Annotated in this window: 54 protein-coding genes (1 of these 54 cut by a window edge); 34 read left to right on the plus strand and 20 right to left on the minus strand. The window is 71.7% G+C overall.

Annotated elements, in window-relative coordinates:
- The 3 genes from ACFY9E_RS15445 to ACFY9E_RS15455 form a co-directional block, all read left to right on the plus strand.
- On the plus strand, positions 1-10 hold the final stretch of the coding sequence (locus ACFY9E_RS15445) for a GTP-binding protein (protein WP_390983470.1). 1,184 nt of this gene lie to the left of the window's left edge; the window shows 10 of its 1,194 coding nt (coding positions 1,185-1,194); the start codon falls outside the window, past its left edge; its stop codon occupies positions 8-10.
- A gap of 5 nt (positions 11-15) precedes the next feature.
- Complete coding sequence (rpsR, locus tag ACFY9E_RS15450; protein ID WP_390983473.1) at positions 16-249, plus strand: 30S ribosomal protein S18; 234 nt, start codon at positions 16-18, stop codon at positions 247-249.
- 893 nt (positions 250-1,142) lie between these two features.
- Positions 1,143-1,358 (plus strand): DUF397 domain-containing protein, encoded by a 216-nt coding sequence (locus tag ACFY9E_RS15455; RefSeq protein WP_283968392.1) that lies wholly within the window; start codon positions 1,143-1,145, stop codon positions 1,356-1,358.
- An 85-nt stretch (positions 1,359-1,443) separates the two neighbouring features.
- Here ACFY9E_RS15455 and ACFY9E_RS15460 read toward each other — a convergent pair whose 3' ends face one another.
- Positions 1,444-1,938: an ATP-binding protein gene (locus ACFY9E_RS15460; RefSeq protein WP_390983476.1), complete on the minus strand. Its 495-nt coding sequence runs from the start codon at positions 1,936-1,938 to the stop codon at positions 1,444-1,446.
- 363 nt (positions 1,939-2,301) lie between these two features.
- On the opposite strand from ACFY9E_RS15460, the gene ACFY9E_RS15465 reads away from it, so the two are divergent.
- The 6 genes from ACFY9E_RS15465 to ACFY9E_RS15490 all read left to right on the plus strand — a co-directional run bounded on the left by ACFY9E_RS15465 (position 2,302) and on the right by ACFY9E_RS15490 (position 7,797).
- Complete coding sequence (locus tag ACFY9E_RS15465; RefSeq protein ID WP_390983711.1) at positions 2,302-3,126, plus strand: Scr1 family TA system antitoxin-like transcriptional regulator; 825 nt, start codon at positions 2,302-2,304, stop codon at positions 3,124-3,126.
- 115 nt (positions 3,127-3,241) lie between these two features.
- A complete protein-coding gene (locus ACFY9E_RS15470) occupies positions 3,242-4,705 on the plus strand; it encodes an aldehyde dehydrogenase family protein (RefSeq protein ID WP_390983479.1) in 1,464 nt (487 codons plus the stop codon).
- A 106-nt stretch (positions 4,706-4,811) separates the two neighbouring features.
- Positions 4,812-5,363, plus strand: a complete 552-nt coding sequence (locus ACFY9E_RS15475) for a DinB family protein (protein ID WP_390983481.1) — start codon at positions 4,812-4,814, stop codon at positions 5,361-5,363.
- Between the two features lie 10 nt (positions 5,364-5,373).
- Positions 5,374-6,015, plus strand: a complete 642-nt coding sequence (locus ACFY9E_RS15480; RefSeq protein ID WP_390983484.1) for a helix-turn-helix transcriptional regulator — start codon at positions 5,374-5,376, stop codon at positions 6,013-6,015.
- Between the two features lie 73 nt (positions 6,016-6,088).
- Positions 6,089-7,039 (plus strand): ATP-binding cassette domain-containing protein, encoded by a 951-nt coding sequence (locus ACFY9E_RS15485; protein WP_390983486.1) that lies wholly within the window; start codon positions 6,089-6,091, stop codon positions 7,037-7,039.
- Positions 7,036-7,797, plus strand: coding sequence for an ABC transporter permease (locus ACFY9E_RS15490; protein WP_390983489.1), 762 nt, complete (start codon positions 7,036-7,038; stop codon positions 7,795-7,797). Before ACFY9E_RS15485 ends, ACFY9E_RS15490 begins: the two co-directional genes overlap by 4 nt.
- 16 nt (positions 7,798-7,813) lie before the next feature.
- On the opposite strand, the gene ACFY9E_RS15495 is transcribed toward ACFY9E_RS15490, so the two are convergent.
- Together ACFY9E_RS15495 and ACFY9E_RS15500 are read right to left on the minus strand one after the other, a co-directional pair.
- Entirely contained in the window at positions 7,814-9,220 is a 1,407-nt protein-coding gene (locus ACFY9E_RS15495; protein ID WP_390983490.1) for a glutamate decarboxylase, read from the minus strand.
- A 35-nt stretch (positions 9,221-9,255) separates the two neighbouring features.
- Positions 9,256-10,542 (minus strand): ion channel protein, encoded by a 1,287-nt coding sequence (locus tag ACFY9E_RS15500; RefSeq protein WP_390983492.1) that lies wholly within the window; start codon positions 10,540-10,542, stop codon positions 9,256-9,258.
- Positions 10,543-10,644: 102 nt separating this feature from the next.
- Here ACFY9E_RS15500 and ACFY9E_RS15505 point away from each other — a divergent pair, with 102 nt between their 5' ends.
- Positions 10,645-11,406, plus strand: a complete 762-nt coding sequence (locus tag ACFY9E_RS15505; protein ID WP_390983493.1) for a TipAS antibiotic-recognition domain-containing protein — start codon at positions 10,645-10,647, stop codon at positions 11,404-11,406.
- Positions 11,407-11,425: 19 nt separating this feature from the next.
- Here ACFY9E_RS15505 and ACFY9E_RS15510 read toward each other — a convergent pair whose 3' ends face one another.
- Entirely contained in the window at positions 11,426-11,791 is a 366-nt protein-coding gene (locus tag ACFY9E_RS15510) for a YbjQ family protein (protein ID WP_283967952.1), read from the minus strand.
- A gap of 134 nt (positions 11,792-11,925) precedes the next feature.
- Here ACFY9E_RS15510 and ACFY9E_RS15515 point away from each other — a divergent pair, with 134 nt between their 5' ends.
- A complete protein-coding gene (locus tag ACFY9E_RS15515) occupies positions 11,926-12,789 on the plus strand; it encodes a VTT domain-containing protein (protein WP_390983496.1) in 864 nt (287 codons plus the stop codon).
- Positions 12,790-12,824: 35 nt separating this feature from the next.
- On the opposite strand, the gene ACFY9E_RS15520 is transcribed toward ACFY9E_RS15515, so the two are convergent.
- Both ACFY9E_RS15520 and ACFY9E_RS15525 read right to left on the minus strand, forming a co-directional pair.
- A complete protein-coding gene (locus tag ACFY9E_RS15520) occupies positions 12,825-14,522 on the minus strand; it encodes a threonine/serine exporter family protein (protein WP_390983499.1) in 1,698 nt (565 codons plus the stop codon).
- A 119-nt stretch (positions 14,523-14,641) separates the two neighbouring features.
- Positions 14,642-15,133 (minus strand): inorganic diphosphatase, encoded by a 492-nt coding sequence (locus tag ACFY9E_RS15525; protein ID WP_003975424.1) that lies wholly within the window; start codon positions 15,131-15,133, stop codon positions 14,642-14,644.
- 79 nt (positions 15,134-15,212) lie between these two features.
- On the opposite strand from ACFY9E_RS15525, the gene dacB reads away from it, so the two are divergent.
- The 6 genes from dacB to folE all read left to right on the plus strand — a co-directional run bounded on the left by dacB (position 15,213) and on the right by folE (position 22,843).
- Positions 15,213-16,799, plus strand: a complete 1,587-nt coding sequence (gene dacB / locus ACFY9E_RS15530; RefSeq protein ID WP_390983501.1) for a D-alanyl-D-alanine carboxypeptidase/D-alanyl-D-alanine-endopeptidase — start codon at positions 15,213-15,215, stop codon at positions 16,797-16,799.
- Positions 16,800-16,892: 93 nt separating this feature from the next.
- Positions 16,893-18,020: a zinc-dependent metalloprotease gene (locus ACFY9E_RS15535; RefSeq protein ID WP_390983503.1), complete on the plus strand. Its 1,128-nt coding sequence runs from the start codon at positions 16,893-16,895 to the stop codon at positions 18,018-18,020.
- Positions 18,021-18,216: 196 nt separating this feature from the next.
- Positions 18,217-19,260 carry a tRNA lysidine(34) synthetase TilS gene (tilS, locus tag ACFY9E_RS15540; RefSeq protein ID WP_390983505.1) on the plus strand — a complete coding sequence of 348 codons (1,044 nt, stop codon included), beginning with the start codon at positions 18,217-18,219 and terminating at the stop codon, positions 19,258-19,260.
- A gap of 62 nt (positions 19,261-19,322) precedes the next feature.
- Positions 19,323-19,883 (plus strand): hypoxanthine phosphoribosyltransferase, encoded by a 561-nt coding sequence (hpt, locus tag ACFY9E_RS15545; RefSeq protein WP_030845937.1) that lies wholly within the window; start codon positions 19,323-19,325, stop codon positions 19,881-19,883.
- Positions 19,884-20,070: 187 nt separating this feature from the next.
- The gene (ftsH, locus tag ACFY9E_RS15550) at positions 20,071-22,110 is read left to right on the plus strand and encodes an ATP-dependent zinc metalloprotease FtsH (protein WP_390983714.1); all 2,040 of its coding nucleotides are present in this window, start codon (positions 20,071-20,073) and stop codon (positions 22,108-22,110) included.
- A gap of 127 nt (positions 22,111-22,237) precedes the next feature.
- Positions 22,238-22,843 (plus strand): GTP cyclohydrolase I FolE, encoded by a 606-nt coding sequence (gene folE / locus ACFY9E_RS15555; protein WP_352115573.1) that lies wholly within the window; start codon positions 22,238-22,240, stop codon positions 22,841-22,843.
- Between the two features lie 19 nt (positions 22,844-22,862).
- Here folE and ACFY9E_RS15560 read toward each other — a convergent pair whose 3' ends face one another.
- The 6 genes from ACFY9E_RS15560 to ACFY9E_RS15585 all read right to left on the minus strand — a co-directional run bounded on the left by ACFY9E_RS15560 (position 22,863) and on the right by ACFY9E_RS15585 (position 27,917).
- Positions 22,863-23,351, minus strand: a complete 489-nt coding sequence (locus ACFY9E_RS15560) for a DUF3180 family protein (RefSeq protein WP_390983508.1) — start codon at positions 23,349-23,351, stop codon at positions 22,863-22,865.
- Between the two features lie 59 nt (positions 23,352-23,410).
- On the minus strand, positions 23,411-24,022 hold the full coding sequence (gene folK / locus ACFY9E_RS15565) for a 2-amino-4-hydroxy-6-hydroxymethyldihydropteridine diphosphokinase (RefSeq protein WP_390983512.1): 612 nt from the start codon (positions 24,020-24,022) through the stop codon (positions 23,411-23,413).
- Positions 24,019-24,378 (minus strand): dihydroneopterin aldolase, encoded by a 360-nt coding sequence (folB, locus tag ACFY9E_RS15570; RefSeq protein ID WP_283967943.1) that lies wholly within the window; start codon positions 24,376-24,378, stop codon positions 24,019-24,021. The genes folK and folB overlap by 4 nt, the downstream gene beginning before the upstream one ends.
- Positions 24,379-24,614: 236 nt before the next feature.
- Positions 24,615-25,121 carry a nuclear transport factor 2 family protein gene (locus tag ACFY9E_RS15575; RefSeq protein ID WP_390983514.1) on the minus strand — a complete coding sequence of 169 codons (507 nt, stop codon included), beginning with the start codon at positions 25,119-25,121 and terminating at the stop codon, positions 24,615-24,617.
- Positions 25,118-26,008, minus strand: coding sequence for a dihydropteroate synthase (gene folP / locus ACFY9E_RS15580; protein WP_390983516.1), 891 nt, complete (start codon positions 26,006-26,008; stop codon positions 25,118-25,120). The genes ACFY9E_RS15575 and folP overlap by 4 nt, the downstream gene beginning before the upstream one ends.
- A gap of 73 nt (positions 26,009-26,081) precedes the next feature.
- On the minus strand, positions 26,082-27,917 hold the full coding sequence (locus tag ACFY9E_RS15585) for a phosphatidylglycerol lysyltransferase domain-containing protein (RefSeq protein WP_390983518.1): 1,836 nt from the start codon (positions 27,915-27,917) through the stop codon (positions 26,082-26,084).
- 233 nt (positions 27,918-28,150) lie between these two features.
- On the opposite strand from ACFY9E_RS15585, the gene ACFY9E_RS15590 reads away from it, so the two are divergent.
- Entirely contained in the window at positions 28,151-29,269 is a 1,119-nt protein-coding gene (locus tag ACFY9E_RS15590) for an alpha/beta hydrolase-fold protein (RefSeq protein ID WP_390983521.1), read from the plus strand.
- Between the two features lie 135 nt (positions 29,270-29,404).
- On the plus strand, positions 29,405-30,685 hold the full coding sequence (locus ACFY9E_RS15595; protein WP_390983523.1) for a hypothetical protein: 1,281 nt from the start codon (positions 29,405-29,407) through the stop codon (positions 30,683-30,685).
- Between the two features lie 59 nt (positions 30,686-30,744).
- Here the strand turns inward: ACFY9E_RS15595 and ACFY9E_RS15600 are convergent, their stop codons facing one another.
- The gene (locus ACFY9E_RS15600) at positions 30,745-32,079 is read right to left on the minus strand and encodes a PH domain-containing protein (protein ID WP_390983526.1); all 1,335 of its coding nucleotides are present in this window, start codon (positions 32,077-32,079) and stop codon (positions 30,745-30,747) included.
- A complete protein-coding gene (locus tag ACFY9E_RS15605; RefSeq protein ID WP_390983528.1) occupies positions 32,076-32,606 on the minus strand; it encodes a PH domain-containing protein in 531 nt (176 codons plus the stop codon). Before ACFY9E_RS15605 ends, ACFY9E_RS15600 begins: the two co-directional genes overlap by 4 nt.
- A gap of 31 nt (positions 32,607-32,637) precedes the next feature.
- Between ACFY9E_RS15605 and ACFY9E_RS15610 the strand changes: the two genes are divergently transcribed.
- The gene (locus tag ACFY9E_RS15610; protein WP_390983531.1) at positions 32,638-33,789 is read left to right on the plus strand and encodes an NADH-quinone oxidoreductase subunit D; all 1,152 of its coding nucleotides are present in this window, start codon (positions 32,638-32,640) and stop codon (positions 33,787-33,789) included.
- Between the two features lie 3 nt (positions 33,790-33,792).
- Here ACFY9E_RS15610 and ACFY9E_RS15615 read toward each other — a convergent pair whose 3' ends face one another.
- A complete protein-coding gene (locus ACFY9E_RS15615; RefSeq protein WP_390983534.1) occupies positions 33,793-34,785 on the minus strand; it encodes an SAM-dependent methyltransferase in 993 nt (330 codons plus the stop codon).
- A 118-nt stretch (positions 34,786-34,903) separates the two neighbouring features.
- On the opposite strand from ACFY9E_RS15615, the gene ACFY9E_RS15620 reads away from it, so the two are divergent.
- Both ACFY9E_RS15620 and ACFY9E_RS15625 read left to right on the plus strand, forming a co-directional pair.
- A complete protein-coding gene (locus tag ACFY9E_RS15620) occupies positions 34,904-36,094 on the plus strand; it encodes a histidine kinase (protein ID WP_390983537.1) in 1,191 nt (396 codons plus the stop codon).
- A gap of 54 nt (positions 36,095-36,148) precedes the next feature.
- On the plus strand, positions 36,149-36,817 hold the full coding sequence (locus ACFY9E_RS15625) for a response regulator (RefSeq protein ID WP_390983540.1): 669 nt from the start codon (positions 36,149-36,151) through the stop codon (positions 36,815-36,817).
- Between the two features lie 18 nt (positions 36,818-36,835).
- Here the strand turns inward: ACFY9E_RS15625 and ACFY9E_RS15630 are convergent, their stop codons facing one another.
- Positions 36,836-37,972: a DUF5937 family protein gene (locus ACFY9E_RS15630; RefSeq protein WP_390983542.1), complete on the minus strand. Its 1,137-nt coding sequence runs from the start codon at positions 37,970-37,972 to the stop codon at positions 36,836-36,838.
- Positions 37,973-38,130: 158 nt separating this feature from the next.
- On the opposite strand from ACFY9E_RS15630, the gene ACFY9E_RS15635 reads away from it, so the two are divergent.
- The gene (locus ACFY9E_RS15635) at positions 38,131-38,334 is read left to right on the plus strand and encodes a hypothetical protein (RefSeq protein WP_390983545.1); all 204 of its coding nucleotides are present in this window, start codon (positions 38,131-38,133) and stop codon (positions 38,332-38,334) included.
- Here the strand turns inward: ACFY9E_RS15635 and ACFY9E_RS15640 are convergent.
- Entirely contained in the window at positions 38,327-39,511 is a 1,185-nt protein-coding gene (locus ACFY9E_RS15640) for a beta-eliminating lyase-related protein (protein WP_390983548.1), read from the minus strand. The genes ACFY9E_RS15635 and ACFY9E_RS15640 overlap by 8 nt on opposite strands.
- A gap of 180 nt (positions 39,512-39,691) precedes the next feature.
- Here ACFY9E_RS15640 and ACFY9E_RS15645 point away from each other — a divergent pair, with 180 nt between their 5' ends.
- From ACFY9E_RS15645 to ACFY9E_RS15690, 10 genes are all read left to right on the plus strand, one after another.
- Positions 39,692-40,621 (plus strand): DUF2520 domain-containing protein, encoded by a 930-nt coding sequence (locus tag ACFY9E_RS15645; RefSeq protein WP_390983550.1) that lies wholly within the window; start codon positions 39,692-39,694, stop codon positions 40,619-40,621.
- Positions 40,618-41,619, plus strand: a complete 1,002-nt coding sequence (gene panC / locus ACFY9E_RS15650) for a pantoate--beta-alanine ligase (RefSeq protein ID WP_390983553.1) — start codon at positions 40,618-40,620, stop codon at positions 41,617-41,619. Before ACFY9E_RS15645 ends, panC begins: the two co-directional genes overlap by 4 nt.
- The gene (locus tag ACFY9E_RS15655; protein ID WP_390983556.1) at positions 41,616-43,325 is read left to right on the plus strand and encodes an L-aspartate oxidase; all 1,710 of its coding nucleotides are present in this window, start codon (positions 41,616-41,618) and stop codon (positions 43,323-43,325) included. Before panC ends, ACFY9E_RS15655 begins: the two co-directional genes overlap by 4 nt.
- Positions 43,326-43,330: 5 nt before the next feature.
- On the plus strand, positions 43,331-44,305 hold the full coding sequence (gene nadC, locus ACFY9E_RS15660) for a carboxylating nicotinate-nucleotide diphosphorylase (RefSeq protein WP_390983559.1): 975 nt from the start codon (positions 43,331-43,333) through the stop codon (positions 44,303-44,305).
- Between the two features lie 14 nt (positions 44,306-44,319).
- Positions 44,320-45,117 (plus strand): type III pantothenate kinase, encoded by a 798-nt coding sequence (locus ACFY9E_RS15665; RefSeq protein WP_390983562.1) that lies wholly within the window; start codon positions 44,320-44,322, stop codon positions 45,115-45,117.
- A gap of 264 nt (positions 45,118-45,381) precedes the next feature.
- Positions 45,382-46,041, plus strand: coding sequence for a hypothetical protein (locus ACFY9E_RS15670; protein ID WP_390983564.1), 660 nt, complete (start codon positions 45,382-45,384; stop codon positions 46,039-46,041).
- A gap of 18 nt (positions 46,042-46,059) precedes the next feature.
- Positions 46,060-46,248, plus strand: a complete 189-nt coding sequence (locus tag ACFY9E_RS15675; RefSeq protein WP_390983566.1) for a hypothetical protein — start codon at positions 46,060-46,062, stop codon at positions 46,246-46,248.
- A 182-nt stretch (positions 46,249-46,430) separates the two neighbouring features.
- Entirely contained in the window at positions 46,431-46,868 is a 438-nt protein-coding gene (locus ACFY9E_RS15680; RefSeq protein ID WP_390983717.1) for a BlaI/MecI/CopY family transcriptional regulator, read from the plus strand.
- Positions 46,869-46,877: 9 nt separating this feature from the next.
- Positions 46,878-47,411, plus strand: a complete 534-nt coding sequence (locus ACFY9E_RS15685) for an amino-acid N-acetyltransferase (RefSeq protein ID WP_390983568.1) — start codon at positions 46,878-46,880, stop codon at positions 47,409-47,411.
- A 264-nt stretch (positions 47,412-47,675) separates the two neighbouring features.
- Entirely contained in the window at positions 47,676-48,014 is a 339-nt protein-coding gene (locus ACFY9E_RS15690; RefSeq protein WP_390983570.1) for a histone-like nucleoid-structuring protein Lsr2, read from the plus strand.
- Positions 48,015-48,023: 9 nt separating this feature from the next.
- Here the strand turns inward: ACFY9E_RS15690 and ACFY9E_RS15695 are convergent, their stop codons facing one another.
- Entirely contained in the window at positions 48,024-48,761 is a 738-nt protein-coding gene (locus tag ACFY9E_RS15695) for an SCO3374 family protein (RefSeq protein WP_390983572.1), read from the minus strand.
- A 430-nt stretch (positions 48,762-49,191) separates the two neighbouring features.
- Between ACFY9E_RS15695 and ACFY9E_RS15700 the strand changes: the two genes are divergently transcribed.
- Entirely contained in the window at positions 49,192-51,717 is a 2,526-nt protein-coding gene (locus ACFY9E_RS15700) for an AAA family ATPase (RefSeq protein ID WP_390983574.1), read from the plus strand.
- A gap of 65 nt (positions 51,718-51,782) precedes the next feature.
- Here ACFY9E_RS15700 and ACFY9E_RS15705 read toward each other — a convergent pair whose 3' ends face one another.
- Positions 51,783-54,842 carry an NACHT domain-containing protein gene (locus tag ACFY9E_RS15705; protein WP_390983577.1) on the minus strand — a complete coding sequence of 1,020 codons (3,060 nt, stop codon included), beginning with the start codon at positions 54,840-54,842 and terminating at the stop codon, positions 51,783-51,785.
- Positions 54,843-54,902: 60 nt separating this feature from the next.
- Entirely contained in the window at positions 54,903-55,535 is a 633-nt protein-coding gene (locus tag ACFY9E_RS15710; RefSeq protein WP_390983580.1) for an HAD family acid phosphatase, read from the minus strand.
- Between the last annotated feature and the right edge of the window lie 128 nt (positions 55,536-55,663).

Consider the following 55,663-nt stretch of genomic DNA (forward strand, 5'->3'; position numbering starts at 1 on the left):
GGAGGTCTGACCCCCATGCCGCGCAAGCCCGACCGCAAGCCCGCCAAGGACCGGCCCAATCCCCTGGACCAGGCCGGGATCACCTACATCGACTACAAGGACACCGAGCTGCTGCGGAAGTTCATCTCCGACCGCGGGAAGATCCGCAGCCGCCGCGTCACCCGGGTGTCGTCCCAGCAGCAGCGGCAACTGGCCAGGGCCATCAAGAACGCACGCGAGATGGCCCTGCTGCCCTACTCCGCCCGCTGAACCCGCCCGGCCCGGGTGAGGTCCCCCACGCTCCAGGGCTGGGGGGCCTTCTGCCCATGCAGGTGTCCGGCCGGCCGCGGGACCCGCGTTTCGGGCCGTCGAGACAGGCGAGTGCGCGCGGGGGATCCCGCTGAGACGGCCACGGCTGTCCCGTGCCTGCGCGTGGTCTTGCTCCCCTTCGTCGGCCGCTGAGCCCGTCCGGCCCGGGTGAGCTTCCCCACGCTTGACTGCTGGGGGCCCGCCTGCCCAGGAGTCCGCCGGGCCGGACATCGCCGTCGGCCGGTCGGCGGCGGAGGGCATGGGAGGTGGCCGGGACCGGGCCCCTTGGCCGGTCCGGGTGGCCTCACGGAGGTCGTCCGCCGGGGTGCTGCGGGAGGCGTGCGGCGTGGTCGGACGGGGCCGGGACCCGAGCGCGTGTCCGGCGATGGGCCGAGCACCGCACCGGACGGGGAGAGGACCCCGCCCTCCTGCGACAGGCCCATTTCTCCCCGTCCCCGCAGGCCGCGGCCGTCTTCCGGATGCCGGTCGGCCGGCCGAACGGCCCTTCCCGGGCCCCGCGCCCCAGCTCCCGCTTCTTGGGCAGGGACGCCGCGCGACCGCGCGTCCGGCCGTCGAGCGGATGCTCCGCCTCCACCGGACCTCCGCCGAACCCACCGACTCCTTCGCGGGCCTTCGGGAACGGGAGGTGGGGCCGAGCCGTCAAACAGTCAAGAACTTCGGTAAAGCGGTCGTCAAAGCTGTAACCGCAGGACCACCCGGCGTGCACGTGCATCTGCCCATGCAACTGCACATGAACAGAGCTATGATCCGGGTCAGTTGACCACTGCATCAATGGCCACACCAGCCAGTGCACCATCGGGGAGCGACCTGTGGACCACGACGTGTACAACGGTATGGCGGCCGCCGGGCTGCACGGTGTGGCCTGGCAGAAGAGCCGGCACAGCAACTCGCAGGGGTCGTGCGTGGAGTTCGCCCGGTTGCCGGGCGGGGACGTGGCCGTCCGCAACTCACGCTTCCCCGACGGTCCCGCACTGGTCTACACCCGTGCGGAGATCGAGGCGATGCTCCTGGGCGTGAAGGACGGCGAGTTCGACCACCTGGTGGGATGAGGCCCTGACTCCGGCAGGGCGGCCTTCGACGTCCGCTGCGCAGTGACGCGCGTAGAACCGCGGCGCGACGAAGCGCCGCGGTTTCTCATTCCCCGTGCGGCCGTGAATCGGCCCGGGGCAGCCGGAACAGCGCCCAGACCAGCTTGCCGTCGAGCGCGCCCGCCAGCGGGTGCCAGCCCCAGCTGTCGCTGAAGGAGTCGACGAGGAACAGCCCGCGGCCCGACTCGGCCGAGAAGTCGTCGGCCTCCCGGGTGACCGGACTGTCGTGGCTGGGGTCGCGCACCGCGCACACCAGCCGCTCGGTCCACCGCATCAGGTGCAGCCGCACGGGAGGTTCCCGTCCGCTGACACACGCGCTGTTCGCCGGCAGACCGTGCCGCAGGGCGTTGGTGACGAGTTCCGAGACCACCAGGCAGACGTCGTCGAACCGGTCGCCCATGTCCCACTGGTCGAGGGTTCTGCGGGTGAACCGCCGTGCCTCGCGCACCGCTTCGTAGCGGGCGGGCAGAGCGCAGGAGGCGGCGTCGGACACGGCCGCGGGGTCCAGCGGCGGAAGGCCCTGCCGTAACGGCTCGAGCATGGTCGATCCATTCGTCCCCATGCGAGGCACTCCCGGGAATTCGCGGTCGGTGCGATGCGGCGGTGGTGCGGCACCATGGTTTCGGATGCGTACAGCAGATGCAAGGGCAGATGCACGTGCACGTGACCGGAATGCGACGTCCCGTACCGCTTGTTGGTCAATTTTTCCGTCATCTACGCGTCGCTCTTTGGCCGTTCACTTGCCTTCTCTTGCTCCCGCGCGCGAGCGTCGACCGACTCGATTCCGTTTCCGTAACCGGACGAGTACTGCTCGAAGTGTTTTAGTGGCAGACTGCGGCCCTTGAAGACGTTGGGGAGGCTGGCGAACGTGAGCGCGGGAGAGCCGGGATCGGTGGTGCGGCGCATGCTGCTCGGATCACAACTCAGGCGACTGCGTGAGGCGCGGGGCATCACGCGCGAGGCGGCGGGCTACTCGATCCGCGCCTCCGAGTCGAAGATCAGCCGGATGGAGTTGGGCCGGGTGAGCTTCAAGACAAGGGACGTAGAGGACCTGCTGACCCTGTACGGCATCACGGACGAGCAGGAGCGCGCCTCCCTGCTGTCCCTGGCGAAAGAGGCCAATGTCGCCGGGTGGTGGCACAGTTACTCGGACGTGCTGCCCAGCTGGTTCCCGACCTACGTCGGCCTGGAGGGCGCCGCGTCCTTGATCCGGGCCTACGAGGTGCAGTTCGTGCACGGGCTGCTGCAGACCGAGGCGTACGCCCATGCGGTGGTCCGGCGGGGCATGCAGGGGGCGAGCGAGGCCGACGTCGAGCGCCGCGTGGCGCTGCGTCTGGAGCGCCAGAAGTACCTCGTGGACGAGCGCGCGCCCGACTTCCACATCATCCTGGACGAGGCCGCCCTGCGCCGCCCGTACGGCGACCGCGAGGTGATGCGCGGCCAGCTCCAGCACCTCATCGAGATCTCCGAGCGGCCCAACGTACGGCTCCAGGTGGTGCCGTTCAGCCTCGGCGGCCACTCCGGCGAAAGTGGCGCGTTCACGATCCTCAGCTTCCCGGAGTCGGACCTGTCGGACGTCGTCTACCTGGAGCAGCTCACCAGCGCGCTGTACCTGGACAAGGCCGAGGACGTCGCCCAGTACGAGAAGGCCCTCAAGGAACTCCAGAGCGAGAGCCCGGGCCCCTCGGAGAGCCGGGACCTCCTGCGAGGACTCCTCCAGCTCTCCTGAAGGACCCCTCCTCTCCCGAAGGACCCCTCCAACTCGCCTCAAACGCAAGTACGATGACGTGTGATCAGATCGTGAAGGCGCGATCAGGGGTCTGCTTAGGGATCGAGGGATCACATTGTCGTCGTCCTGCTTCACCGACCTTGCACAGCAGTACATCGACGGTGAGTGGCGCCCGGGCACCGGTTCCTGGGACATCATCGACTTCAACCCGTACGACGACGAGAAGCTCGCGTCGATCACCATAGCCACGGCCGACGAGGTCGATCAGGCGTACCGGGCCGCCGCCCGCGCCCAGAAGCAGTGGGCCGCGACCAACCCCTACGCCCGCCGGGCGGTCTTCGAGAAGGCGCTGCGCCTGATCGAGGAGCGCGAGGCCGAGATCTCCGAGGCCATCATCGCCGAGCTCGGCGGCACGCGCCTGAAGGCCGCCTTCGAGCTGCACCTCGCCAAGGAGTTCCTGCGCGAGGCGGTCCATCTGGCGCTGGCCCCCGAGGGCCGGATCATCCCCTCGCCGGTGGACGGCAAGGAGAACCGCGTCTACCGCGTGCCGGTCGGTGTCGTGGGCGTGATCAGCCCCTTCAACTTCCCGTTCCTGCTGTCGATCAAGTCCGTCGCCCCGGCGCTCGCGCTCGGCAACGCCGTGGTGCTCAAGCCGCACCAGAACACGCCGATCGTCGGCGGCTCCCTGGTCGCGAAGCTCTTCGAGGACGCGGGGCTGCCCGGCGGGCTGCTGAACGTCGTCATCACCGACATCGCGGAGATCGGCGACGCGTTCATCGAGCACCCGGTCCCCAAGGTCATCTCCTTCACCGGCTCCGACCAGGTCGGCCGGCACGTGGCGACGGTCTGCGCCCGGCTGTTCAAGCGCTCGGTCCTGGAACTGGGCGGCAACAGCGCGCTGGTGGTCCTCGACGACGCCGACGTCGACTACGCGGTCGACGCGGCCGTCTTCAGCCGGTACGTCCATCAGGGCCAGGTCTGCATGGCCGCCAACCGGATCCTCGTGGACCGTGCGGTCGCGGACGAGTTCACCGAGAAGTTCGTCGCCAAGGTGAGGACCCTCAAGGCGGGCGACCCGCGCGACCCGGAGACCGTCATCGGCCCGGTCATCAACTCCTCGCAGGCGGACGCCGTCTCCGGTGTGGTCGAGCAGGCCCTCGCCGAGGGCGCCACGGCCCTGGTGCGCGGCGGGCGCACCGACAACCTCGTCGAGCCGTCCGTGCTGACCGGCGTCCCGGCCGACTCGGCGCTGCTCAGGCAGGAGGTCTTCGGCCCGGTCGCGTTCCTCGTCCCGTTCGACGGCGAGGAGGAGGCCGTACGCCTCGTCAACGACACCCCGTACGGGCTGAGCGGTGCCGTGCACACCGGGAACATCGAGCGCGGGGTCGCCTTCGCCAAGCAGATCGACACGGGCATGTTCCACGTGAACGACGGCACGGTCCACGACGAGCCGATCGTCCCGTTCGGCGGCGAGAAGCACTCGGGCATCGGCCGGCTCAACGGCGACACGATGCTGGACTCGTTCACCACGACCAAGTGGATCTCGGTGCAGCACGGCCGGAGCGGCTTCCCGTTCTAGAAATCGTCGGCGCCCGGACCCTTGCGGACAGAACCTGACCGCAAGGGTCCGTAGCTTTGTCGGTGTCAGGGGGAGAGGCCCCCGGGCCTGGCGAAAGGCGGCGGTCATGGTCATGCACGTTCCGGCTGAGGCACACGGCGACGAGCGCGGGGCGCTCCTGTCCTTCATCGCCGAGCAGCGCGGCGGCGTCCGCCGGGCGGTGCTCGGGCTGACGGACGAGCAGGCGGGCTCCCGCCCCAGCGCCAGTGAGCTGTCCCTCGCCGGGCTGGTCAAGCACGTCGCCGAGGTCGAGCAGATGTGGATCTCCCTGGCCAAGGGCGAGCCGCCGGCCGTCGTGCGGGACCAGAGCAACTGGCACGAGTGCTTCCAACTGGTCGAGGGCGAGACGGTCGCGTCGCAGCTGGCCTACTGGGAGAAGGTGGCCGCCGAGACGGAGGCGTACATCCACTCGGTCCCGAGCCTCGACGACACCTTCGCGCTGCCGGCCCAGCCCTGGTTCCCGCCGGACGGCCGGGTCTCGCACCGCTGGCTCTGCCTCCACCTCATCCGCGAGACGGCCCGGCACGCCGGTCACGCCGACATCATCCGTGAGTCCCTGAACGGCAGGACCGCCTTCGAGCTGGTGGCCGAGGAGCAGCAGGTGACGGCCGGGCCATAACCTGGACCGCATGTCAACCATCCGTCTCCTCGTGCTCGGCGCGGTCCGTATGCACGGCCGCGCCCACGGCTACCAGGTGCGCAACGACCTGGAGTACTGGGGCGCGCACGAGTGGTCCAGCGCCAAGCCCGGCTCGATCTACCACGCGCTGAAGCAGCTGGCGAAGCAGGGGCTGCTGCACGCGCACGAGATCGCCCCGTCGACGGCCGGCGGCCCGCCGCGCACGGAGTACGAGATCACCGGGCAGGGGACCGAGGAGTACTTCCGGATGCTGCGTGAGGCGCTGGTCACCTACGAACAGCGCGGGGACTTGAAGACGGCCGCCGTCGGCTTCGTCGTCGACCTGCCGCGTGCCGAGGCGGTCGCGCTGCTGAAGGAGCGGACCCTCAGGATCGAGCAGTGGCGGGCCTCCGTCCTGGAGCACTACGTGCCCGAGGAGGGTCCCGGGCAGCTCGGGCACATCGGCGAGATCATGAACATGTGGGTCCACACGGCCGACTCCGAGGCCGAGTGGACCCGCGGTCTCATCGAGCGCATCGAGGGCGGCGCCTACACCTTCGCCGACGAGGGCGACCCGTTCGTCGGCGTCCTGGCCGAGGGCGAGGAGAACCCGTACGCGACGGGGGAACGGCATCCCGGGGACGCTCACTAATCAAGTTTGACGAATGGATCGGGCGGGTTTACCTTTAAGCGTGTAGTCAAGTTTGACTAGCGAGGGAGATCCATTGGCCGACACGGCGATCACCGTCGAAGGCGCGGAGAAGACGTACGGCGACAAGAAGGCGCTGAACGGGCTCGACCTCACGGTCGCGCGCGGCACGGTGCACGGAGTGCTCGGTCCGAACGGCGCGGGCAAGACCACCCTGGTGAGGATCCTGTCCACCCTGCTGCGCCCCGACGCGGGCCGGATCGAGGTGGCAGGGCACGACGTGGTGCGCGAGGCGTACGCCGTGCGGCTGCGCATCGGCCTGCTCGGCCAGCACGCCGCGCTCGACGAGGAGCTCGGCGGCCGGCAGAACCTGGAGCTGTTCGGCCGGCTGCACCACCTGGGAGCGAGGCGGGCACGCGCGCGTGCCGGCGAACTCCTGGAGCGCTTCGGTCTGACCGACACCGGCCGCAAGGCGGTCCGGCAGTACAGCGGCGGCATGCGGCGCCGCCTGGACCTCGCCGCCTCCCTGATCACCGAGCCGGAGGTGCTGTTCCTGGACGAGCCCACCACCGGCCTCGACCCGCGGGGCCGCGCCGAGGTGTGGGCCTCGGTCCGCTCCCTGGTCGGCGGCGGTACGACGGTCCTGCTCACCACCCAGTACCTGGAGGAGGCCGATCAGCTCGCCGACCGCATCTCGGTCGTCGACGCCGGCCGGGTCATCGCCGAGGGCACGGCGGACGAGCTGAAGGCCGACACCGGCGGCGACCGCATCGACGTGGTCCTGCGGAACGGCGGCCAACTGGGAGCCGCCGTCGCCCTGTTGCCCCTCACGGGGGTCAGCGTCGACGCCGACCGCCGGCTGCTCAGCGCCCCGGTCACCGACCGCATGGCGGCGCTCTCCGGGGTCGTACGGGCCCTCCATGAGGCCGGGATCGAGGCGGAGGACGTCGCCCTGCGCCGCCCGACGCTGGACGAGGTGTTCCTGCACCTCACCGGGGACGACCGCCGAGTGAAGGAGGCCGCGTGAGCGCCTACGCCCTGACCGACTCCTGGACCATGACCCGCCGCGAACTCGCCCGCTGGGGACGGCAGCCGGTGCAGCTGGCCGTCAACCTGGTCTTCCCGGTGATGCTGCTGCTGATGTTCGGCTACCTGGTCGGCGGCGGCCGGGGCGTGAGCGGCGAGTACCGCGACTACCTGATTCCCGGCATGCTCGCGCTCACCATGGCCTTCGGCCTGGAGGGCACGATGCTCGCCGTCACGCAGGACCTCAACAAGGGCGTCATCGACCGGTTCCGCTCCATGCCGATGGCCAACGGGGCGGTTCTGGTGGGCCGTTCGGCCGCCGACATGCTCCAGTCGGCGCTGGCCCTGGTCGTGCTCCTCGGCGTGGGCGCCGCTCTCGGCTGGCGGCCGGGAGGCGGCCCGACGGCTCTCCTCGGGGCCGTGGGCCTGCTGCTCCTGTTCCGGTTCGCCATGCTGTGGATCGGCATCCACCTGGCCCTGGTGGCCGGCAAGCCGGAGATGGTCCAGGCGGTGCAGATCCTGGTCTGGCCGGTCGGTTTCCTCTCCAACGCCCTGGCCGCCCCCGGCTCCATGCCCGGCTGGCTGGGCACGGTCGTCGAGTGGAACCCGATGTCCCACACCGCCACGGCCGTACGGAACCTGTTCGGCGTGCCCGGCACGGAGCCCGGGCACGCGTGGGAGGCGGTCGTCTGGCCCCTGGCCCTGCTGGCGGTGTTCTTCCCCCTGGCGGTACGCCGGTTCGGCCGTCTGAGCCGCTGAAGCCCGGCGACACCCCCTAGTGGTGGAAGCTGGTCGCCGCGCCCTTGTCCTCGGTCAGCGGGCGCGGCTGCCGGCGCAGATCCGGCAGCAGTCGCTCCAGGTCCTGCGCGAGCAGCTCGGCGAGGTCGGCGGAGAAGCCGTTGCGGCACACCACCCGCAGCACGGACAGGTCCTCCCGGTTCTCCGGGAAGGTGTACGCGGGCACCAGCCAGCCGCTCTCGCGCAGCCGCCGGGAGACGTCGAAGACGTCGTACGCCCTCACGTCCGGCGCCGTCGTGAAGGCGAACACCGGCAACTGGTCGCCCCGGGTGAGCAGCCGGAAGTCGCCGAGCGCCTCGACCCGTCCGGCCAGCTCCGTGGCCACGTCCCGAGCGGCCTGCTGGACGGCCCGGTAGCCGTCCCGTCCCAGCCGCAGGAACGTGTAGTACTGGGCCACGACCTGCGCGCCCGGCCGGGAGAAGTTGAGCGCGAACGTCGGCATGTCGCCGCCCAGGTAGTTCACCCGGAACACCAGCTCCTCCGGCAGTGCCTCCGCGTCCCGCCACAGTGCCCAGCCGACGCCCGGGTAGACCAGCCCGTACTTGTGCCCCGAGGTGTTGATCGACGCCACCCTCGGCAGCCGGAAGTCCCACACCAGGTCCTCGTCGAGGAACGGCGCGACCATGGCGCCCGACGCCCCGTCCACATGCACGGGGATGTCGAGCCCGGTGCGCTCCTGGACCGCGTCCAGCGCCGCGCAGAGCTCGGCGATCGGTTCGTAGGAGCCGTCGAAGGTGGAGCCCAGGATCCCGACGACCCCGATGGTGTTCTCGTCGCAGAGCTCGGCGGCGGCCTGCGGGTCCAGGTGGAACCGCTCGCCCTCCATGGGCACCAGCCGGGCCTCCACCTCCCAGAAGTTGCAGAACTTCTCCCAGCAGACCTGCACGTTCACGCCCATCACCAGGTTGGGCCGGGCCCCGGGGTAGCGGTCGGCGTTGCGCGTGGCCCAGCGCCGCTTGAGCGCCATCCCGGCGAGCATGCACGCCTCGCTCGACCCGGTCGTCGAGCACCCCACGGCACTCGCCGGGTCGGGTGCGTGCCACAGGTCGGCGAGCATCGCCACGCAGCGCCGCTCCAGTTCGGCGGTGCGCGGGTACTCGTCCTTGTCGATCATGTTCTTGTCCCGGCACTCCGCCATCAGCACCCCCGCCTCCGGCTCCATCCAGGTGGTGACGAAGGTGGCGAGGTTCAGCCGCGCGTTGCCGTCGAGCATCAGCTCGTCGCGCACCAGCTGGTGGGCGGTCGCCGGGGCCATGGGCTGGTCCGGGAGCCGGTGCGTGGGCGGGGCCTCGGCCATGCCTCCGAGCGGGTTGGCGGGGCCGTAGAAGGGGTTGACGGACAGGCGGCGGTCGCCGGGCCGGGGGGAGTCTTCGGTGAACGGCATGGGTGCCTCCAGGGGTTGAAAGGGGGGAGAGGGCGTCAGCGGACGGGCGTGCCGTCGTCGCGCAGCTGCATCTGCGGCCGGCCCGTCACCAGCAGCCAGGCGGGCAGTGAGGCGATGCAGAGCACAGCGATGATCCCCGGCGAGTCGACCAGCACCGCGGCGACGAACAGGCTCACCCAGCCCTGCCGGGTGATGGCCAGCAGCAACCCGAGGACGGCGGCCGAGACGCCGACCGAGGGGTGCACCCCCGACACCAGGGCGTGGGCGCCCAGGCCGAGGGCGGTGCCGACGAACACCGCCGGGAAGATCCGCCCGCCCCGGAAGCCGCAGGACGCCGCGACCAGCAGCGCGGCCAGTTTCACGACCGTCAGCAGGGCGTACTCCCCGGCCGACCGGCCGTCCGGGTCCCGCGCGAGCTCGGCGATCTCGTCGAGCCCCTTGAACAGCGTCAGATGACCGCCCAGGGCCGCGAGGGCGCCCAGCACGAGGCCGCCCGCCGGGAGCATCAGCATCGGGTGGCGCAGCCGGCGGAAGACGCCGTGGACGTACGGGAAGGACCGCACGATGGCCATGCCGAGCAGGGCGCCCACCGAGGCGACCACGACCGCGGACAGCAGGTCGCCCCAGCCGGGCCGGCCGAAGGAGGGCAGGTCCAGGTCGAAGCTCGGATGGTCGATGAGGGTGGCGGTGAGGGCACCGGCCATGCCGGCGGTCAGCGGCGCGAAGACGTTGTCCCACAGCAGCCCGCGGGTCTCCCGTACGGCCAGCGCCTCGGAGATCACCAGGGCGGCCGCGACCGGCGTGCCGAACAGGGCGCCGATCGTCGCCGCCTCGGCCAGCGCCGGCCAGACCCGGCCCGGCGCCCGCGGCACGAGCCGGGCGCCCAGCCAGGCCGCCAGGGCGACGTTCACGGTGATGATGGGATTCTCCGGGCCGAGGCTGGGCCCGCCGGCCAGCATCAGCGCGGTCACCAGCAGCAGTCCCGGCAGCACCACGGGTGGCAGCACAGGGGCGTCCAGTCCGACCGTCGCCGGATCCGGGCCGGCGTGCCCCGGCGCCTTCCACACCACCAGCCCGACCGCGACGCCCGTCGCGAAGAGCATCACGAACATCCACGCCACGGAGTACCGGCCGATGCCCAGCGCGTCCGGCAGCGGCCCCCAGAGCACGTCCTGGAGCTCCTCAGCGGCGACCTCCACCCCCACCAGGACCAGGCTGGACAGGATCCCCACGGCCAGAGCGGGCAGGATCGTCGGCAACAGGGCGCGGGCGGGAGTCGCGGGGGCGACGGAGGGCGCCTGCTGAGCGGGATCCTGGACCACGCGCACACCATAAACGCCGCAAAGGTGACAAACAGGGAACACGCTTGCACCTCACGTGGCGTGAGGCCCGACCGTGGAGCACGGAAGAAGAAGGGAGCGGAAGTGAGCTACTCCGTGGGACAGGTCGCGGGCTTCGCCGGCGTCACGGTGCGCACGCTGCACCACTACGACGACATCGGCCTGCTCGTCCCGAGCGAGCGCAGCCGTGCGGGCCACCGGCGCTACAACGAGGCCGACCTCGACCGGCTGCAGCAGATCCTGTTCTACCGGGCGCTCGGCTTCCCGCTCGACGAGGTCGCCGCCCTGCTGGACGACCCGGACGCGGACCCGCGCGCGCACCTGCGCCGGCAGCACGAACTGCTGACCGCCCGGATCGAGAAGCTGCGCAAGATGGCGGCGGCCGTGGAGCACGCCATGGAGGCACGCAAAATGGGACTCAACCTCACACCCGAGGAGAAGTTCGAGGTCTTCGGGGGCAAGGACCCGGAGCAGTACGCCGACGAGGTGGAGGAGCGCTGGGGCGACACGGACGAGTACGCCGAGTCGCAGCGCCGCACCGCGCGCTACACCAAGGAGGACTGGAAGCGCATCCAGGCCGAGGCCGCCGACTGGGGGGAGCGTTACGGCGCCCTGATGTCGGCGGACGAGCCGCCCACCGGCGAGGCGGCCATGACCCTGGCGGAGGAGCACCGGCAGCACATCTGCACGTGGTTCTACGAGTGCTCCTACGAGCTCCACCGCTGCCTCGGCGAGATGTACGTCTCGGACGAGCGCTTCAAGGCGTTCTACGACGCGATGCGCCCGGGCCTCGCCGAGCACCTGAAGGACGCGATCGCCGCGAACGCCGCGCGTCACACCTCCTGATCCCCGGCCCGGGAGTGTCTCACTCCCGGGTCAGGACCACCGCCGTGCCGTACGCGCACACCTCGGTGCCCACGTCCGCCGCCTCCGTCACGTCGAACCGGAAGGCGAGGACGCCGTTGGCGCCACGCGCGCGTGCCTGTTCGACGAGCCGTTCCATGGCCTGGTTGCGGGTCTGCACGAGCGTCTTGGTGAGCCCGCGCAGTTCGCCGCCGACCATCGACTTCAGCCCGGCGCCGATCTGGCTCCCCAGGTGCCGGGAGCGCACGGTCAGGCCGAAGACCTCGCCGATCACCTCGCGCACGTGGTAGCCGGGAATGTCGTTCGTGGTGACGACGAGGACGTCGGGCTCCGGGCCCTGTCCGCCGCCGTATTCATCGATGCCCATGGTGCACAGCTTTGACCGGGACCGCGCACAGTGCATCCTGAGTACGCCCATGGAACCTGGGCCATGACGGCTGCGTTGATACTTTGAGGCAGCCAGCCCCGCCCGTACCCCACAGCAGCAGGAGCCACATCCCCGTGACCACGCTTGCGCTCGGCCCCGAGTGGCTCAGCCCGGACTACCTGATCTCGACGTTCAGCCTGCCCGGCATCCTGCTCATCGTCTTCGCGGAGTCCGGTCTCTTCGCCTTCCTGCCCGGCGACTCCCTGCTGTTCACCGCCGGCCTCTTCGTGGCCGAGGGCACCTACATCAGCCAGCCGCTGTGGCTGGTCTGCACGCTGATCGTGCTCGCCGCCGTCCTCGGCGACCAAGTGGGCTACATGATCGGCAAGTTCCTGGGCCCGAAGCTCTTCAGCCGCCCCAACTCCAAGCTCTTCAAGCAGGAGAACCTGGACAAGGCGCACGAGTTCATGGAGAAGTACGGTCCCAAGGCGATCGTGCTGGCCCGCTTCGTGCCCATCGTGCGCACCTTCGCGCCCATCGTGGCCGGCGCCGGCCGCATGAAGTACCGCACGTTCCTCACGTACAACGTCATCGGCGGCATCGCCTGGGGCACCGGCGTCACCCTCGCGGGTTACTGGCTCGGCCAGATCGCCTTCATCAAGAAGAACGTCGAGCCGATCCTCGTCCTGATCGTCCTGCTCTCCGTCGTCCCGATCATCATCGAGTACCTGCGGGACCGCTCGAAGAAGAAGCGCGAGGCGGCGCAGGCCCCCGCGGAGCGGCAGCAGCCCCCCGTGATGGACGACGCCACGACCCAGCTCCGCCGCATCACCCCGCAGGACCAGCCGCCCCACCACCACCAGCCGCAGCAGCCGCCGTACGGCAACCAGAACGGCTACGACGACCAGCAGTACTACAACCAGTACCCGCAGGCCCCGGGCTACGGCCACCAGCAGCAGGGCGGCGGCCACCAGCAGCCGTACAACGGCGGCTACTGAACCGCCTCACTCCAACGGCCCACGGCCGCCGACGGCTAGAAACCCCTGGTCCGCTTGGCGGCCCGCCGCTTCTCCGCGGACCCGATCCGCAGGAACATCCGGGAGATCTCGGACCCGAGATTCACCCCGATGGCGATGGCCATGGCGAGCGCAACCGCCGCGGACAGCGACACCAGCCCCTCGTCCACCTCGTTCTGCGCGATCGCCAGCAGCCCGAAGTACGTCGCGGAACCCGGCAGCAGGGGCCCGATCGCCGCGGTCGTGTAGGGCAGGGCGGAGGCGAACTGATACCGCGACAGCAACTGCCCGAACAGCCCCACCAGCCCCGCTGCCGCCGCCGTGGACGCCACCGGCGAGATGTCCCCCACGTAGTGCATCGCGCCGAACACGACCCACGCGACACCGCCGTTCAGCGTCACCCACACCACGGTGGATCGTTCCTGCTGGAGCAGCACCGCGAACGCCAGTGACAGCAGCATCGACGCGCCGATCATGACCAACGGGTCGTCGGAGGCCCCGAGCGCCTGGTCGGGGTTGAGCCGCGCCCCCAACTGCACGCCGAAGTACAGCATCAGCAGCACACCCGCGACGATGCCCACGAAGAAGTACATGACCTCCAGCAGACGCGCGGACGCGGTGATGTAGAAGCCGGTCAGACCGTCCTGCACACCCGCCACCAGCGCCCGCCCGGGCAGCAGCGCGAACAGCCCACCGGTGATCACCGCCGACGCCTTCACGTCGACGTGGGCCAGCGTCAGGGCGATACCGATCGCGGCCGGCGGCATCGCGGCCACCGTGAACTGGTAGAACTCCGGCAGTCCGCGCCCCGCGCACAGCCACGCCAGCCGGTCACCGAGCATCGCGCCCAGCGCCGCCGCGACGAACACGATCAGGTCACCGCCGACGAGCACGGAGGCCGCACCGGCCAGCAGCCCGCTCGCACCGGTCAGCGCCCAGCCGGGGTAGGGGTGCCGGTTGCGGCGGATCTCCGCCAGCCGCCGGTAGGCCTCCTCCAGGGAGACCGCCGTCTCGTCGTCGCTGAGGTCGTCCACCAGCTGGTACACGGCCGCCAGCCGCGTGTAGTCGGTGCCCCGGCGCCGCACGGTCCGCGACGCCGTGATCGGGTCGTCGACCAGGGACGGCTGATAGGAGATCGCCAGCAGCGTGAACGTGACGTTGGGCTCGCAGCGGTCCAGGCCGTAGGACCGGCAGACGGCGAACATGGCCGCCTCCACGTCCTCGGCCCCCTCACCGCCCGCCAGCAGCAGCTCGCCGATACGCAGCGTCAGGTCGAGCACGCGCGGCACCGCGGGCCCGGACTCGTCGCTGCTGCGCTGGATCGCCTCGGGCGCGGGCCGCTCGGCCACCGGCATGCGCAGCATCGTGCGCATCCGGTCCTGCCAGGGCACGTCCTTGGTCAGGCTGACCACGGGGATCCCGCTCGGCGGTGTGAAAGCCGTCGGGGGGTGCTTCGAGCTGTACGTACTCGGCGGGGTGAACGCCGACCCCTCCTGCTCCGCCGGGGGTGCGGCATGGACGTCCAGCCCCTGCGGCACGGCGAACTCGGACGTCGTGTCGGACTCCGTGCCGGCCGTTCTGTGCAGGGCCAGGCCCTCGGGGATCGCGAACTCCGACGTCGTCGACATGTCCCCGTCGACGCCCGTCCCGGCCGGAGGCAGGAACGCACTCCTCGCCTCGTCCGACTTCGGTTTGCGGTCCTCCGCGTCCGTCACTGCCTGGCGCTCCCTGTACGACACGTGGGCCTCGTACCCCCCGCAGCCTCAGTATGCGCACAGACGGACCAACGGGCCGCACGCGCAGGCGTGCGGCCCGTCAGCAACAGGAGAGGAGGTCAGTGACCGCCCTGGTCCTTGAAGCGCTTGTAGGACCGCTCGATCTCGGCCTCGGCCTCGGTGCGGCCCACCCAGTCGGCGCCCTCGACCGACTTGCCGGGCTCCAGGTCCTTGTAGACCTCGAAGAAGTGCTGGATCTCCAGCCGGTCGAACTCCGACACGTGGTGGATGTCCCGCAGGTGCTCCACGCGCGGGTCCGTCGACGGCACGCACAGCAGCTTGTCGTCGCCGCCCGCCTCGTCCGTCATGCGGAACATGCCGATCGCACGGCAGCGGATCAGACAGCCCGGGAACGTCGGCTCGTCGAGGATGACCAGCGCGTCCAGCGGGTCGCCGTCCTCGCCGAGGGTGTTCTCGACGAAGCCGTAGTCGGTCGGGTAGGCGGTCGAGGTGAAGAGTCGCCGGTCCAGGCGGATACGACCGGTCTCGTGGTCCACCTCGTACTTGTTGCGCGAACCCTTCGGAATCTCGATCGTGACGTCGAACTCCACCGGTGGCTCCTCCATGATCAACACATAGTTCTGGTGGTTAAGTGTCCCTCACGCAGGTGTGTGATCGCGAAAGGGGCTGGTGGTCGTGCCAGAGCTGAGGCCTTGGCGGGCCGCGAGGCCGCATGTGGTGCGGCTCGCGGATGCCGTACGACCGCGCCTGGCCCGGGCCGCAGCGGCCACGAAACCACGGCTCGCACGGCTCGCGCGAGCCGGGAAACCGCAGGTCGCGCGGGTCACGCGGCCGAAGTCCTGGCAGTACACCGCGGGCGCCGCCACCGCCGGGCTCGCACTGGCCGCCGGTGCCGTGACCGCCGCCGGTCCCTGGGACTCCACGGGTCAGCGTACGGCCGAGCGGGACCGGGCAGTGGCCCTGGGCCGCCCGGGTGGCACAGATCACGGCAGCGCCCCCGGCGCGCCCGGCCGGCCCCGGCCCGCCCCCAGCGCCGGACCGGTGCTCACCGGCCTCGGCGGCGTCAGCACCGTGAAGTCCGCCCCGGACGGCAAGGCCCTCGCCGGTGCCCTCACACCCCTGCTGAAGGACCCGGCCCTCGGCCCCCGGCCCGCCGCCTCGGTCATCGACGTCACCACCGGCAGGCGCCTGTACGGCAAGACCCCGGACGCCGGGCTCACCCCCGCCTCCACCACGAAGATCGCCACAGCCGTCGCCGCGCTGTCCGCCCTGGGCCCCGACCACCGCCTCACCACCCGCGCCGCGCTGGAACCCGACACGAAGGAAGTCGTCCTGGTCGGCGGCGGCGACCCCACGCTCACCGCCCGCGAGAAGGCCGGGAGCTCGGCGAGTCTGCGCACCCTGGCCGCCGGAACGGCCGCCGCCCTCGCCGACCGGGGCGTCCGCGAGGTCACCCTGTCCTACGACACGACCCTCTACGCGGGCGACGAAATGCACCCGATCGGGGTCGACGGCAACCTCGCCCCCGTCAGCCCCCTGATGGCCGACGAGGGCCGCACGAACGACTCCACCAGCGGCCCGGCCGAACGCGTGCAGGACCCGGCGGCGGACGCGGCCCGCCGGTTCGGGGGCTTTTTGAAGTCCCACGGCGTCAAGACCACGGCCCCCGGCCCGTCCAAGGCCACGACCCGCGCCGAAACCCTCGCCGCGGTCTCCTCGCCCCCGCTCTCCGCCCTCGTCGAACGCATGCTGACCAACAGCGACAACGACATCGCCGAGGCCCTCGCCCGCCAGACGGCGATCGCCACGGGCGACCGGGCCGACTTCGCCGGCGTCGGCAAGGCCGTCGGCTCCCGGCTGCGCAAGCTCGGCCTCCCCGTGAAGGGCGCCGCCTTCAAGGACGGCAGCGGCCTGAACCGCGCCGACCGACTGACCCCCGACCTCCTCACCGCACTGCTCGCCAAGGCGGCCGACCCCTCCCACCCCGAACTCCGCCCGGCCCTCACCGGTCTCCCCGTCGCCGGCTTCACCGGCACTCTGACCAGCCGCTACACGGACGGCGCGGCCGGCGTCGTGCGCGCCAAGACCGGCACCCTCTCGGGCGTCCACGCCCTCGCGGGCACCCTGGTCGACGAGGACGGCCGCCTGCTGGCCTTCGCGTTCATGGCCGCGGACACGGACCCCGGCCGGCCGGCGGCGACCCAGCAGGCCCTGGACCGAGTGGCCAGCGCCCTGGCGGCGTGCGGCTGCAGATGACGGCACCGGCGCCGGGCACCGGAAGGACGGCCCCGGCGTCACCCGGCCCTCGCCGCCCTGCCCCAGCGGGCGGCGCTCACGTACGGTTGACGCATGACGAGCATCGGTGGTGCTTCAACCGGCATGGTCGACTGGAATCTCGCGGTCGCGACCGCGACCCGGCTCGTACGGCCGGGCCCCGAGGTCAGTCGCGACGAGGCCCGGGCCGTCGTCGCGGAACTGCGCCGGCATGCCAAGGCCTCGGAGGAACACGTCCGCGGATTCACCCGGCTGGGCACCGAGGAGGGGCACGACACCCCCGTCCTCGTCGTCGACCGGGCGGGCTGGATCCGGGCCAACGTCGCCGGGTTCCGGGAAATCCTCAGGCCCCTGCTCGACAAGATGCAGGAACGGCGCGGCGACACCCCGGGCGGCGCGGTCATGAGCGCCGTCGGCGGCAAGGTCACCGGCGTCGAACTCGGCATGCTGCTGTCCTTCCTGGCCTCCCGCGTCCTCGGCCAGTACGAGACCTTCGCCCCGGCCACCCGCGAACTCCCCTCCGGCGAGAACGGCGGCGGCCGGCTCCTGCTCGTCGCCCCGAACATCGTGCACGTGGAGCGCGAACTCGACGTCGACCCGCACGACTTCAGGCTCTGGGTGTGCCTGCACGAGGAGACGCACCGCACCCAGTTCACCGCCGTGCCCTGGCTGCGGGACCACCTTGAGGGTGAAATCCAGTCGTTCCTCGCGGAGACCGACGTCGACCCCATGACCGTCCTGGAACGCGTCCGGGAAGCCGCCCAGACCCTCGCCGGGGGCCGCCCCGAGGCCGAGGAGGACGACGGCGGCCGCTCCCTCGTCGAGATCGTCCAGACCCCCGCCCAGCGCGAGATCCTCGGCCGCCTCACGGCCGTGATGTCCCTGCTGGAGGGCCACGCCGACTTCGTGATGGACGGCGTCGGCCCGTCCGTCGTGCCGTCCGTCGGGGAGATCCGCGAGAAGTTCCAGCAGCGCCGCGCCAAGGGCGCCTCCCGCCTGGACCTGGCGCTGCGCAAGCTGCTCGGCCTGGACGCCAAACTCCGCCAGTACCGGGACGGCGAACGCTTCGTGCGGGCCGTCGTCGACGAGGTCGGCATGGACGGCTTCAACCGCGTGTGGACCTCGCCCAACACCCTCCCCACCAAGTCGGAGATCGCCAAACCGGCGGACTGGGTCGCGCGGGTGCACCGCAGGGCCGAGTAGTGAACATCGCGGGAAGGTCGTGAAAGGAAACCGGCCGACGGCAGGCGAACGCCCCTCCAATCACCCGTCCGAGGGACCGTGATGCAGGGGTAGGCGTGCAATGCTCGGGGAACGGCCCGGTTCTGTCACCATCTACACACTCTGCGTGACCGACACGCGGGCTCACCCCCCGAAAACTTCATGAAGGGAACCGGACATGGGTCCCCATCCTGCGGTCGCGGCGATACGCCTGGCGGTCCGCCGCGTCCTCCACGACCTCCTCACCGAACACCACCGCGCCCCCGCCGCGGTCCCGCACGCCTCCCCGCACGGGCATCCCCCGAGCCCTCGGCCGCTCGTGCTCGTGGCATGCTCCGGCGGCGCCGACTCGATGGCCCTCGCCTCCGCCCTCGCCTTCGAGTCCCCCAAGCTCGGCATCAGGGCCGGCGGCGTCACCGTCGACCACGGACTCCAGCCCGGCTCCGACGCCCGCGCCGAAGAGGTCGTCCAGCGCCTGCGCGAACTCGGCCTCGACCCGGTCGACTCCGTCGCCGTCACCGTCGGCCGCTCCGGCGGACCCGAAGCCGCCGCCCGCGACGCCCGCTACGCCGCACTCGACACCGCCGCCGAACGCCACGGCGCCGCCGCGGTCCTGCTCGGCCACACCCGCGACGACCAGGCCGAAACCGTCCTGCTCGGCCTCGCCCGGGGCTCCGGCATCCGCTCCCTGTCCGGCATGGCCGCGGTCTCGGGGGCCGGCGGCCGTTACCGCCGCCCCTTCCTGGAACTCGACCGGCAGACCGCCCGCAAGGCCTGCATGGTCCAGTCCCTGCCCGTCTGGGACGACCCCCACAACGCCGACCCGGCCTACACCCGCTCCCGGCTGCGCCACGAGGGCCTGCCCGCCCTGGAGAAGGCCCTCGGCAAAGGCGTCGTCGAAGCCCTCGCCCGTACGGCCCAGCTCTCCCGCGACGACGCCGACGCCCTGGACTCGTGGGCCGGCCAGGCCGAGGCCACCGTCCGCGACGACGCCGGACTCCTGGAGTGCGCCAAGCTCTACGCCCTGCCGCCCGCCGTACGCCGCCGCATCCTGCGCCGGGCCGCCATCGCGGCCGGCGCGCCCGCCGGGTCGCTGTTCGCCCGCCACATCGAGGAAATCGACCGGCTGATCACCGGCTGGCGCGGTCAGGGAGCCATCAACCTCCCCGGCAAAGTCGTGGCACAGCGGCAGGGTGGCAGACTGGTGATTCGGCAAGGCTGAACCACGACCCCTCCCCGCAGTCGCCAGGAGGGGCCGCTCGGCCGGTGGGACGACCGAAAGTGATGCGGGTGGACGCGAAAGACATGGGTGCCGACCTCGAGAAGGTGCTCATCACCAAGGAAGAGATCGACGCCAAGCTGGCCGAGCTGGCAGCGAAGATCGACGCGGAGTACGCGGGCAAGGACCTTCTGATCGTCGGAGTCCTCAAGGGCGCGGTGATGGTCATGGCCGACCTCGCGCGGGCGCTGTCCACCCCCGTCACCATGGACTGGATGGCCGTATCCTCGTACGGGGCGGGCACCCAGTCCTCCGGTGTGGTGCGGATCCTCAAGGACCTCGACACCGACATCAAGGGCAAGCACGTCCTGATCGTCGAGGACATCATCGACTCCGGCCTGACCCTGTCCTGGCTGCTCTCCAACCTCGGCTCGCGCGAGCCCGCCTCCCTCAAGGTGTGCACGCTGCTGCGCAAGCCCGAGGCCGCGAAGGTGGCCATCGACGTGGAATGGGTCGGCTTCGACATCCCCAACGAATTCGTCGTGGGCTACGGCCTCGACTACGCCGAGAAGTACCGCAACCTCCCGTTCGTCGGTACGCTCGCGCCCCACGTGTACGGCGGCTGAAATCCCGGCTGGTGTGCCCGTGACGGTGATCGGGAACCCCAGCGGGTTTCCCGCCGTTGGAGCAGGCGTAGGCGGATCGCCAGCTGTCCCACGCGGCTTCAGGTGACAATGCTGGGGTACCGTCCGAAGAACAGTCTTTATCAAACTCACTATGGCAGGAGGGACGGGGCGGCACCGCTCCGTATGGATGGACGTGAAGCGATACTTCCGTGGGCCGGTCATGTGGATCGTGCTGGCCGTCCTTGCCGTGGTCGTGTTGATGCAGGTCGTCGGCTCGTCCGGCGGCTACAAGACGGTGGACACCGGCCAGGTCGTCCAGGCGATCAACCAGAACAAGGTCGAGTCGGCCAAGCTGACCACCGGTGACGAGCAGACCATCAAGGCCACGCTCAAAGACGGCGTAAAGGTCCAGGGCAGCTCGAAGATCCAGGCGAGCTACATCGGCGACCAAGGCGTGGACATCGCCAACACGCTGCAGAACAAGTACCAGGACAAGCAGATCCCGGACGGCTACACGGTTTCGCCGTCCAAGCAGAACCCGTTCGTCGGCATCCTGCTCTCCCTGCTGCCCTTCGTGCTGATCGTGGTCGTGTTCCTGTTCCTGATGAATCAGATGCAGGGCGGCGGCTCCCGGGTCATGAACTTCGGGAAGTCCAAGGCGAAGCTCATCACCAAGGACACCCCCAAGACCACCTTCTCCGACGTCGCCGGATCCGACGAGGCCGTCGAGGAGCTCCACGAGATCAAGGAGTTCCTCCAGGAGCCGGCCAAGTTCCAGGCCGTCGGCGCCAAGATCCCCAAGGGCGTCCTGCTCTACGGGCCCCCCGGCACCGGCAAGACCCTGCTCGCGCGTGCCGTCGCGGGTGAGGCGGGCGTCCCCTTCTACTCGATCTCCGGTTCCGACTTCGTCGAGATGTTCGTCGGTGTCGGTGCCTCCCGAGTCCGAGACCTGTTCGAGCAGGCCAAGGCGAACGCCCCGGCGATCGTCTTCGTCGACGAGATCGACGCGGTCGGCCGCCACCGCGGCGCCGGCCTCGGCGGCGGTCACGACGAGCGCGAGCAGACCCTGAACCAGCTCCTCGTCGAGATGGACGGCTTCGACGTCAAGGGCGGCGTGATCCTCATCGCCGCCACGAACCGGCCCGACATCCTCGACCCGGCGCTGCTGCGCCCCGGCCGCTTCGACCGGCAGATCGCCGTCGACCGCCCGGACATGCAGGGCCGTCTGGAGATCCTCAAGGTCCACCAGAAGGGCAAGCCGGTCGCGCCCGACGTCGACCTGTCGGCCGTCGCCCGCCGTACGCCCGGCATGACGGGTGCCGATCTGGCCAACGTGCTGAACGAGGCCGCCCTGCTGACGGCCCGCAGCGACCAGAAGCTGATCGACAACCACATGCTGGACGAGGCGATCGACCGTGTGGTCGCGGGCCCGCAGAAGCGGACCCGGATCATGTCGGACAAGGAGAAGAAGATCACCGCGTACCACGAGGGCGGACACGCCCTGGTCGCGGCGGCCTCGCCGAACTCCGACCCCGTCCACAAGATCACGATCCTGTCGAGGGGCCGTGCCCTCGGCTACACGATGGTGCTGCCGGACGAGGACAAGTACTCGACCACGCGCAACGAGATGCTGGACCAGCTCGCCTACATGCTGGGCGGTCGCGCGGCCGAGGAGCTCGTCTTCCACGACCCCACCACGGGTGCCGCGAACGACATCGAGAAGGCCACCGGCCTGGCCCGCGCGATGGTCACGCAGTACGGCATGACCGAGCGTCTCGGCGCGATCAAGTTCGGCGGCGACAACACCGAGCCCTTCCTCGGCCGTGAGATGTCTCACCAGCGCGACTACTCGGAAGAGGTCGCCGCGCTCGTGGACGAAGAGGTCAAGAAGCTCATCGAGACCGCGCACAACGAGGCCTGGGAGATCCTGGTCGAGAACCGCGACGTCCTCGACAACCTCGTGCTGCAGCTGCTGGAGAAGGAGACGCTGGGCAAGGAGCAGATCGCCGAGATCTTCGCCCCCATCGTCAAGCGCCCGCCCAGGCCCGCCTGGACCGGCTCCTCCCGCCGCACGCCGTCCACCCGCCCGCCGGTCCTCTCCCCCAAGGAGCTGGCCCTGACGAACGGTGCGAACGGCGCGACGCCGGCCATCTCCACCGCGAAGAGCACCGCGGCGGAGCCCGCCCCGGCGCCCGAGCGGACGCCGGAGGACCGCCCCGAGAGCTGATCCGGGCTCTCCCGCCGGCCCACGCCCCCGGAATGGATGCCGCGCCCCCCAGGTTTTAGCCTGGGGGGCGCGGCTTTTCGCCATTTCCGCAGGCCGCCCCGTGAAGGACACAGGAACGAGGCACCAGATGACCGACCCCGTGACGCTGGACGGCGACGGCCGGATCGGCGAGTTCGACGAGAAGCGCGCCGAGAACGCCGTACGCGAACTCCTGATCGCGGTCGGCGAGGACCCGGACCGCGAGGGCCTCCGGGAGACGCCGGCACGGGTGGCGCGGGCGTACAAGGAGATATTCGCGGGGCTGTGGCAGAAGCCCGAGGACGTGCTGACGACGACGTTCGACATCGGCCACGACGAGATGGTGCTCGTGAAGGACATCGAGGTGTACTCGACCTGTGAGCACCATCTCGTGCCGTTCCGGGGAGTCGCGCACGTCGGGTACATCCCGGCCACCAACGGCAAGATCACCGGGCTGTCCAAACTGGCCCGGCTGGTGGACGTCTACGCCCGCCGCCCCCAGGTGCAGGAACGGCTCACCACGCAGATCGCGGACTCCCTGATGGAGATCCTGGAGCCGCGCGGGGTCATCGTCGTCGTGGAATGCGAGCACATGTGCATGTCGATGCGGGGGATCCGCAAGCCGGGTGCCAAGACGCTGACGTCGGCCGTGCGGGGACAGTTGCGGGACATGGCGACGCGGAACGAGGCGATGAGCCTCATCATGGCCCGCTGACGCCCGCTGAAGCCCTGCGTCACACCGTCGGCGCCACGCCCGTGCCGTCGTTCTCGTCGTCCTCCGGGAGCTTGCACACGCGCTCCAGGAAGATCGCTGCCGCTATGACGCCGATGCCCGCGAGGACGGAGAAGCCGGCGTAGACGGCCTGGTCGCGGCGGGCGGGGATGTCGAGGGACTCCAGGAGGAAGACGCCGGTGCCGCCGTACATGCCGGAGACGAGGGCGGCGACCAGGGCGCTGGCCTGGCCGAAGACGACCGCGCGGGCCGCCATGAGGGGGTCGACGCCCTTGGCCTCCGGGCGGCGCTCGCGCTGGGCCTTGAGACGGGCGCGGATCGAGAGCGCCGTGGCCAGCAGGACCACGGCGATCACGGCCAGGACGATGGGGGCGGCCAGGGGGACGCTGGGGAGCGTTCCGACCGAGTTCCACAGGCGGGCGCCCGCCCAGGACAGGACTGCGGCCACGACGAAGACGCCGGCCAGCACCCGGATACGCAGCTCTCTCACGGTGTCCCTTCGGTTCCCCCGGCTTCCGGCCCGGTTCGCGGCCGTCTTGACCTTAACGGCTACTCGGGCAGCCGGAGTTCCAGGTCCGCGCGGGGTGTCACGCCGTCGCGGGTGACGGCGTCCAGCAGACCGGCGACCGGGCCGTGGCCGGGCAGTTGCGCGTCGGGGTCCAGGTCGTGCCAGGGGGCCAGGACGAAGGCGCGTTCGTGGGCGCGGGGGTGGGGGAGGGTGAGCCGCGGGTCGTCGGAGACGACATCGGCGTAGGAGACGATGTCGACGTCGAGGGTGCGGGGGCCCCAGTGCTCGTCCCGGACGCGGTGGAAGGCCTCCTCGACCGCGTGCGCGCGCTCCAGGAGCGAGGACGGCGGGAGGGTGGTCTTGAGGACGACGACGGCGTTGAAGTAGGCGGGCTGGCTGCCGGGGTCCACGCCCCAGGGCTCGGTCTCGTAGACCGGGGAGACGCCCTTGACGCGGACGCCGGGCGTGTCCTCCAGGGCGTCGATGGCTCCCTGGAGGGTCTCCAGGCGGTTGCCGAGGTTGGAGCCGAGGGCGACCACGGCCCGTTTGGGGTTGGACAGGGTCGTGTCGGCGGCGTCGACCTTCTCGACGACGGAGGCGGGCACCGGCTGTACGGTCGGGTCGGTCGGACCCTTGATGAAGGGCGCGGTCATACTCGGCTCCGGGTGATGGTGACGGTCACGTCGTCGAAGGGGACGGTGATCGGGGCGTCCGGCTTGTGGACGCAGACCTCGACCTCCTGCACCACTTCGTGCTTCAGACAGACCTGGGCGATGCGCTCGGCGAGGGTCTCGACGAGGTCGACGGGCTCGCCCTGGACGGCGGCCACGACCTCCTCCGCCACGATGCCGTAGTGCACGGTCTTCGCCAGGTCGTCGTCGGCCGCGGCCGGACGGGTGTCCAGGGCGAGGACGAGGTCCACGATGAAGGTCTGGCCCTCCTCGCGTTCCTTCGGGAACACCCCGTGGTGCCCGCGGGCCTTCAGGCCGCGCAGCGCGACACGATCCACGCGAATCACTCCTGCAATCGTCGGTCAGGGCCGGGCGGTGCCGTGTGCGGTCGGCACACCGGCCTCGGTCGAATCTACCTGCGAGCACGGACGGGGCCGGGTCACGGGGTGGGGGCTTCGGCCGGGTCCGGCAGGATTCATCCGGCGTTTCCCCCGGGGAACCCGTCGGCTCACAGGCTGGTAGCCGCCCCTACCCGTGGGTGCGTGATTCCAACCACTTCCTGGCGCGTACCCACTCAGGTGGGGGTGTCGTCCTGCTCGTCCTCGTCGGTTTCGGCGAGGACGGGGGATGCGTGGTGCGACCAGAGTTTCCACCCCTGGGGTGTGCGCCGGAACACGTTGGTGGCGACCACGAGCTGTCCGACGAGCGGGCCGAGCTCCTCGCCGGCGCCCTCGGGGGCGGGGCCGCCGCTGAGGATGTTCTCGGTGCAGTTCACCAGGGCGGTGTCGCCGGTGACCGAGACGTGCACGTCGGTCAGGAAGAACTGGATGTAGTCGGTGTTCGCCATGATCAGCGCGTACGACCGCAGAACCTCGCCGCGGCCGGTCAGCACGGGCCAGCCGGGGTGCACGCAGGAGACCACGCCGGTGTCGGCCGGGTCGTGGTAGGACTCGTCGACGCCCAGGTCGGAGGGGGTCAGCCAGAGCGACGCGAGTTCTTCGAAGTCGCCCTGTTCCAGTGCCTCGTAGAAGGCGGTGTTGGCGGCCTCGACCTGCTCGACGTCGGTGTGCGGGGCGCTCACCGGGCTCCTTCTGCGCCGGCGCCCGTTCCGCGCGCCCTGGTGATGGCGCGGGCGACCCGGACCGCGTCCGCCGTGGCGCGTACCTCGTGGACGCGGACCGCCCATGCGCCGGCGTGCGCCGCGAGTGCGGAGACGGCGGCGGTGGCCGCGTCGCGTTCGCGTGCGGGGGGTGGCGGGCCGTCGGGGGCGGCGAGGACCCGGCCGAGGAAGCGTTTGCGGGAGGCGGCGACGAGCAGCGGGTGGCCGAGGGCGAGGACCCGGTCGAGGCCCGCGAGGAGGGCGAGGTCGTGCTCGGCGTCCTTGGAGAAGCCGAGGCCGGGGTCGACGATGACGCGGTCGGGGGCGATGCCGCCGGCCAGGACGGCCTCGACACGCGCGTGCAGTTCGTCGACGACTTCGGTGACGACGTCGGCGTACTCGCCGCGGACGTTGCCGCCCTGGAGGAAGCCGCGCCAGTGCATGACGACGAAGGGGGCGCCGGCGTCGGCGACGGCCGGGATCATGCGGGGGTCGGCGAGGCCGCCGCTGACGTCGTTGACGAGGGCGGCACCGGCCGCGAGGGCCCGTTCGGCGACGGAGGCGCGCATGGTGTCGACGGAGACCGTGACCCCCTCGGAGGCCAGGCCGCGGACGACGGGGATGACGCGGCGCAGTTCCTCGGCCTCGTCGACCCGGGTGGCTCCGGGGCGGGTGGACTCGCCGCCGACGTCGACCAGGTCCGCGCCCTCGGTGACCAGGTCGAGGCCACGCTTGACGGCGGCCGTGGTGTCGAAGAAGCGGCCGCCGTCGGAGAAGGAGTCGGGGGTGACGTTCACGACTCCCATGACCGCGCAGCGGTCCCATTCGGGTAGGCCCGCCACGCGCCCGCGTCCGCTCTGGTTGCTCATATGTTCAGCGTAGGCCCCGGCGGGGGCCGTCAGGCGCCGCGGCCCGGGCGAACCGCCTCCGGCGAGGGACGGGTCAGGCCGCCCGGACGTCGCGTTCCGCCGTGGTGGCGTGGGCGCACGGGCGGTGGGCGGCGAGGTGCCGGCGACGCAGGAGGCGCGGCAGGGGCAGGGCGAGGTTGACGAAGCCCTCCGCCTGCATGGCGGCGAAACCGATGCGGGGCAGGTCGGCGGAGGCGCGGTAGACGACGAAGCGAGGCTCCCAGCGCGGCTGGAACTTGGCGTTGAACTTGTACAGGGACTCGATCTGGAACCAGCGGGAGAGGAACACCAGCAGCCCGCGCCAGGCGCGGAGCACCGGTCCGGCTCCGATCTTCTCGCCGCGGGCCAGTGCCGCGCGGAACATGGCGAAGTTGAGGGAGACGCGCGCGATGCCGAGCTTGGGGGCGGCTTGGAGGGAGGCCACGATGAGCAGTTCGTTCATGCCGGGGTCGGCCGAGCGGTCGCGGCGCATCAGGTCCAGGGAGGCGCCGTCGGTGCCCCACGGCACGAAGTGCAGGATCGCCTTCAGGTCGCCGTAGGGGCCGGGGTGCTCGTCCTGCTTGTGGGCGGTGGCGATGAGGCAGTCGCCGTCGGCGGGGTCTCCGACGCGGCCCAGCGCCATGGAGAAGCCGCGTTCGGTGTCGGTGCCGCGCCAGTCGTCGGCGGCCTGGCGGATGCGCTCCAGTTCGGCCTCGCCGAGGTCACGGACACGTCGGACCCGGGTTTCGTAACCGGCGCGCTCGATGCGCTTGACCATCTGGCGCACGTTGCGCATCGCGCGGCCGGCGAGAGAGAAATCCGCGACGTCCACCACCGCCTCGTCGCCCAGTTCGAGGGCGTCGAGCCCGGTCTCGCGGGTCCACACCTCGCCGCCGGTCTCGGAGCAGCCCATGACGGCGGGGGTCCAGGAGTGGGCCTTGGCCTCGTCCATGAAGCGTTCGATGGCGCCGGGCCAGGCCTCGACGTCGCCGATCGGGTCGCCGCTGGCGAGCATCACGCCGGAGACCACGCGGTAGGTGACCGCGGCCTTGCCGCTGGGGGAGAAGACGACGGCCTTGTCGCGGCGCAGGGCGAAGTGGCCGAGGGAGTCGCGGCGCCCGTGCTTGTCCAGCAGGGCGCGCAGCCGGGCCTCGTCCTCCTCGGTGAGCTGTGCGGCCGGGTGTTCGGGGCGGAAGGCCAGGTAGATGGTGGTGACGGCGGTGAGCAGGCCGAGGGCGCCGAGGGAGAAGGCGACGGTCCAGGAGGTGGTGCCCTGGTAGTCGACCGGGCCCTCGAAGCCGAACAGGCCGTAGATGACGTGGGTGATGCGGTCGGCGAGGCTCGGGTCGCCGACGATGCGCTCGCCGTGGACGCTGACGATGAGCAGTCCGAGCAGCAGCGAACCGGCGCTCATGAGGACGAAGTTGGCCAGCGCCCGCCAGCGGCTGCGCGGGTCCGGCAGGGCGTTGAACTGGTCGCGGTGGCGCAGCAGGGGTGCCAGCAGTGCCAGGGAGATCAGCACGCCCACCAGGGAGTGCCGGTAGGTGAACTGTGCGACGGCACCGGCGGGCAGGAGCGCCACCGCGGCCCGCCAGGCCCGGCGTTTGCCGCGCTTGAGGCCATGTGCGAGCAGCAGCAACAGCACGCCGGTGCTGAGGGAGAGGGCGGCCGCGAACGGGCCGAGCGCGCCGGGCAGGACCTCGGCGATGGCGTGCATCCGGCTGTGCCGGAAGCGGGGGAAGACGCCTGCGGCGATGTCCAGGACGCCCACCAGGGCGCAGGCTCTGCCGACGAGGACGGGGACCGCCTCGGGGCGTGGTCCGCTCAGTATCCGGTGCACCCGGCCCGGGCGAGCCGTGCCGCTGCCGCGGCTCGGAACCTCGCCCGACATTTCCTCATCTGTCCTGACAGACATCGCATCCCGTAGTTCTGCGAGAGACCTTGAATCCGGTGCCGTTTCGGTCATCCGGCGACATTGCGCCCTCTAGGACGGTGTCTCGGGGGGAGAGGTTCACTCCTCACGTCAAAGCCGTTTCAAAGGCCAAGGAAAGTCCGGGACAAGCCCGTGCGAAGGTGTTGGTGCGGGGTGGGCCCGGGCGGAGAGCGCGCGCAGGTAATCAACCCATGGGTCTGACGAGCAACAAGGTGCTGACACTGGCGGTGCTGTCCGCGGTGCTGCTGTTCGCCGGCACGGTCTGGCTGTGGCCACGGCTGGCCCGGCGGAGCTGGCGTGCGGTGGGCGGGCGTGTCGGGCTGCTGCTGGGCACGCAGGTGGCGCTGTTCGCCGCGGTGGGCCTCGCCGCCAACCAGTCCTTCGGGTTCTACGCGAGCTGGGCGGACCTGTTCGGGCAGGAGAAGGAGCAGGGTGTGGTCGTCGACCACATGCCGGGCGGCGGCCCGCTGGAGGTGGTCGGTTCGCGCCGGGTGCCCGGGGCGGGCGGGGCGCTGCCCCAGGCCGGCGGCCGGGTCCAGCAGGTCGACATCGTGGGCCGTACGACCCGCATCGCCACGCCCGCGTACGTCTATCTGCCGCCGGAGTACTTCCAGCCGCGGTACCGCACCCACAGGTTCCCGACGGCCGTCGTGCTGACGGGGTACCCGGGTACGGCGTCGGCGCTGGTGGAGAAGCTGCACTATCCGCGTACGGCTCTGGAACTGGCCCGGGCGGGCCGGGCGGAGCCGATGATCCTCGTGATGCTGCGGCCCACGGTGGCGCCGCCCCGGGACACGGAGTGCGTCGACGTCCCGGGCGGACCGCAGACCGAGTCGTTCTTCGCGAAGGATCTCCCCGACGCGTTGCGCACCCACTACAGGGTGGCCGAAAAGCCGGGCGGTCTGGGCATCATCGGCAACTCCACGGGCGGCTACTGCGCGTTGAAGATCGCCCTGCACCATCCCGATGTGTACGCCGCCGGGGCGGGCTTGTCCGCGTACTACAAGGCGCCGATCGACGCCACGACAGGCGATCTCTTCCAGGGCGACAAGGGGCTGCGCAATCGCGCCGATCTGTGGTGGTACCTCGCGCACATGCCCGCTCCCGATACGTCCCTGCTGGTCAGCAGCAGTAAGCGGGGAGAGACCAACTACCAGGACACGCTGAGGTTCATAGAGCGGGTGGGGGGCAACGGGCGGACGCGGATCTCGTCGATCATCCTCGAAAGCGGTGGGCACAACTTCAACACCTGGCGGCGCGAGATTCCGGCGGCGCTGGAGTGGATGAGCGGGCGGCTGGACGGCCGTTGAAAATGATCTTGGGAATTGCCTGAGCGGCCGATTCCACTTCTCCGCGAGTTCTGATGCTGTGTGAACGTTTCGGTGTGGCTTTGTTTTTGCGGGGTGGGTCACCATGATTCGCCTACGCGCGGTAAGTTTCTGGCCATGCCACGTGGACGTCATCGCCATTCCCCGCCCCTGCACAGGCTGCTGCCCCCGTCGGCGATCGCAGGCGTCTCCCTCGTCTGCGCCCTGGGGCCCTGGGTGTTCACGGAGCCGATGGTGCTCCGCGGTCTGGCCGCTGCCGCCGCGGCGACGGCGGTCATCGGCGCTGTCGTGCTGCGCCGTTGGGACACCCAGGCGGGCAAGCGCGTCGCCGACCTCACGCGCGCGCGTGCGAGCGACGAGTGGCGCTTCGAGGAGCGGGTCGCCGAACTGGAGGCCGACCTCGAGGAGTCGCGCGAGCTGCGCGGCAAGCTGGAGCAGCGGCTGCGCGCCAAGCGCACGGAACTGGCCGGGCTGCGCAACGAACACGCCGCGCTGCTGCGCCGGTACGCCACGGCGGAGACCGAGCGCGCGAGCGTCCTGGAGGAACGCCGGGTGCTCGAGATAGAGGCGACGGTTCCGGCACGCGCCGCGCTGCCGGCGGGGACGGCGGACACGGACGCGGCGCCGGGGCCGGAGGAGGCGCCGGCCGCTGTCGCCGCCGAGGAGGAGCCCGCGGTTCCCGCCGTCTTCTCGCCCGAGGGTTCCCGGCTGTTCCTGCGGGCCGCGGCCGCACTGGCCCGGTTCGACGGTGAGACGGCCCCGGACCCGGACGGCGGCGGTGACGGCGACGGCGTGCCGAAGGGCGAGGAAGCGGACCCCGCGCAGGAGCCGAAGCAGGAGCAGGCGGAGCAGCGGGAACAGGCGCGGGAGGACGAGACGCAGGGGCGGTCCGAGGCGGCCGCCGACGGGCACGAGCGCGCGACCGCCGAGACGCCCGCGCCCGACGCCGAGACCTCCGCGCCCCGCGGCGAGACCTCCGGCCCGGCCGGAACGACCTCCGGCCCGGCCGGCGAGGCCGGTCAGCTCCCGGAGGCCGCGCGGGCCGAGCGGACCGCCCGGGCCGAGCTGCCCGGAGGCAGGCTCTCCGGGCACTACACCGTGCCGACCGCCGTGGCCGTCCCCCCGCAGCCGCCGGCCCGGCGTCCGCTGACCGAGGGCGGATTCGACTTCTTCGGCACCAAGCCAGGCACCTCGCGCGCGGCCCTGGAGGCGGTGCAGAACGAGGACCTCGCCGATGTCGTCGGCCAGGAGGCGCTCGCCCTGCACAAGGCCGAGACCGAGGCCCGGTACAAGCCGGCCGACGAGGAGTCGCGCGGCATCGGCCAGGTCATCGACCTGACGGCGCACGACGAGACGGAGCAGATCGACGTACAGGGACTGCGCAGCGCGGTGTCCTGACGCTCGTCGCGACGGAGGGCCCCTCGGCTACGGCCGGGGGGCCCTCGGTGTGCGGACGGTCAGGCCATCCAGCGGTCCGGCCGCGCGTCCCTGCGCCCCGTCCGGGACCGCTCCGCCTGTGCCGCCAGCAACTCGCGCGCCTCACCGGCCTCACGCAGCCGGGCCCGCACCGTCTTGTTCGCGCCTGTGTCCACACACACGTCGGCGACGCCCCGGGCCCGCTCCCACGGCCCCTGTGTCATCCGCACACTCTGGACCTTGGCGTGCGGCACCAGCGCCAGGCTCCGCCGCAGCAGCCCGGACCGGGCCGCGAACACCGCGTCCGTGACGGCGAGTCCGTAGCCGCGCCACCACAGGGGCACGCACCAGCGGGCGCTGCGCGGCGCGGGCGACAGGGCCGCGGCCTCCGGCACGCTCACGCCGGGCAGCACGCGCCCGACGACGTCCTCGGCGATCTCGCGCGGAGCGACCGGCACCAGCACGGAGTTGGACGAGCCCGCCACGTCCAGTTCCACGCGCACCCAGCCGCGCCGCCGCCACAGCAGCGGTTCCACGATCCGCACGGTCTGCACCCGCCCCGGCGGCACCGTCTCGTGGGCCCGGTCCAGCAGCCCGTGGTCGATGCGCAGCCCGTCGGGCGACTCGCCCACCGTCCAGTCGTACTCGGCGACGAACCGCCCGACGCTGCTCGCGCCCGCCGCGCCCAGCAGCGGCAGGGCGACCGCGAGGACCGTCCACAGGCTGTGGGTGAGCAGCCACAGCACCGGCGGGACGACGAGCGCCGCGGCCAGCGACACCCAGGTCGCGCCCGTGAGCACCAGCGACAGGGCGAGCACGCCGGGCGGCACCCGCAGCAGCTGCCGGGACGGGGCCTCCCCGACCTCGTGCGCGGTCTCGGGGGCGAAACCGGCCGCCCGGGCGAGCAGTTCGGCCCGGAGCGACCGGGCCTCATCGGCGCCGAGGAAGGCCAGTTCGTCCTTCTTGTCGGTGCCTATGACGTCGAGTTTGAGCTTGGAGACGCCCGCGACCCGGGCCAGCAGCGGCTGGGTGATGTCGACGGCCTGGATCCGCTCCAGCCGGATGTGCGCGGTGCGCCGGAAGACGAGTCCGGTACGGATGCGCAGTTCGGTCCCGGTCACCGCGAAGTGCGTGAACCACCAGGAGCAGAAGCCGTAGAGGGCGGCGGCCGGGACGAGCACGGCGAGACCGATCAGCAGGGTGGTCGTCGTCAGCCGGGTCAGATGGCGCTGCGCCCCGTCGGGGTCGTGCACGGCCCAGCCGATGAGCACGGCGACCGGTGCCCAGGCGCGGCGCAGCGGTGTGACGGGGTGCAGCCGCCGCTCGGTGACCTCGACGGCGGCCGGTGAGGTCTCGGCGGCCCCGGGCGCCGTCACAGCCCCGCCGATCGGGCCTCGCCCAGCTCGGTGAGCCGGTCGCGCAGCCGTTCCGCCTCGGCCGGGTCCAGGCCGGGGATAGTGGCGTCGGTGGCCGCGGCGGCCGTGTGCAGCTGCACGCTGGCCAGCCCGAAGTGCCGTTCGACGGGTCCGGAGGTGACCTCGACCAGCTGCATCCGTCCGTAGGGCACGACCGTCTCCTCGCGCCACAGCACGCCACGGCTGATCAGCAGGTCGTCGGCCCGCTCGGCGTACCGCCAGGAACGCCAGTTGCGCTCGATCATCACCCAGCCCCAGGCCATCAGCGCCAGCGGCGGCAGCGCGAAGGCGGCCCAGGCGGGCCCGGCCAGCAGCCCCGGCAGCAACCCGGCGGCCAGGGCGATCAACCCCAGCCACACCACCAGCAGCAGCCGGCGCATCCTCAGCAGGCCGGGCGGCAGCGCGATCCACGCCGGCTCGCCCCCGGCCGCCTCGATCGTGCCCCGCGGCCCGTCCGGCCCCGCCTCGTGCGGACTCCCCGTATCCATGGGGCCAGCGTACGTAGGAGAGACTGTGTCCATGACTCCTACGACGGAGACCATGGTCGGAATCGGCGGCGCCGCGGAGAGCACCGACATGGTGCTCAACATCGGGCCGCAGCACCCGTCCACCCATGGCGTGCTGCGGCTGAAGCTCGTCCTGGACGGCGAGCGCATCAGGCACGCGGAGCCGGTGATCGGCTATATGCACCGCGGCGCGGAGAAGCTGTTCGAGGCGCGCGACTACCGCCAGATCATCATGCTCGCCAACCGCCACGACTGGCTGTCGGCGTTCTCCAACGAGCTGGGCGTGGTCCTCGCCGTGGAGCGGATGCTCGGCATGGAGGTCCCCGAGCGCGCGGTGTGGCTGCGCACCCTGCTCGCCGAGCTGAACCGGGTGCTCAACCACCTGATGTTCCTCGGCTCGTACCCGCTGGAGCTCGGCGGGATCACCCCGATCTTCTACGCCTTCCGGGAGCGCGAGGAGCTCCAGCACGTCATGGAGGAGATCTCCGGCGGGCGGATGCACTACATGTTCAACCGCGTGGGCGGCCTCAAGGAGGACCTGCCGGCCGGGTGGACCACGCGCGCGCGTGCCTCCGTCGCCGATGTGCGCTCCCGGATGGACCGCTTCGACGACCTGGTGCTCGGCAACGAGATCTTCCGGGGCCGCACCCGGGGCGTGGGCAGGCTCTCGCCGGAGGCCGTGCACGCGTACGGGGTGAGCGGGCCGATCGGGCGCGCCTCGGGCGTCGACTTCGACCTGCGCCGGGACGAGCCGTACCTCGCCTACGGCGAGCTCCAGGACACCCTGAAGGTGGTCACCCGGCAGGAGGGCGACTGCCTGGCCCGCTTCGAATGCCTCCTGGAGCAGACGCACAACGCGCTGGACCTGGCCGACGCCTGCCTGGACCGGCTCGTCGAGCTGCCGCCCGGGCCGGTCAACCAGCGGCTCCCGAAGGTCCTGAAGGCGCCCGAGGGCCACACGTACGCGTGGACCGAGAACCCCCTCGGCATCAACGGCTACTACCTCGTCAGCAAGGGCGAGAAGACCCCGTACCGGCTGAAGCTGCGCTCGGCGTCGTACAACAACATCCAGGCGCTGACGGAGCTGCTGCCGGGGACGCTGGTGGCGGACATGGTGGCGATCCTGGGGTCGATGTTCTTCGTGGTCGGGGACATCGACAAGTAGGGCTCACTCCCGGAACGGGTCCGGGACGGCGACCGGCTGTACCAGCCAGCCGAAGTCGCCCAGCCCGCCCGCGGCGGTGAGCTCGGCGGCCTCTCCGGCACTCGCGAGAGCACGCACGTACGCGGCGGGGTCGGTGGAGGCCAGCGTCAGCGGGGGGCGTGCGCCGGTCACGCCCAGGGCGCGCAGCGCCTCGTGCTGGGCAAGCACCCGCCCACCGGGCAGCGCGCACGCGTCGAGGGCGACATGGGCGGTGAGGTCGCGGGAGCCGTCGGGCACCGGTGTGGTCTCGCGGCCTCCGCGGAAGCCGGTGAGCGTCCCGAACGGCGGCCGGGTGTCCGCCGTGTGCGCGTAGTCCACGGCGACGGCGAGCCCCCGGCGGAGCGTCGCGACCGCCGTGGCCCAGGCCTCGTCGCGGGGCAGGCCGATCTCGGCCCGCAGCCCCTCCTCGCCGGGCAGCGGCCACCACCGCTCCAGCCACCGCGCCGCCGCCCCGTCCACCGGCTCGCCGAGCCGCTCGGTCCCGTCCTCCCGGACCAGCACCACCCGCGCGACGCCCGCGGCGTCCACCTCGGCGACCTCCACGGGGACGTTGTCCAGCCACTCGTTGGCGAACAGCAGCCCGGTCGTCCCCCGCGGGGGCTCGGCCAGCCACTCGATCCGGTGATCGAGCCCCGCGGGCCGCTCGGCGATCTCGACGGCGTACGCGCGCGTGCGGGCCGCCACATCGGCGGGGAGCGCGGCGAGCACCCCGCCGGCCAGCTCGCCCCGCCCGGCCGCCATGTCGACGAAATCCAGCACCTCGGGCCGCCCCAGAGCCTCGTCGACCCGGCACAGCAGCCGCGCCACGGCCCCGGCGAACAGTGGCGACGCGTGCACGGACGTCCGGAAATGTCCGGCCGGCCCCTCCGCGCGCCGGTAGAAGCCCCCCGGCGCGTACAGGGCGTCCTGCGCCGCCGCGCGCCACCCGCGCCACTGATCCCCGGTTCCCGCTGTCACCGGCCCAGGCTAAGCGCACGCAACGTACGCAACTCCACCTTGCGGAGTATGCGCGACGGGTACGGATCGGCCCTCCGGTTGACCCCTGCACCTATCCCGCTTCCCTACGCTGGGTTACGTGCAGCGCCTCTATGACTTCCTCCGCAGGCACCCGACGTGGCTCGACGGCACCTGGGCCGTCGTCCTCCTCGGGATGTCGCTGGTGGGCGGCGTGGCGGGCGGTTACGGATCCCCGGCCGCCGCCGTTCCGCTCACCCTGCTGCTGTGCCTGGTGATCGCGCTGCGCCGGCGGATGCCGGAGAAGATGCTGCTGCTCGCGGCCGCGGCCGGGGTGGCCCAGCTGATCACCGACGTGGAGATCGGCCCCGCCGACTTCGCCATGCTGGTGATCGTCTACACGGTCGCCGCTGAGGGCGCACGCTGGGCCTCCCGCTTCGCGCTGGGCGCCGGCCTGTGCGCGGCCCCCCTGGCCCAGGTGCGCTGGCCGACCGACGAGACCACCGTCTTCGGCAACATCGTCCTGACGGTCTTCATGACCGTGCCCTTCGCCCTCGCCTGGGTGCTGGGCGACTCCATCCGCACCCGCCGCGCCTACTTCGCGCAGCTCGAGGAGCGGGCCGCCCGCCTGGAGAAGGAGCGCGAGGCGCAGTCCAAGGTCGCCGTCGCCGCCGAACGCGCCCGCATCGCCCGCGAGTTGCACGACGTCGTCGCGCACAACGTCTCGGTGATGGTGGTCCAGGCCGACGGCGCCGCCTACGTCCTCGACGCCGCGCCCGACCAGGCCAAGAAGGCCCTGGAGACCATCTCCTCCACCGGCCGCCAGGCCCTCGCCGAGATGCGCCGCCTGCTGGGCGTGCTGCGCACCGGTGAGCACCAGGAGGCCGGCGAGTACGTGCCGCAGCCCGATGTGCGGCAGATCGAGGACCTGGTCGAGCAGTGCCGCGGTTCCGGACTGCCCGTCGACTTCAAGGTCGAGGGCACGCCCCGCCCGCTGCCCAGCGGCGTCGAGCTCACCGCCTACCGCATCGTGCAGGAGGCGCTCACCAACACCCGCAAGCACGGCGGCGCCGACGCGGGCGCGAGCGTGCGGCTGGTGTACTTCGACGACGGCCTCGGCCTGCTCGTCGAGGACGACGGCAAGGGCGCCCCGCACGAGCTGTACGAGGAGGGCGGGTTCGACGGCCAGGGCCACGGCCTGATCGGCATGCGCGAGCGGGTCGGTATGGTCGGCGGCACCCTGGACGCCGGCCCGCGCCCGGGCGGAGGATTCCGCATCAGTGCCCTGCTGCCGCTCAAACCCGCGCACTGACACCCGCACACGCACCTTGCTGACACCTGTAACGACCCTTATGGAAGAGGCCCGATGACGATCCGCGTGATGCTCGTCGACGACCAGGTGCTGCTGCGCACCGGGTTCCGGATGGTGCTCGCCGCCCAGCCGGACATGGAGGTCGTCGCGGAGGCGGGCGACGGTGTCGAGGCCCTCCAGGAACTGCGCAGGGCCGAGGTCGACGTGGTGCTGATGGACGTCCGCATGCCGAAGCTCGACGGGGTGGAGACGACCCGGCGGATCTGCGCGGACACCGACCCGCCGAAGGTGCTCATCCTGACCACCTTCGACCTCGACGAGTACGCCTTCTCCGGGCTGAAGGCGGGCGCCTCCGGCTTCATGCTCAAGGACGTGCCGCCGGCCGAGCTGCTGGCCGCGATCAGGGCCGTGCACAGCGGTGACGCCGTCGTCGCGCCCTCCACCACCCGGCGGCTCCTGGACCGCTTCGCGCCCATGCTGCCGGGCACCAAGCAGCCCCAGCACAAGGAGCTGGAGCGGCTCACCGAACGCGAGCGCGAGGTCATGATGCTGGTCGCGCAGGGCCTGTCCAACGGTGAGATCGCGGCGCGGCTGGTGCTGTCGGAGGCGACCGTGAAGACGCACGTGGGCCGCATCCTGACCAAGCTGGGCCTCAGGGACCGGGTGCAGGTCGTGGTGCTGGCCTACGAGACGGGGCTGGTGCGGGCCGGCGGGCACGGCTGACCCGCACGCGCGGGCCCGCTACCTGAGGATCCCCTCCAGGAACTCGCTGCCGAGCCGGGCCACCACCGTCACGTCCAGCTGGTGCAGGACGTAGCGGCCGCGGCGGCGGGTGGTGATCAGGCCCGCCTTCTTCAGCACGGCCAGATGCCGGGATATCTCCGGCGCCGTCATGCCGTGCACCTGCGCCAGCTCGCTGGTGGTGTGCGCGCTGCGGGCCAGATGACGGCACATGCGCATCCGGACCGGGTGGGACAGCGCCGTCATCCGCATGGCCAGCTGTTCGAGCGTCTGCGGTGCGGTGAGCTCCGGGGAGCCGACCGGGTAGTGCAGCACCGGCTGCCAGCCGTACCGGTGCAGGACCATCAGATGGGGCCAGCCCAGGCTGGTCGGGACGAGCAGCAGGCCGCCGTCGCCCGTGGCCGTACGGCCGTCGCCCAGTTTGTCGACCGTGATCCGATCGGCCTCCTCGTCGAGCGTGATCGCCGGGGAGACGGCGGCCAGCGCCTCGGCCAGGCCCTTGCGCCGCAGCAGGTCCGTCTTGTGCCGGGCGTCCGCCGCGAGCTGGTGGCGCAGCCGGGACCAGGCCTCCGCGAAGAACGCCTCGTCGCAGTCCCGGAGGAACTGCCGCAGCCACGCCCGGATCCTGGGCGGGTCGGCCAGCAGCCGCTCGCTGAACCGCATCTGCCGCGGTCCGCGCGCGGCGGCCAGATCCAGCGCCCGGCGGCGCGCCCCGGGGTCGGACAGCGCCGTCGGCCCGCACTCGCCGTAGCCGAGGGCACAGGTGAACTCCAGCGCCGCGTCCACGAACTGCTCGTCGGACAGCTTGTCGAGCTGGTCCAGCTCCTCGGCGAGGGTGGCGCCCGGGAGCGCCCCGCGGTCCGGCAGGCCCGCCCAGGGCAGGAACAGGTCCGAGAACGTCGTCCGCCACAGGAAGTCCGCCTCGCACATCCGGTCGGCCAGATGCGGATCGAGCCGGGCCGTCACCCCCGTCACCCAGCCCTGCAGGCCCGGGTGGTGCGCCGGCTCGGACAGCGCGTGCAGCGCCATGCCGAGCTCGGCCAGGGGCGACGGCACGACCGCGACCTTCCCCCAAGCTCTCGGCTCAGGGGGCGCCCCCGTCGGCCGCAGCCCCGCGATGTCGATGTGCACGCTCATGACCTCATGGTGCACCCCGCCACCGACAACGCCCCGTCGATTGACGGGCCTCGTCAATCGACGCGACGCCGCCCCCGCCGCGGGCGCACCGTGGGATCACCGGGGCAGCCGCGGAGCCTTCGGACCTCCATCACCCCGTCCCGCAGAGGCGATCCACCATGAGCATCACGCAGCAGCACCTCCTCGACGCGTACCGCGCCCGCTCCCTCGGCGAGCCCGCCCCGCCCGCGCCCGGCACCCACGACCGGCAGGTCGTGCGGGAGTGGCGCGACGAACGGCGCTTCCGTGCGGTCCTGTCGGCCCGTCCGGCCCGCCACCGGTTCCGGGACGCCCTGAGGCGGTGGCGGCGGCGTTCTACCTGACCTGCTCCGGCAGCCGGGCCACGAACTCGGCCACCGCCGCCTTCACGTCCTCGGCGGTCCACTCCAGCCCTTCGGCCCGCACATGCACCTCCGTGCGGGCCAGCCCGGGACCGCCCCGGTCCCAGCCGCCGCCGAACAGCACCACCCCCGTCTCCTCGGCCGTGCGGACCGCCGCCTCCCCGAGGACGTCCGGCTCGTAGGGCAGCCAGACCTGGAAGTCGTGGGTGTGCGGTACCTCCGGGTGCACGCGCGCCCACGGCACCCCGGCCGCCGCGAACCCCTCACGCAGGGCGGCCGCCACCACGCGCGCGTGGGCCACGTACTCCGGCAGCCGGGGCAGCTGCCGCTCCAGCCCGACCAGCGCCGACAGCACCGTGGGGAACTGCTGGAAGACCATCCCGCCGTACCGGTGCCGCCAGGTCTTCGCCTCCGCGACGAGCTCCGCGGGGCCGGCGAGCGCCGCGCCGCCGTACCCCTCCAGGGACTTGTAGAACGACACGTAGACGCTGTCGGCCAGGCCCGCGATCTCCTCCAGGGGGCGGCCGAAGTGGACGGTGGACTCCCACAGGCGGGCCCCGTCGAAGTGCACCACCGCGTCCCGGTCCCGCGCGGCCTCCACGACCGCGGTGAGCTCCTCCCACGTGGGCAGCAGGAAACCGGCGTCCCGGAGGGGCAGTTCCAGCATCAGCGCCCCGAAGGGCTCCTCGAAGTCGCGCACCTCCGCGGCGGTCGGCAGCCGCGGCTCGCTCGTCAGCCGCACCGGGCGCAGACCGCCGACCTCGCTGAACGCGTTCCGCTCGTGCACCTCGGGATGGCTGAGCGCGTGCAGGGCGACCGTCGGGTTCCCGGTGCGGCCGGCCCAGCAGCGCAGGGCCACCTGCTGGGCCATCGTGCCCGTCGGGAAGAACGCGGCGGCCTCGGTGCCGAGCAGCCCGGCGACCTTCGTCTCCAGCGCCTCGACGACACCGTCGCCGTACAGGTCGCACAGCTCGTCCAGGTCGTGGACGCCCGCCGCCTCCTCCAGCACCGCCAGGCGTTCCCGGAGGGTCCGGTGGAAGCCGAAGCGCGCGAACACGCGCCGTGCCGAGCGGTGGGCGGCCAGCCGCCGCTCCCGCAGCCGTGCCCCCCGGTCCTCGTCCGCCGGCTGTACGTCCTGTTCCGCTGCTGTATCGGTCATGACCGGATCCTCCCTCGCACGCGCGTCGCCGGGCATCCGCATTTCCGTACGCCGTCCCGGGAATGCCGCACGGGCATGCACAGCCTGTGGACGACCGAACGCCCCTGGAACCGATCGCGTTAACATGACGAGAAATCGTCCGGTACCCGGAGCGGACTGGAACGGGAAGGCCGCCGTCGAGTGAACACAACCCCACAGCCAGACCCCAAGGACCGCCCCGCGCGGCTCACCGTCGGCGTCGTCGGCGCCGGCCGCGTCGGCCCCGCCCTGGCGGCGTCCCTGCAGCTCGCCGGACACCGCCCGGTCGCCGTCTCGGCGGTCTCGGAGACCTCCCGGCGCCGGGCCGCGCAGCTGCTGCCCGACGTGCCGGTGATGCCGCCCGCCGAGGTCCTGAAGCGGGCCGACCTGGTGCTGCTGACCGTTCCCGACGACGCCCTGCCCGAGCTGGTCACCGGTCTCGCCGACACCGGGTCCGTGCGGCCCGGGCAACTGCTCGTCCACACCTCCGGCCGGTACGGCGCGCGGGTGCTCGACCCCGCCCTGCGCGCGGGCGCCCTGCCGCTGGCCCTGCACCCCGCGATGACCTTCACCGGCACACCCGTGGACGTCCAGCGGCTGGCCGGCTGCTCCTTCGGCGTCACCGCCCCCGAGGAGCTGCGCCTGGCCGCCGAGGCCCTGGTCATCGAGATGGGCGGCGAACCGGAGTGGATCGCCGAGGAGAACCGGCCGCTCTACCACGCGGCGCTCGCCTTGGGCGCGAACCACCTGGTCACGCTGGTCGCCCAGTCCATGGAGCTGCTGAGCGCGGCCGGTGTCTCGGCCCCCGACCGGATGCTCGGCCCGCTGCTCGGCGCGGCCCTGGACAACGCCCTGCGCTCCGGCGACGCGGCCCTGACCGGCCCGGTCGCGCGCGGGGACGCGGGCACGGTCGCCGCGCACGTCACCGAGCTGCGCCGGCACGCCCCGCAGACCGTCGCCGGTTACCTGGCGATGGCCCGCGCGACCGCCGACCGGGCCCTCGCCCACGGGCTGCTGAAGCCGGAACTCGCCGAGGACCTCCTCGGGGTACTCGCCCACGGGACCGACGGCACCGAAGGGGACGTCCGATGACCACCACCCTGCTGCGCACCGCGGACGAACTGCGCGCACGCACGCGTGCGGGCCGTCGCGCCGTGGTGATGACCATGGGCGCCCTGCACGAGGGCCACGCCACGCTGATCCGCACCGCGCGCGGCATCGCCGGGCCGGACGGCGAGGTCGTCGTCACCGTCTTCGTCAACCCGCTGCAGTTCGGCCGGGGCGAGGACCTCGACCGCTACCCGCGCACCCTGGACGCCGACATCGAGCTCGCCGGACAGTCGGGCGCCGACGTGGTGTTCGCCCCCGCCGTGGACGAGGTGTACCCCGGCGGCGAGCCCCAGGTCCGCATCACCGCGGGCCCCATGGGCGAGCGCCTGGAGGGCTCCTCCCGCCCCGGCCACTTCGACGGCATGCTCACCGTCGTCGCCAAGCTGCTGCACCTCACCCGCCCCGACGTCGCCCTGTACGGCCAGAAGGACGCCCAGCAACTCGCCCTGATCCGCCGCATGGTGCGGGACCTGAACTTCGGTGTGGAGATCGTCGGCGTGCCCACCGTCCGCGAGGAGGACGGCCTGGCCCTGTCCAGCCGCAACCGCTACCTCTCGGCCGCCGAGCGCCGGACCGCCCTCGCCCTGTCCGGGGCTCTGTTCGCGGGTCAGGACCGGCATGCCGCGCAGGAGGCGCTGCGCGCCCGGGCCCGCGAGGTGCCCGCCACGCGCGCGCGTGCGGAGGCGCTCAGCGCCATAGGGGAGTCCCGCGCGGCGGCCGACGCGCACGCCGTGGCGACGGCCGTCCCGGGCGGCCCGGCGGCCGTGCGCGCAGCCGCACGCCAGGTCCTCGACGAGGCCTCCCGCCTCGATCCGCCGCTCGCCCTGGACTACCTCGCCCTGGTCGATCCCGCGGACTTCACCGAGATCGGGGACGACTTCACCGGCGACGCCGTCCTCGCCGTCGCCGCCCGGGTCGGCACGACCCGGCTGATCGACAACATCCCCCTCACCTTCGGAAGCTTCGGAGCCGCCTCGTGACCACCACAGGCATACGACTGCACGCGCCCGCCCCCGGCTGGTCCATCGCGGCGGACGTGGTCGTCGTCGGCTCCGGTGTCGCCGGGCTGACCGCCGCCCTGCGCTGCGAGGCAGCGGGCCTGCGGACGGTCGTCGTCACCAAGGCCCGTCTCGACGACGGCTCCACCCGCTGGGCCCAGGGCGGCATCGCCGCGGCCCTCGGTGACGGCGACACCCCCGAGCAGCACCTCGACGACACCCTGGTCGCGGGTGCCGGCCTGTGCGACGAGGACGCCGTCCGCCTGCTGGTCACCGAGGGTCCCGACGCCGTGCGCCGGCTCATCGAGACCGGCGCCCGGTTCGACGAGTCCACCGAGGGCGGTCTGGAACTCACCCGCGAGGGCGGCCACCACCGCCGCCGCATCGCCCACGCCGGCGGCGACGCCACCGGCGCCGAGATCTCCCGCGCCCTGGTCGAGGCCGTACGCGCGCGGGGCATGCGCACCGTCGAGAACGCGCTCGTCCTGGACCTCCTCACGGACGCCGAGGGCCGCACCGCCGGCGTAACCCTGCACGTCATGGGCGAGGGCCAGCACGACGGCGTCGGGGCCGTCCACGCCCCCGCGGTGGTCCTCGCGACCGGCGGCATGGGCCAGGTCTTCTCGGCGACCACCAACCCGTCGGTGTCGACGGGCGACGGCGTGGCGCTCGCGCTGCGGGCGGGCGCGGAGGTCAGCGACCTGGAGTTCGTCCAGTTCCACCCGACCGTGCTGTTCCTCGGCCCGGACGCGGAGGGCCAGCAGCCCCTGGTCTCCGAGGCCGTGCGCGGCGAGGGCGCCCACCTGATCGACGCCGACGGTGTGCGCTTCATGGTCGGGCAGCACGAACTCGCCGAACTCGCCCCCCGCGACATCGTCGCCAAGGGCATCATGCGCCGCATGCAGGAGCAGGACGCCGAGCACATGTTCCTCGACGCCCGTCACTTCGGCGCCGAGATGTGGGAACACCGCTTCCCGACGATCCTCGCCGCCTGCCGCGCCCACGGCATCGACCCGGTCACCACCCCCGTCCCCGTCGCCCCGGCCGCCCATTACGCCTCCGGTGGCGTCCGCACCGACTCCCAGGGCCGGACCACCGTCCCCGGCCTGTACGCGTGCGGCGAGGTCGCCTGCACCGGTGTGCACGGCGCCAACCGCCTGGCGTCCAACTCCCTGCTCGAAGGGCTCGTCTACGCCGAGCGCATCGCGGCCGACATCGCGGCGAACGGCCTGCACGCGCGCGTGCCCGAGCCGGTCCCGCACCCGGAGATCCCCGAGCACCCCCTGCAGACCCCGGAGGCCCGCTTCGCGATCCAGCGGATCATGACGAGCGGGGCGGGCGTCCTGCGCTCGGCCGGGTCCCTCGGCAAGGCCGCCGACCAGCTCCAGCGACTGCACACCGACGCCCGGGAAGCCCTCGCCGAGAACGGCAAGACGGCCGAGGCCGGCGTCGACACCTGGGAGGCCACCAACCTCCTGTGCGTGGCCCGCGTGCTGGTCGCCGCCGCCCTGCTGCGCGAGGAGACCCGGGGCTGCCACTGGCGCGAGGACCGCCCCGAGCGCGACGACACCACCTGGCGCCGTCACATCGTCGTACGCCTGAACCCCGACCGCACGCTGGCCGTGCACACCACGGACACCACAGACTTCCCCGCAACCCTCCCCACCCAGGCCCCCCAGGAGCAGTGACCGACGTGAGCACCCCCGACCTTCCCCTCGCCTCCTCCGGAGGCTGCGGAGACGGCTGCGCCTGCGGCGCGGACGACGAGGCATACCTGGAGTGCGGCCTGGACCCCGCACTCGCCCAGCTCCTGGCCGACGCCGGCCTCGACCCCGTCGAGGTCGAGGACCTCGCCAACGTGGCCATCCAGGAGGACCTGGCCCACGGCGTGGACGTCACGACGGTGGCGACCATCCCCGAGGACGCGGTGGCCACGGCCGACTTCACCGCCCGCGAGGCGGGCACGGTGGCCGGCCTGCGCGTCGCCGAGGCGGTCATCTCGGTGGTCTGCGAGGAGGAGCTCGAGATCGAGCGCCACGCCGAGGACGGCGACCGCGTCGAGGCGGGCCAGAAGCTCCTCTCCGTCACCACCCGCACCCGCGACCTCCTCACGGCCGAGCGCAGCGCGCTGAACATCCTGTGCCGCCTGTCGGGCATCGCGACGGCCACGCGCGCGTGGGCGGACGTCCTGGACGGCACGAAGGCCAAGGTCCGCGACACCCGCAAGACCACCCCGGGCCTGCGCTCCCTGGAGAAGTACGCGGTCCGCTGCGGCGGCGGCGTCAACCACCGCATGTCCCTCTCGGACGCGGCCCTGGTCAAGGACAACCACGTGGTCGCCGCGGGCGGTGTCGCCCAGGCGTTCCAGGCGGTCCGCGAACGCTTCCCGGACGTCCCCATCGAGGTGGAGGTCGACACCCTGGACCAGCTCCGCGAGGTCCTGGACGCCGGGGCCGACCTGATCCTGCTGGACAACTTCACGCCGGCCGAGTGCGTGGAGGCCGTCGCGATCGTCCAGGGCCGCGCCGCCCTGGAGGCCTCGGGCCGTCTGACCCTCGCCAACGCCAAGGCGTACGCGGACACCGGCGTCGACTACCTCGCCGTCGGTGCCCTCACCCACTCCTCGCCGATCCTGGACATCGGCCTGGACCTGCGGCCGGCGGAGTAGGGCGGGTACGGGTCATGCTGCTCACGATCGACGTCGGAAACACCCACACCGTCCTCGGCCTGTTCGACGGCGACGAGATCGTCGAACACTGGCGCATCTCCACGGACGCCCGCCGCACCGCCGACGAACTGGCGGTGCTCCTCCAGGGCCTGATGGGCATGCACCCGCTCCTCGGCGACGAGCTGGGCGACGGCATCGACGGCATCGCCATCTGCGCGACCGTCCCCTCGGTCCTGCACGAGCTCCGCGAGGTGACGCGGCGTTACTACGGCGACGTGCCCGCCATCCTCGTCGAGCCGGGCGTCAAGACGGGCGTCCCGATCCTCATGGACAACCCCAAGGAGGTCGGCGCCGACCGCATCATCAACGCGGTCGCGGCGGTCGAGCTCTACGGCGGCCCCGCCATCGTCGTCGACTTCGGCACGGCGACGACGTTCGACGCGGTCAGCGCGCGCGGCGAGTACGTCGGCGGGGTCATCGCGCCCGGCATCGAGATCTCCGTGGAGGCCCTGGGCGTCCGCGGCGCCCAGCTCCGCAAGATCGAGGTGGCCCGGCCCCGCAGCGTCATCGGCAAGAACACGGTCGAGGCGATGCAGTCGGGTGTCATCTACGGCTTCGCCGGCCAGGTCGACGGGGTGGTCAACCGCATGGCCCGCGAGCTGTCGGAGGAGCCCGACGACGTCACCGTCATCGCGACGGGCGGGCTCGCGCCGCTGGTCCTGGGCGAGTCGTCGGTGATCGACGAGCACGAGCCGTGGCTGACGCTGATCGGGCTGCGGCTGGTGTACGAGCGGAACGTCTCGCGGATGTGAGTCGCCGCGTCCGTGGCGGGGGCGGGCCGCCCCCGCCACGGACGCGGCGTCCACCGTGGGGCGCCACGCTCGTGGCAGGGACGGGAGGGACGGCGAAGCCCGCCCCGTGACGCCCGGCCCGGACTCCCACCGCACCGGACGCCGCAGGACCCGCCCTCCGGGGCACGACGCGACGTCGGGGACGCCCTAGGCGGGACGGGTGGTCCCCCGCGCCACACCCATCCCCTATGTCGAATTTGTCTGATTAGCGCGTATCGTCGCCGCATGCCCACGCCATACGGATCCCGCGGCGGCATGGCGTTCGGCGTGGAGGAGCTGCGTGTGCTCCGCCGCGCTCTCGCCCTTGCCCTCCACCCCACCCCCGCCTCGGCCGACGACGTCCAGGACTGCCTCCGCCTCGCAGAGTCGCTCGACGAGGTGATGCGGGAGGGGGCCAGGCTGCGCGCCTTCCTCGTGGCCGACCTGGGCCGCTACCGCGCCGCCCTCCCCGGTACCGCCGCCGGCTACCTCGCACTCCTGGACGAGGCACTGGGCGCCGGCTACCGCCCCCTCCCCGACGACCTCGCCGCCCTGGGCGCCCTGCGCGGCAACCCCGCCGCGGCGGCCCTGCTGGACCGCTGCGCGGCCACGCCCGTCACCGCCGACGCTGCCCCCGCAGCCGCTGTTCCCGGCTCCCGCACCCGCCTCCTGGCCGTCCCGGGAGGCCGCCGCGCCCTCGTCGGCGCCGCCGGGAACGGCCCGGACAAGCAGCCCGAGAAGAAACCCGCTCGCAAGCCGGCCGCCCCCAAGCCCGCCCCGTCCCCCGCGCCCGACCCCGGCACTCCGAAGCCCTCCCGTCCGATCCCCACCCCCGGCGAGGTCTTCCCGCGCCGCAAGCCGACACCGCCGCCCCCGGCGAACCCCCAGCAGCTCGCCGCGGGCTGACGTGGCTACCCTGGATCCATGGACTACGTCTCCGCGCTCCTGCCCCCGGCCGTCATGGCCATCTTCTTCATCGGCGTGATCCGGGTGATCGTGAAGACACAGGGCGGCGCCAACAAGGCCAAGGAGGACGCGGCCGTGGACGCCGCCCTCGCACGCGTGGAGGGCGCCGTCCAGCCCGCCGCCACGCCGCCGAAGGCCGAAGCCTGACCTCATCCTCCGAGGGCGTACGACTCGGCGAGCCCGCACCCCGCGGCGCCCGCACTTTCGAGTCGTACGCCCTTTTTGTTCCCGTTCGCCGGTGAAGCGCACGTCCGCCACGCCATTACCGGGATCTCCCACTATTGTTCTGAGCTGTGCCTCGCCCATTGGGAGAACTCGAAGACGCGGTCATGTCGCGGGTGTGGAAGTGGAACCGCCCGGTGACCGTTCGAGAAGTCCTGGAAGATCTTCAGAAGGAGCGGTCCATCGCGTACACCACCGTGATGACCGTTTTGGACAATCTCCATCAGAAGGGCTGGGTGCGCCGCGAGGCGGAAGGACGCGCCTATCGATATGAGGCGGTCTCCACCCGCGCCGCCTACGCGGCCGCCCTGATGAACGACGCCTGGTCCCAGAGCGACAACCCCGCCGCCGCTCTCGTCGCCTTCTTCGGCATGATGAGCGAGGAACAGCGGCGGTCCCTCAGCGATGCCGTACGCATCGTCCAGGGCCCGGAAACCCGGGAACCGACCGAACCGTCGGAATCCGCAGAACCCACCGAACGAGCGGAACCCCGGGAAGGTCCCCCGGAGAACCCCGCCTCCCCTCGGGACCACGGCGGGCGATAGCGTCCCGCCATGTCCGCGAAGAGCCCCGAAGCCACCGCAAAAGCCATCACCGTCCGACGGGCCCGCACCAGCGATGTCCCGGCCGTGCGCCGCCTCCTCGACGCCTACGTCCGCGGCGGCATCCTGCTCGACAAAGCAACGGTGACGCTTTACGAGGACATCCAGGAGTTCTGGGTCGCGGAACGGGACGACAACGCCGAGGTCGTCGGCTGCGGCGCGCTGCACGTGATGTGGGAAGACCTCGCGGAAGTCCGCACTCTCGCGGTGAAGCCGGGCCTGAAGGGCGCGGGCGTCGGACACCGTGTGCTGGAGAAGTTGCTGCAGACCGCCCGCCGGCTCGGTGTTCGCCGCGTTTTCTGTCTGACCTTCGAAGTCGACTTCTTCAGCAAGCACGGCTTCGTGGAGATCGGTGAGACGCCCGTCGACACGGATGTCTACGCGGAGCTGCTGCGTTCCTATGACGAGGGCGTCGCGGAGTTCCTCGGACTCGAACGAGTGAAACCGAACACCTTGGGCAACAGCCGGATGCTTCTGCATCTGTGATCGCCGACCGCAAGTCCCTCGCAAGAGGACCGCTCGGTTCGTCTAGGCATATTCGCTGCACCCGACCCTGCCCAGGTGCCCTATGTCCGAAACGCGCACGTTTCCGGACCGAGCCCGGGCTGCCGGTCTCTGCCGGGGGTTTGTGTTTTTCCGGCAAAAGCGGTTTGCTTTCCGACGTACTGCAGTACTGCATATAACAGGGGACGGCGATACGGCGGACGCCGGCTCACCCCGGCCCTGAAGATATCGATGAAAGGAAATCCGGTGGCACAGAAGGTTCAGGTCCTTCTTGTCGACGACCTCGACGGTGGCGAGGCGGACGAGACCGTGACGTTCGCGCTGGACGGCAAGACGTACGAGATCGATCTCACCACCGCCAATGCGGACAAGCTCCGTGGCCTTCTCGAGCCTTACGTGAAGGGCGGTCGTCGTACCGGAGGCCGTGCTTCGGGTGGGCGCGGTGGAAAGGCGCGCGCCGCTGCGAGCGGCAGCCAGGACACCGCGGCGATCCGCGCCTGGGCGAAGGAGAACGGCTACGAGGTCAACGACCGCGGCCGTGTTCCCGCGACCATCCGCGAGGCTTACGAGAAGGCCAACGGCTGAACAGCGGCACTACCGACCCTGCGCACGCATGGCCGGCGGCTGGGCGCACGCGCGCCGCAGCCGGACCCGGTGGCACTGGGTCGCCACCGTGTTCACCAGCCGCACGAGATCGGGGGCGTCCCCAGTGCCCCCCAGCGCCGACAGCGTCGGCAGCGAGGCCTCGACCTCGCATCCCGGCTCGGGGGGCCGCAGCCACACGGCGGCCCCCTGGGAACCGACCCGTCCCGGGGGACCGGGCCGCGGCAGCGCGTCCCCGAGCGGTGTGTCCGCGCCGGGGGGCGAGGGGGCCTGCGGTTCGCAGGGCACCACGGCGTTCGGCCCGCAGGGTGCCGGCACCGCCCTCCGCTCGGATGCCGGGGGCGACGGCGCCTCGATGAGGCCGCCCGCACCGATCGGCACCAGGTCCAGCGGCAGGGACCCCCAGTCGAGCCACTCCAGCAGCCCGGGAATCTCCTCCGCGCCGCCCGCGGCCACCAGGAGCAGCATCCGGTCGCCATGAAGGGCGACGGGAGAGCCCGCCGCCGAGCGCCGCAGTGCCGCGTGTCCCGCCTCCGCCGGCACGTCCAGGACGTCGTACCGCACTCCCACCACCAGCCGCGGAGGTTCGCCGGGCACCGTCGGCCACCCCAGTTCGTTCTCGTACCACCGCCGGACCTGACCGCTCGAGCCGGCCGGGTCGAGCGGCCGGCGGGGGAGCGGCACGAGCGGGGTCGCGGACGTGATCACGGGGGGAGGGGCGCCGAACATGCCAAGCGCAACAGCCGGAAGGGCGTGCGGGTTACGCTGGGTGGCGTCCCGAGCGCACAGAGTGTCGAAACGGGGGCGTGCGGGGGGTGCGGGGAGGCGCAAGGTTGTTCGCCCGTAGCGGAGGGGACGGGGGTGCTCGGCATGGACTTCCGGTCCCTACGGGTAAGACATCCCTAGTGGGAGGGGGCGACACGCAGGAAAGGACGTCTCACGTTCGCCATCGGCGTACTGGCGAGTGGGGTATCTGCCTGGCCTGCGGGAACATCGTCTCGCACCATCGGGTTGGAGCAGATGTCGGCGTTCGGGGTCAGGAGGCCAAGGACGGTGTCGGCAGTTGGAATGAGCGGTCCCCGCTCGCGGGACTAAGCTGCGGAAGGACAGGGAGGGGAAGTTCCCCCCACTGCCTGACCGCTCTGAGGAGCGATTAACGATGTTCGAGAGGTTCACCGACCGCGCGCGGCGGGTTGTCGTCCTGGCTCAGGAAGAAGCCCGGATGCTCAACCACAACTACATCGGCACTGAGCACATCCTCCTGGGCCTGATCCACGAGGGTGAAGGTGTCGCCGCCAAGGCCCTTGAGAGCCTCGGGATTTCGCTCGAGGCGGTCCGCCAGCAGGTGGAGGAGATCATCGGCCAGGGCCAGCAGGCCCCGTCCGGCCACATCCCCTTCACCCCCCGTGCCAAGAAGGTCCTGGAGCTGTCGCTCCGCGAGGCCCTTCAGCTGGGCCACAACTACATCGGCACGGAGCACATCCTGCTCGGCCTGATCCGCGAGGGCGAGGGCGTCGCCGCCCAGGTCCTCGTCAAGCTGGGCGCAGATCTGAACCGCGTGCGGCAGCAGGTCATCCAGCTGCTCTCCGGTTACCAGGGCAAGGAGACCGCCGCCGCCGGCGGTCCTGCCGAGGGCACGCCCTCCACGTCCCTGGTCCTCGACCAGTTCGGCCGGAACCTCACCCAGGCCGCTCGTGAGTCCAAGCTCGACCCGGTCATCGGGCGCGAGAAGGAGATCGAGCGGGTCATGCAGGTGCTGTCCCGCCGTACCAAGAACAACCCGGTGCTGATCGGTGAGCCCGGCGTCGGCAAGACCGCCGTCGTCGAGGGCCTCGCCCAGGCCATCGTCAAGGGCGAGGTGCCCGAGACCCTCAAGGACAAGCACCTCTACACCCTGGACCTCGGCGCGCTGGTCGCCGGCTCCCGCTACCGCGGTGACTTCGAGGAGCGCCTGAAGAAGGTCCTCAAGGAGATCCGCACCCGCGGCGACATCATCCTGTTCATCGACGAGCTCCACACGCTGGTCGGTGCGGGTGCCGCCGAGGGCGCCATCGACGCGGCTTCCATCCTGAAGCCGATGCTGGCCCGCGGTGAGCTCCAGACCATCGGTGCGACCACGCTCGACGAGTACCGCAAGCACCTGGAGAAGGACGCGGCCCTCGAGCGCCGCTTCCAGCCCATCCAGGTCGCGGAGCCGTCCCTGCCGCACACGATCGAGATCCTCAAGGGTCTGCGTGACCGGTACGAGGCCCACCACCGCGTCTCCATCACCGACGAGGCGCTGGTCCAGGCCGCCACCCTGGCCGACCGGTACATCTCGGACCGCTTCCTGCCGGACAAGGCGATCGACCTGATCGACGAGGCCGGCTCCCGGATGCGCATCCGCCGGATGACCGCGCCGCCGGACCTGCGCGAGTTCGACGAGAAGATCGCCGGCGTCCGCCGCGACAAGGAGTCCGCGATCGACTCGCAGGACTTCGAGAAGGCCGCCTCCCTGCGCGACAAGGAGAAGCAGCTCCTGGCCGCCAAGGCCAAGCGGGAGAAGGAGTGGAAGGCCGGCGACATGGACGTCGTCGCCGAGGTCGACGGCGAGCTGATCGCCGAGGTCCTCGCCACGGCCACCGGCATCCCGGTCTTCAAGCTGACCGAGGAGGAGTCCAGCCGCCTGCTCCGCATGGAGGACGAGCTCCACAAGCGGGTCATCGGCCAGAACGACGCCGTCAAGGCGCTGTCGAAGGCGATCCGCCGTACGCGTGCCGGTCTGAAGGACCCGAAGCGTCCCGGTGGCTCGTTCATCTTCGCCGGCCCGTCCGGTGTCGGTAAGACCGAGCTGTCCAAGGCGCTCGCCGAGTTCCTCTTCGGCGACGAGGACGCACTGATCTCCCTCGACATGTCGGAGTTCAGCGAGAAGCACACGGTCTCGCGTCTCTTCGGTTCGCCCCCCGGCTACGTGGGCTACGAAGAGGGCGGCCAGCTGACCGAGAAGGTCCGCCGCAAGCCGTTCTCCGTCGTCCTCTTCGACGAGGTCGAGAAGGCCCACCCGGACATCTTCAACTCGCTGTTGCAGATCCTGGAGGACGGTCGCCTGACCGACTCCCAGGGCCGGGTCGTGGACTTCAAGAACACGGTCATCATCATGACGACCAACCTCGGCACCCGGGACATCTCCAAGGGCTTCAACCTGGGCTTCGCGGCCTCGGGTGACACGAAGACCAACTACGAGCGCATGAAGAACAAGGTCTCGGACGAGCTCAAGCAGCACTTCCGGCCCGAGTTCCTCAACCGCGTCGACGACGTGGTCGTCTTCCCGCAGCTCACCCAGGCCGACATCCTGCGGATCGTCGACCTGATGATCGACAAGGTCGACGAGCGCCTGAAGGACCGGGACATGGGCATCGAGCTCTCCCAGTCCGCCAAGGAGCTGCTGGCCAAGAAGGGCTACGACCCGGTGCTGGGTGCGCGTCCGCTGCGTCGCACCATCCAGCGCGAGATCGAGGACTCGCTGTCGGAGAAGATCCTCTTCGGCGAGCTGCGCCCCGGTCACATCGTGGTCGTGGACACGGAGGGCGAGGGCGAGACCAAGACCTTCACCTTCCGCGGCGAGGAGAAGGCGGCTCTCCCGGACGTCCCGCCGATCGAGCAGGCGGCGGGTGGCACGGGTCCGAACCTGAGCAAGGACGCGTAAGCGTCACGGACGGCTGAGAGGGGCCGGTGCCTTCCGGGGCACCGGCCCCTTCGCCATGCCCGGGGTCAGATGCGGATGATCTCGGCGGTGGGGAAGATCTCGGCCCACGAGTCGGCAGACGTCGTACCGGCAAGTGCCTCGGAGACGGTCAGCGTACGCAGGCGGGGCAGCTGGGATGCGAGGACGCGGAGAGCCTCCACGCCGCAGTCCCCAGGGAACTCGAGTTCCTCGATGCTCGGCAGTTCAGGCATGACGTCGAAGCCGTAGTGCTCCGATCGCCCGTAGAGACGGAGACTGGTGAGCGCCGGGAGGGCGGCCACCTCGCGCCAGTCCTCGGCCCTCAGGCGCCTCCCGCTGGATACGCCCACGGCGAGCGACCGAAGCGTGGGCCACTGGTTCAGGCCGCGCAGCCCGGTCGAGTGGATGGAATCCATCCCCAGGAAGAGATGCCGCAGGGGTGCGTCGGTGGGGAGGCTGTCGGTGAGGCGGTCTCCCGGAAGGCTGCGGTCGATCGAGAGCTGGTTGAGCAGGCGTAGCGTCCTCAGCCCGGTGAGGTCCGCTCGGCGGTCGAAGACCACGAGGTCCGTCAGCGGCAGTTCCGCCAGGTTCGACAGGCCTTCGGTGCCGGGGCAGCGGCTGAGCCACAGACCGGTCAGCGAGCGGAACGCCCGCAGTTCCCGCAGGTGCCCGAGGCTCGGGTTGTCCCACAGGTGCAGCAGGCGGACCTCGGCGGGCTCCGGGACGCAGTCGAGGAGTTCGGCCGCGGTGAGCGGACCGTCGAACCTCAGCCTCTGCCAGGGGCGCATCATGGGCAGCGTCGCCCGCTGCTCGGCCGACTCGCAGACCAGGGAGAGGCCGCCCCGCTCCAGGTGGTCGAGCACCTCGAACGCGTACTCCTGCGCGTCGAACCGGCTCCACGTGCCGACCAGCTGGCGGCGTACGTCGAGGTCCGGATGGTCGCGGAAACGGCGCAGCACCGCGAGCGCGCCCTCGTCCTCCTCGGCTCCGAGGAGCGAGGCGGTGACGACGACGCCGTAGGCCTCCTCGGCGGTCAGTCCCTCCGGTCCGGGCAGCAACTCCAGCACCAGGGGGCCCGCCTCCGCCAGGGCCTTCGCCTCCTCCGTCGTACGCGGTGGAATGAGTGCCCCGGCCCGTTCCTCCACCTCCGCCCGCACCCCGGGGTCCAAGGCCGCGGCATGCTCCAGGCCGGCCAGGGCGAGGAGGGTCAGCCGCGGGGTGCCCTCGGCCAGCAGCCGGCGAAGCAGGGTCGCTCGCTCCCGGGGGCGGGCGTGCGCGACCGCCATGCGGATCACGTCTTCCCACAGGCTGTCGTCCGCGTGGCCGGCGAGGACGTCCAGGTGGCCCTCCTCGACGGCGTACCGGGCACCCAGATAGTCCTGGAAGGTGCGGTGGACGAAGTGGACGACGCCCTCGGCCGGCTGGCGGAGCAGACCGCTGCGGAGCATGAGGGCGTGCAGCACGTCCGCGGCGCCCCGCTGGTCCGGCACCCGCGCGATCGCCGGCAGACAGCGCTCGACGATGCCCTCGGCCGTCTCCAGGTCCATCTCGGTACGGCCGCTCAGCACCAGCGCGTAGGCGAGACGCTGCAGCAGCTCCAGCTGGGCCTCCTCGCCCAGCTCGACCCCGTCCACCGCGCCCATGCCCCGCTCCCGGTCGCGTCGCGCGAGGAGCATCCCGAGGGCGGCGTCGTACAGCTCCTTGCGGCCGGTGGGGAGGTAACCCCGCCGCTCCCGGTGCAGGGCGCAGATCAGCCCGCACATCAAGGGGTTGGTGGCGAGGCGGGCCAGGTCGCGTTTGGTGCGCAGGGCGTCCAGGAGCTGCGTCTCGTACTCGGGCGCCCGCGCGGCCGCGTGCCAGCGGTGCACGAACGTCGTCACGTCGGCGCGGCGCATCGGGGCGAGGGTCAGTTCCCGGAAGCCCTCGGCGGCCAGCCAGTCGGGGCGTACGGCGGTGGGGCGTGAGGTCAGCAGCCAGTGGTTGCCCGGGAAGGCGTGGATCAGGGCCAGCAGCCAGTCGCGGGTGCGGTGCCGGTCGGCGGCGGGGATCTCGTCCAGGCCGTCGACGAGCACGAGCCCGCGCCCGGCGGTCAGGACGCGCTCGGCCCAGCCCGCGGGCGGGGTGAGCGGGCAGCCCACCGCTGTCAGGAAGGCGGACGGTGCGGGGAGGGCGCCCGCGCGGATCAGGGTGCGCAGGGGGAGGACGAACGGGATGCGGGCCAGGTCCCCGGCGGCGGTCACCGCCAGCCACTGCACGAGGGTGGTCTTGCCGGAACCGGCGTCGCCGCGCAGCATGACCCGGTCGTGGCTGGCGAGGGCCTCCTCCGCGGGGAGCCGCACGGGGGCGCCGGAGGCGGCCGCGTGCTCGCCCGGCGGTGCCTCGGGCAGCGCGCTCCGCTCGGCGCCGGCCGCCTCCAGGCTCAGATAGGCCACTTCGAGGGGCCAGCGGTCCGGGGAGTCCCGCAGGTCGATGCCGTAGATCGTGATGTGGTTGTGGCGCTCGGCGACGAACGGCAGGTAGCGGCGTTCGAATGCGGCGTCGCGGGCGTCCGGGCGGGGGGTGCGGGTGATCAGCTCGTCGACCTTGGCGATCAGTTCCGCCTGGGCCCGGGTCTGCTCGACGAGGGAGCGGGCGACGAAGGTGGAGCGGCGGGTGAAGAACTCCAGGATGTTCAGGCACGCCCACTCGGTCGCGTGGTCGAGGAAATGGCAGGAGTCCGCGGACAGGCCGTCGGGCGCGGGGGCCGCGTAGTGCAGTTTCTTGGCCAGTTCGCGGTGGCCCAGGCGGACCGCGTGGACGTCGTCCATGTCGAGGTCGCCGAGGGCGAGCAGTCTGCGGGCCAGCGTGTCGGTGACGGCGATCCGCTCGTCGGCGGGGAAGGGCGGCTCGCCGGGGGAGTCCACCGCCCGTGTCACGACCTGCGCGGCGAGTTTCCGGACGTCCCGTTCGTCCAGGGTGCGTTGCTCGCCCCGGAAGGACACGAGAGCGGACAGGCGTACGGGCTTGTCGACCAGGCCCGCTCCCGGTCCGTCCGGGCGGAAGAGCTTCTTCAGCAGCGGGGCGACCAGTGCGGATGCCAGCCTGCCGCCGAGTACCGTCGGATCCAACCGCCTCACCCCCGTGATCGCGTGAACGGGGGTGAGACTACCCGCAGTTGACCAGGCCGGTCAGGAAAGCTGCCCGTCGTAGTCCGGCAGCTTGTACGTCTTCTCGGCATGGCCGCCGGACAGGTCGGTGCCGCTGTTGCCGATGTTCGCGATGATCGTGTAGCCCTTGCGCTCGATGTCGACGCGCTGGGCCGTCTTGTAGTCGGCGACGTTCTTGAAGAGGTCGATGAAGTTGCGGACGTAGAGCCCCGAGACCTGGTAGCCGGTCTGCTTCAGGTTGTACTGGGTGAACGAGGCGACGATGTCCGGGCGGGCGGTCACGAAGAACAGGGCGACCCCGCGCTCCTGCGCGTATCTGGCGGCCTCCAGGACCGGCTTGTTGGCCGGCTGGGGGTAGCTGAAGCCGAAGTCGGTCTCCAGCGCCGTGTTGTCGATGTCGAGGACGATCGCCTGCTTCTCGCCGGGCTTGGTGGCCGCGATCCGCTGCTTCAGATAGGGCAGCGCCTGGTCCATCACGGCCTGGCAGTCCTTCTGCCAGGTGCCGTAGTCGACGTCGGCGGCCGCGGCCGTGGCGGGGGCCGTGGAGGCCTGGGGGGCGGTTGTGGCGTCGGCCGGGGCGGCCATCGCCACGAGGGCTGCCGCCGAGGCGGCGGTCACTGATGCACGGCGCAACCAGGGGCGTCGGATCTGCATGTCGTGGGGGTTCCTCTCACGTCCGTGACGCTGCCAACATGTCGTGTGCATGCTTGTGCTCGAGGGTGGCGCGAGGGGAACCGTAGGGTTACCGGACGGTAGGTGCCTAGAGGCGTGCGCCACATTTC

Origin of the sequence: Streptomyces sp. NPDC012466 (genome assembly GCF_042955215.1) — a bacterium.
Taxonomy (GTDB): Bacteria; Actinomycetota; Actinomycetes; order Streptomycetales; family Streptomycetaceae; genus Streptomyces.

What these genes read in the sequence shown, in the direction of transcription:
- ACFY9E_RS15465 (WP_390983711.1), top strand. Translation starts at nt 2,302, where the DNA reads ATGCTGCTCGGATCACAACTCAGGCGACTGCGTGAGGCGCGGGGCATC.
- tilS (WP_390983505.1), top strand. Translation starts at nt 18,217, where the DNA reads ATGGGTCCCCATCCTGCGGTCGCGGCGATACGCCTGGCGGTCCGCCGC.
- ACFY9E_RS15585 (WP_390983518.1), bottom strand. Translation starts at nt 27,917, where the DNA reads ATGTCGGGCGAGGTTCCGAGCCGCGGCAGCGGCACGGCTCGCCCGGGC.
- ACFY9E_RS15625 (WP_390983540.1), top strand. Translation starts at nt 36,149, where the DNA reads ATGACGATCCGCGTGATGCTCGTCGACGACCAGGTGCTGCTGCGCACC.
- ACFY9E_RS15605 (WP_390983528.1), bottom strand. Translation starts at nt 32,606, where the DNA reads ATGGATACGGGGAGTCCGCACGAGGCGGGGCCGGACGGGCCGCGGGGC.
- ftsH (WP_390983714.1), top strand. Translation starts at nt 20,071, where the DNA reads ATGGACGTGAAGCGATACTTCCGTGGGCCGGTCATGTGGATCGTGCTG.
- panC (WP_390983553.1), top strand. Translation starts at nt 40,618, where the DNA reads ATGACCACCACCCTGCTGCGCACCGCGGACGAACTGCGCGCACGCACG.
- ACFY9E_RS15685 (WP_390983568.1), top strand. Translation starts at nt 46,878, where the DNA reads ATGTCCGCGAAGAGCCCCGAAGCCACCGCAAAAGCCATCACCGTCCGA.
- ACFY9E_RS15510 (WP_283967952.1), bottom strand. Translation starts at nt 11,791, where the DNA reads ATGGGCATCGATGAATACGGCGGCGGACAGGGCCCGGAGCCCGACGTC.
- ACFY9E_RS15635 (WP_390983545.1), top strand. Translation starts at nt 38,131, where the DNA reads ATGAGCATCACGCAGCAGCACCTCCTCGACGCGTACCGCGCCCGCTCC.
- ACFY9E_RS15590 (WP_390983521.1), top strand. Translation starts at nt 28,151, where the DNA reads ATGGGTCTGACGAGCAACAAGGTGCTGACACTGGCGGTGCTGTCCGCG.
- ACFY9E_RS15695 (WP_390983572.1), bottom strand. Translation starts at nt 48,761, where the DNA reads ATGTTCGGCGCCCCTCCCCCCGTGATCACGTCCGCGACCCCGCTCGTG.
- ACFY9E_RS15630 (WP_390983542.1), bottom strand. Translation starts at nt 37,972, where the DNA reads ATGAGCGTGCACATCGACATCGCGGGGCTGCGGCCGACGGGGGCGCCC.
- ACFY9E_RS15700 (WP_390983574.1), top strand. Translation starts at nt 49,192, where the DNA reads ATGTTCGAGAGGTTCACCGACCGCGCGCGGCGGGTTGTCGTCCTGGCT.
- ACFY9E_RS15710 (WP_390983580.1), bottom strand. Translation starts at nt 55,535, where the DNA reads ATGCAGATCCGACGCCCCTGGTTGCGCCGTGCATCAGTGACCGCCGCC.
- rpsR (WP_390983473.1), top strand. Translation starts at nt 16, where the DNA reads ATGCCGCGCAAGCCCGACCGCAAGCCCGCCAAGGACCGGCCCAATCCC.
- ACFY9E_RS15610 (WP_390983531.1), top strand. Translation starts at nt 32,638, where the DNA reads ATGACTCCTACGACGGAGACCATGGTCGGAATCGGCGGCGCCGCGGAG.
- ACFY9E_RS15455 (WP_283968392.1), top strand. Translation starts at nt 1,143, where the DNA reads ATGGCGGCCGCCGGGCTGCACGGTGTGGCCTGGCAGAAGAGCCGGCAC.
- ACFY9E_RS15680 (WP_390983717.1), top strand. Translation starts at nt 46,431, where the DNA reads ATGTCGCGGGTGTGGAAGTGGAACCGCCCGGTGACCGTTCGAGAAGTC.
- folE (WP_352115573.1), top strand. Translation starts at nt 22,238, where the DNA reads ATGACCGACCCCGTGACGCTGGACGGCGACGGCCGGATCGGCGAGTTC.
- folP (WP_390983516.1), bottom strand. Translation starts at nt 26,008, where the DNA reads ATGAGCAACCAGAGCGGACGCGGGCGCGTGGCGGGCCTACCCGAATGG.
- ACFY9E_RS15640 (WP_390983548.1), bottom strand. Translation starts at nt 39,511, where the DNA reads ATGACCGATACAGCAGCGGAACAGGACGTACAGCCGGCGGACGAGGAC.
- ACFY9E_RS15460 (WP_390983476.1), bottom strand. Translation starts at nt 1,938, where the DNA reads ATGCTCGAGCCGTTACGGCAGGGCCTTCCGCCGCTGGACCCCGCGGCC.
- ACFY9E_RS15675 (WP_390983566.1), top strand. Translation starts at nt 46,060, where the DNA reads ATGGACTACGTCTCCGCGCTCCTGCCCCCGGCCGTCATGGCCATCTTC.
- ACFY9E_RS15665 (WP_390983562.1), top strand. Translation starts at nt 44,320, where the DNA reads ATGCTGCTCACGATCGACGTCGGAAACACCCACACCGTCCTCGGCCTG.
- hpt (WP_030845937.1), top strand. Translation starts at nt 19,323, where the DNA reads ATGCGGGTGGACGCGAAAGACATGGGTGCCGACCTCGAGAAGGTGCTC.
- ACFY9E_RS15475 (WP_390983481.1), top strand. Translation starts at nt 4,812, where the DNA reads ATGGTCATGCACGTTCCGGCTGAGGCACACGGCGACGAGCGCGGGGCG.
- ACFY9E_RS15480 (WP_390983484.1), top strand. Translation starts at nt 5,374, where the DNA reads ATGTCAACCATCCGTCTCCTCGTGCTCGGCGCGGTCCGTATGCACGGC.
- folK (WP_390983512.1), bottom strand. Translation starts at nt 24,022, where the DNA reads ATGACCGCGCCCTTCATCAAGGGTCCGACCGACCCGACCGTACAGCCG.
- ACFY9E_RS15670 (WP_390983564.1), top strand. Translation starts at nt 45,382, where the DNA reads ATGCCCACGCCATACGGATCCCGCGGCGGCATGGCGTTCGGCGTGGAG.
- ACFY9E_RS15495 (WP_390983490.1), bottom strand. Translation starts at nt 9,220, where the DNA reads ATGCCGTTCACCGAAGACTCCCCCCGGCCCGGCGACCGCCGCCTGTCC.
- ACFY9E_RS15535 (WP_390983503.1), top strand. Translation starts at nt 16,893, where the DNA reads ATGACGAGCATCGGTGGTGCTTCAACCGGCATGGTCGACTGGAATCTC.
- ACFY9E_RS15595 (WP_390983523.1), top strand. Translation starts at nt 29,405, where the DNA reads ATGCCACGTGGACGTCATCGCCATTCCCCGCCCCTGCACAGGCTGCTG.